This is a genomic window from Tetragenococcus halophilus subsp. halophilus DSM 20339 (genome assembly GCF_003841405.1).
In the GTDB taxonomy this organism is placed as follows: Bacteria; Bacillota; Bacilli; order Lactobacillales; family Enterococcaceae; genus Tetragenococcus; species Tetragenococcus halophilus.
Genome location: NZ_PXYA01000002.1, coordinates 57,672 through 115,342 on the forward strand (window position 1 = coordinate 57,672; position 57,671 = coordinate 115,342).

General features: G+C 37.1%; 55 protein-coding genes and 5 pseudogenes (2 of these 60 cut by a window edge). 25 read left to right on the forward strand and 35 right to left on the reverse strand.

All coding sequences use genetic code 11. The features are described from left to right. Nucleotides 1-72, reverse strand: the start of a protein-coding gene (locus tag C7K42_RS05890) for an MFS transporter (protein ID WP_103099840.1). Its footprint begins 1,341 nt before the window's first position; only the first 72 of its 1,413 coding nucleotides appear in the window; it begins with the start codon at nt 70-72; its stop codon lies off the left edge, out of view. A 461-nt stretch (nt 73-533) separates the two neighbouring features. Further along, nucleotides 534-1,577: an aldose epimerase family protein gene (locus tag C7K42_RS05895; RefSeq protein WP_103099841.1), complete on the reverse strand. Its 1,044-nt coding sequence runs from the start codon at nt 1,575-1,577 to the stop codon at nt 534-536. A 351-nt stretch (nt 1,578-1,928) separates the two neighbouring features. Between C7K42_RS05895 and rbsK the strand changes: the two genes are divergently transcribed. Genes rbsK through rbsU form a run of 3 tightly spaced genes read left to right on the forward strand, consistent with a single transcriptional unit; the run spans nt 1,929 to nt 4,174 of the window. Further along, complete coding sequence (gene rbsK, locus C7K42_RS05900) at nt 1,929-2,834, forward strand: ribokinase (protein WP_061840050.1); 906 nt, start codon at nt 1,929-1,931, stop codon at nt 2,832-2,834. A 23-nt stretch (nt 2,835-2,857) separates the two neighbouring features. Further along, on the forward strand, nt 2,858-3,253 hold the full coding sequence (rbsD, locus tag C7K42_RS05905) for a D-ribose pyranase (RefSeq protein ID WP_038022287.1): 396 nt from the start codon (nt 2,858-2,860) through the stop codon (nt 3,251-3,253). A gap of 30 nt (nt 3,254-3,283) precedes the next feature. After that, a complete protein-coding gene (gene rbsU / locus C7K42_RS05910) occupies nt 3,284-4,174 on the forward strand; it encodes a ribose/proton symporter RbsU (RefSeq protein ID WP_069028697.1) in 891 nt (296 codons plus the stop codon). 132 nt (nt 4,175-4,306) lie between these two features. Here rbsU and C7K42_RS13100 read toward each other — a convergent pair whose 3' ends face one another. Beyond that, nucleotides 4,307-4,534 (reverse strand): GNAT family N-acetyltransferase, encoded by a 228-nt coding sequence (locus C7K42_RS13100; RefSeq protein ID WP_327796024.1) that lies wholly within the window; start codon nt 4,532-4,534, stop codon nt 4,307-4,309. 15 nt (nt 4,535-4,549) lie between these two features. Beyond that, nucleotides 4,550-4,858, reverse strand: a complete 309-nt coding sequence (locus C7K42_RS13105; protein ID WP_227869118.1) for a hypothetical protein — start codon at nt 4,856-4,858, stop codon at nt 4,550-4,552. A gap of 110 nt (nt 4,859-4,968) precedes the next feature. Between C7K42_RS13105 and C7K42_RS13295 the strand changes: the two genes are divergently transcribed. Further along, nucleotides 4,969-5,061: a type I toxin-antitoxin system Fst family toxin gene (locus tag C7K42_RS13295; RefSeq protein WP_227869117.1), complete on the forward strand. Its 93-nt coding sequence runs from the start codon at nt 4,969-4,971 to the stop codon at nt 5,059-5,061. A gap of 267 nt (nt 5,062-5,328) precedes the next feature. After that, entirely contained in the window at nt 5,329-5,577 is a 249-nt protein-coding gene (locus C7K42_RS05925) for a hypothetical protein (protein WP_061840052.1), read from the forward strand. 314 nt (nt 5,578-5,891) lie between these two features. Here the strand turns inward: C7K42_RS05925 and C7K42_RS05930 are convergent, their stop codons facing one another. The 3 genes from C7K42_RS05930 to C7K42_RS05940 form a co-directional block, all read right to left on the reverse strand. Continuing rightward, nucleotides 5,892-7,118, reverse strand: a complete 1,227-nt coding sequence (locus C7K42_RS05930; protein ID WP_103099842.1) for an MFS transporter — start codon at nt 7,116-7,118, stop codon at nt 5,892-5,894. Between the two features lie 453 nt (nt 7,119-7,571). After that, complete coding sequence (locus C7K42_RS05935; protein WP_028791010.1) at nt 7,572-8,735, reverse strand: spr1629 family repressor/antitoxin; 1,164 nt, start codon at nt 8,733-8,735, stop codon at nt 7,572-7,574. A gap of 27 nt (nt 8,736-8,762) precedes the next feature. Further along, the gene (locus tag C7K42_RS05940) at nt 8,763-9,488 is read right to left on the reverse strand and encodes a spr1630 family ClpXP-sensitive toxin (protein ID WP_028791011.1); all 726 of its coding nucleotides are present in this window, start codon (nt 9,486-9,488) and stop codon (nt 8,763-8,765) included. 407 nt (nt 9,489-9,895) lie between these two features. Between C7K42_RS05940 and C7K42_RS05945 the strand changes: the two genes are divergently transcribed. From C7K42_RS05945 to C7K42_RS05955, 3 genes are read left to right on the forward strand one after another with little or no spacing between them, the layout of a single operon-like run. Further along, nucleotides 9,896-11,392 (forward strand): phytoene desaturase family protein, encoded by a 1,497-nt coding sequence (locus C7K42_RS05945; RefSeq protein ID WP_103099843.1) that lies wholly within the window; start codon nt 9,896-9,898, stop codon nt 11,390-11,392. Further along, nucleotides 11,373-12,239, forward strand: coding sequence for a phytoene/squalene synthase family protein (locus C7K42_RS05950; protein WP_061840054.1), 867 nt, complete (start codon nt 11,373-11,375; stop codon nt 12,237-12,239). Before C7K42_RS05945 ends, C7K42_RS05950 begins: the two co-directional genes overlap by 20 nt. A 16-nt stretch (nt 12,240-12,255) precedes the next feature. Then, nucleotides 12,256-12,795 (forward strand): TetR/AcrR family transcriptional regulator, encoded by a 540-nt coding sequence (locus C7K42_RS05955; protein WP_069028693.1) that lies wholly within the window; start codon nt 12,256-12,258, stop codon nt 12,793-12,795. Between the two features lie 553 nt (nt 12,796-13,348). Here C7K42_RS05955 and gbsB read toward each other — a convergent pair. Continuing rightward, nucleotides 13,349-14,557: a choline dehydrogenase gene (gene gbsB / locus C7K42_RS05960; RefSeq protein WP_061840056.1), complete on the reverse strand. Its 1,209-nt coding sequence runs from the start codon at nt 14,555-14,557 to the stop codon at nt 13,349-13,351. Nucleotides 14,558-14,613: 56 nt separating this feature from the next. Next, a complete protein-coding gene (betB, locus tag C7K42_RS05965) occupies nt 14,614-16,083 on the reverse strand; it encodes a betaine-aldehyde dehydrogenase (RefSeq protein WP_103099844.1) in 1,470 nt (489 codons plus the stop codon). 244 nt (nt 16,084-16,327) lie between these two features. Between betB and C7K42_RS05970 the strand changes: the two genes are divergently transcribed. The 4 genes from C7K42_RS05970 to C7K42_RS05985 all read left to right on the forward strand — a co-directional run bounded on the left by C7K42_RS05970 (nt 16,328) and on the right by C7K42_RS05985 (nt 20,844). After that, entirely contained in the window at nt 16,328-17,746 is a 1,419-nt protein-coding gene (locus C7K42_RS05970; RefSeq protein WP_124175392.1) for an ISLre2 family transposase, read from the forward strand. Between the two features lie 303 nt (nt 17,747-18,049). Beyond that, complete coding sequence (locus C7K42_RS05975) at nt 18,050-19,156, forward strand: IS4-like element ISTeha5 family transposase (RefSeq protein ID WP_061841478.1); 1,107 nt, start codon at nt 18,050-18,052, stop codon at nt 19,154-19,156. 214 nt (nt 19,157-19,370) lie between these two features. Beyond that, nucleotides 19,371-19,931, forward strand: coding sequence for a choline uptake/conversion transcriptional regulator CudC (gene cudC / locus C7K42_RS05980; protein WP_014123854.1), 561 nt, complete (start codon nt 19,371-19,373; stop codon nt 19,929-19,931). A gap of 49 nt (nt 19,932-19,980) precedes the next feature. Continuing rightward, complete coding sequence (locus tag C7K42_RS05985) at nt 19,981-20,844, forward strand: glycine betaine ABC transporter substrate-binding protein (RefSeq protein ID WP_103083685.1); 864 nt, start codon at nt 19,981-19,983, stop codon at nt 20,842-20,844. 208 nt (nt 20,845-21,052) lie between these two features. Here C7K42_RS05985 and C7K42_RS05990 read toward each other — a convergent pair whose 3' ends face one another. The 6 genes and pseudogenes from C7K42_RS05990 to menB all read right to left on the reverse strand — a co-directional run bounded on the left by C7K42_RS05990 (nt 21,053) and on the right by menB (nt 26,877). Next, a complete protein-coding gene (locus tag C7K42_RS05990) occupies nt 21,053-22,903 on the reverse strand; it encodes a carbohydrate-binding domain-containing protein (RefSeq protein ID WP_103099717.1) in 1,851 nt (616 codons plus the stop codon). A gap of 18 nt (nt 22,904-22,921) precedes the next feature. Further along, nucleotides 22,922-23,596 carry a DUF4956 domain-containing protein gene (locus tag C7K42_RS05995; protein ID WP_103099718.1) on the reverse strand — a complete coding sequence of 225 codons (675 nt, stop codon included), beginning with the start codon at nt 23,594-23,596 and terminating at the stop codon, nt 22,922-22,924. Then, on the reverse strand, nt 23,586-24,308 hold the full coding sequence (locus C7K42_RS06000; RefSeq protein ID WP_103099719.1) for a polyphosphate polymerase domain-containing protein: 723 nt from the start codon (nt 24,306-24,308) through the stop codon (nt 23,586-23,588). The genes C7K42_RS05995 and C7K42_RS06000 overlap by 11 nt, the downstream gene beginning before the upstream one ends. Nucleotides 24,309-24,514: 206 nt before the next feature. Further along, complete coding sequence (locus tag C7K42_RS06005) at nt 24,515-25,645, reverse strand: o-succinylbenzoate--CoA ligase (protein ID WP_211331507.1); 1,131 nt, start codon at nt 25,643-25,645, stop codon at nt 24,515-24,517. Beyond that, entirely contained in the window at nt 25,531-25,965 is a 435-nt protein-coding gene (locus C7K42_RS13300; protein WP_211331502.1) for an AMP-binding protein, read from the reverse strand. Before C7K42_RS13300 ends, C7K42_RS06005 begins: the two co-directional genes overlap by 115 nt. 92 nt (nt 25,966-26,057) lie before the next feature. After that, nucleotides 26,058-26,877, reverse strand: a pseudogene (gene menB / locus C7K42_RS06010) (1,4-dihydroxy-2-naphthoyl-CoA synthase). A gap of 380 nt (nt 26,878-27,257) precedes the next feature. Between menB and C7K42_RS06015 the strand changes: the two are divergent. Next, nucleotides 27,258-27,638 carry a hotdog fold thioesterase gene (locus tag C7K42_RS06015; RefSeq protein WP_211331505.1) on the forward strand — a complete coding sequence of 127 codons (381 nt, stop codon included), beginning with the start codon at nt 27,258-27,260 and terminating at the stop codon, nt 27,636-27,638. 164 nt (nt 27,639-27,802) lie between these two features. Here the strand turns inward: C7K42_RS06015 and C7K42_RS06020 are convergent, their stop codons facing one another. The 3 genes from C7K42_RS06020 to mazE form a co-directional block, all read right to left on the reverse strand. Then, a complete protein-coding gene (locus C7K42_RS06020) occupies nt 27,803-28,117 on the reverse strand; it encodes a hypothetical protein (protein ID WP_174706066.1) in 315 nt (104 codons plus the stop codon). A gap of 274 nt (nt 28,118-28,391) precedes the next feature. After that, nucleotides 28,392-28,727, reverse strand: a complete 336-nt coding sequence (locus tag C7K42_RS06025; protein WP_014123850.1) for a type II toxin-antitoxin system PemK/MazF family toxin — start codon at nt 28,725-28,727, stop codon at nt 28,392-28,394. Beyond that, nucleotides 28,720-28,956: a type II toxin-antitoxin system PemI/MazE family antitoxin gene (gene mazE / locus C7K42_RS06030; RefSeq protein ID WP_041591760.1), complete on the reverse strand. Its 237-nt coding sequence runs from the start codon at nt 28,954-28,956 to the stop codon at nt 28,720-28,722. The genes C7K42_RS06025 and mazE overlap by 8 nt, the downstream gene beginning before the upstream one ends. Nucleotides 28,957-29,282: 326 nt before the next feature. Between mazE and C7K42_RS06035 the strand changes: the two genes are divergently transcribed. The 4 genes and pseudogenes from C7K42_RS06035 to C7K42_RS06050 all read left to right on the forward strand — a co-directional run bounded on the left by C7K42_RS06035 (nt 29,283) and on the right by C7K42_RS06050 (nt 33,493). Continuing rightward, nucleotides 29,283-30,611 carry an ISL3 family transposase gene (locus C7K42_RS06035; RefSeq protein ID WP_012345024.1) on the forward strand — a complete coding sequence of 443 codons (1,329 nt, stop codon included), beginning with the start codon at nt 29,283-29,285 and terminating at the stop codon, nt 30,609-30,611. 415 nt (nt 30,612-31,026) lie between these two features. Further along, complete coding sequence (locus C7K42_RS13480) at nt 31,027-31,101, forward strand: putative holin-like toxin (protein WP_081497518.1); 75 nt, start codon at nt 31,027-31,029, stop codon at nt 31,099-31,101. 361 nt (nt 31,102-31,462) lie between these two features. Beyond that, nucleotides 31,463-31,972 (forward strand): annotated as a pseudogene (locus C7K42_RS06045) (UPF0236 family transposase-like protein); the annotation flags it as partial. A 102-nt stretch (nt 31,973-32,074) separates the two neighbouring features. Further along, on the forward strand, nt 32,075-33,493 hold the full coding sequence (locus tag C7K42_RS06050; RefSeq protein WP_124175406.1) for an ISLre2-like element ISTeha1 family transposase: 1,419 nt from the start codon (nt 32,075-32,077) through the stop codon (nt 33,491-33,493). A 167-nt stretch (nt 33,494-33,660) separates the two neighbouring features. Here the strand turns inward: C7K42_RS06050 and C7K42_RS06055 are convergent, their stop codons facing one another. From C7K42_RS06055 to C7K42_RS06070, 4 genes and pseudogenes are all read right to left on the reverse strand, one after another. Then, entirely contained in the window at nt 33,661-34,212 is a 552-nt protein-coding gene (locus C7K42_RS06055) for a tyrosine-type recombinase/integrase (protein WP_103099924.1), read from the reverse strand. Nucleotides 34,213-34,593: 381 nt separating this feature from the next. Beyond that, nucleotides 34,594-36,456 carry a heavy metal translocating P-type ATPase gene (locus C7K42_RS06060; RefSeq protein ID WP_124175407.1) on the reverse strand — a complete coding sequence of 621 codons (1,863 nt, stop codon included), beginning with the start codon at nt 36,454-36,456 and terminating at the stop codon, nt 34,594-34,596. 197 nt (nt 36,457-36,653) lie between these two features. After that, complete coding sequence (locus C7K42_RS06065) at nt 36,654-36,887, reverse strand: heavy-metal-associated domain-containing protein (RefSeq protein ID WP_084098490.1); 234 nt, start codon at nt 36,885-36,887, stop codon at nt 36,654-36,656. Nucleotides 36,888-37,033: 146 nt separating this feature from the next. Continuing rightward, a pseudogene (locus tag C7K42_RS06070) lies at nt 37,034-37,129 on the reverse strand (prolipoprotein diacylglyceryl transferase family protein); the annotation flags it as partial. A 70-nt stretch (nt 37,130-37,199) separates the two neighbouring features. Between C7K42_RS06070 and C7K42_RS06080 the strand changes: the two are divergent. Then, on the forward strand, nt 37,200-37,880 hold the full coding sequence (locus C7K42_RS06080) for an IS6-like element ISS1N family transposase (RefSeq protein WP_123985485.1): 681 nt from the start codon (nt 37,200-37,202) through the stop codon (nt 37,878-37,880). A 12-nt stretch (nt 37,881-37,892) separates the two neighbouring features. Here C7K42_RS06080 and C7K42_RS06085 read toward each other — a convergent pair whose 3' ends face one another. Further along, nucleotides 37,893-38,690, reverse strand: a complete 798-nt coding sequence (locus C7K42_RS06085) for a replication initiation protein (protein ID WP_123985487.1) — start codon at nt 38,688-38,690, stop codon at nt 37,893-37,895. A gap of 695 nt (nt 38,691-39,385) precedes the next feature. Between C7K42_RS06085 and C7K42_RS06090 the strand changes: the two genes are divergently transcribed. Beyond that, a complete protein-coding gene (locus C7K42_RS06090; RefSeq protein ID WP_103099664.1) occupies nt 39,386-39,763 on the forward strand; it encodes a pyridoxamine 5'-phosphate oxidase family protein in 378 nt (125 codons plus the stop codon). A 1,193-nt stretch (nt 39,764-40,956) separates the two neighbouring features. Here the strand turns inward: C7K42_RS06090 and merA are convergent. Together merA and merR are read right to left on the reverse strand one after the other, a co-directional pair. Further along, the gene (gene merA / locus C7K42_RS06100; RefSeq protein ID WP_103099667.1) at nt 40,957-42,603 is read right to left on the reverse strand and encodes a mercury(II) reductase; all 1,647 of its coding nucleotides are present in this window, start codon (nt 42,601-42,603) and stop codon (nt 40,957-40,959) included. Between the two features lie 12 nt (nt 42,604-42,615). Continuing rightward, entirely contained in the window at nt 42,616-43,017 is a 402-nt protein-coding gene (merR, locus tag C7K42_RS06105; RefSeq protein WP_027109178.1) for a mercury resistance transcriptional regulator MerR, read from the reverse strand. Nucleotides 43,018-43,259: 242 nt separating this feature from the next. On the opposite strand from merR, the gene C7K42_RS06110 reads away from it, so the two are divergent. The 4 genes from C7K42_RS06110 to C7K42_RS06125 all read left to right on the forward strand — a co-directional run bounded on the left by C7K42_RS06110 (nt 43,260) and on the right by C7K42_RS06125 (nt 46,267). After that, the gene (locus tag C7K42_RS06110; protein ID WP_103099668.1) at nt 43,260-43,622 is read left to right on the forward strand and encodes an ArsR/SmtB family transcription factor; all 363 of its coding nucleotides are present in this window, start codon (nt 43,260-43,262) and stop codon (nt 43,620-43,622) included. A 16-nt stretch (nt 43,623-43,638) separates the two neighbouring features. Next, entirely contained in the window at nt 43,639-44,253 is a 615-nt protein-coding gene (locus C7K42_RS06115; protein WP_103099669.1) for a CadD family cadmium resistance transporter, read from the forward strand. Between the two features lie 504 nt (nt 44,254-44,757). Continuing rightward, a complete protein-coding gene (locus tag C7K42_RS06120; RefSeq protein ID WP_123985486.1) occupies nt 44,758-45,555 on the forward strand; it encodes a replication initiation protein in 798 nt (265 codons plus the stop codon). Nucleotides 45,556-45,586: 31 nt separating this feature from the next. Further along, nucleotides 45,587-46,267, forward strand: coding sequence for an IS6-like element ISS1N family transposase (locus tag C7K42_RS06125; protein WP_123985485.1), 681 nt, complete (start codon nt 45,587-45,589; stop codon nt 46,265-46,267). A gap of 5 nt (nt 46,268-46,272) precedes the next feature. On the opposite strand, the gene C7K42_RS13115 is transcribed toward C7K42_RS06125, so the two are convergent. From C7K42_RS13115 to C7K42_RS06140, 3 genes are all read right to left on the reverse strand, one after another. After that, nucleotides 46,273-46,572, reverse strand: coding sequence for a prolipoprotein diacylglyceryl transferase family protein (locus C7K42_RS13115; RefSeq protein WP_487248015.1), 300 nt, complete (start codon nt 46,570-46,572; stop codon nt 46,273-46,275). After that, nucleotides 46,554-47,258, reverse strand: coding sequence for a Crp/Fnr family transcriptional regulator (locus tag C7K42_RS06135; RefSeq protein WP_103099900.1), 705 nt, complete (start codon nt 47,256-47,258; stop codon nt 46,554-46,556). The genes C7K42_RS13115 and C7K42_RS06135 overlap by 19 nt, the downstream gene beginning before the upstream one ends. A 144-nt stretch (nt 47,259-47,402) precedes the next feature. Continuing rightward, nucleotides 47,403-47,975, reverse strand: coding sequence for a Dps family protein (locus C7K42_RS06140; RefSeq protein ID WP_002292150.1), 573 nt, complete (start codon nt 47,973-47,975; stop codon nt 47,403-47,405). A 668-nt stretch (nt 47,976-48,643) separates the two neighbouring features. Between C7K42_RS06140 and C7K42_RS06145 the strand changes: the two genes are divergently transcribed. Both C7K42_RS06145 and C7K42_RS06150 read left to right on the forward strand, forming a co-directional pair. Next, nucleotides 48,644-49,006, forward strand: a complete 363-nt coding sequence (locus C7K42_RS06145; protein WP_103099846.1) for a type II toxin-antitoxin system RelE/ParE family toxin — start codon at nt 48,644-48,646, stop codon at nt 49,004-49,006. A gap of 5 nt (nt 49,007-49,011) precedes the next feature. Next, complete coding sequence (locus tag C7K42_RS06150; RefSeq protein WP_051923348.1) at nt 49,012-49,287, forward strand: helix-turn-helix transcriptional regulator; 276 nt, start codon at nt 49,012-49,014, stop codon at nt 49,285-49,287. 187 nt (nt 49,288-49,474) lie between these two features. On the opposite strand, the gene C7K42_RS06155 is transcribed toward C7K42_RS06150, so the two are convergent. The 7 genes and pseudogenes from C7K42_RS06155 to C7K42_RS06190 form a co-directional block, all read right to left on the reverse strand. Beyond that, nucleotides 49,475-51,142 (reverse strand): FAD-dependent oxidoreductase, encoded by a 1,668-nt coding sequence (locus C7K42_RS06155; protein WP_094243848.1) that lies wholly within the window; start codon nt 51,140-51,142, stop codon nt 49,475-49,477. Nucleotides 51,143-51,211: 69 nt separating this feature from the next. After that, a pseudogene (arsD, locus tag C7K42_RS13120) lies at nt 51,212-51,502 on the reverse strand (arsenite efflux transporter metallochaperone ArsD). A 7-nt stretch (nt 51,503-51,509) separates the two neighbouring features. Next, nucleotides 51,510-51,824 carry an ArsR/SmtB family transcription factor gene (locus C7K42_RS06170; RefSeq protein ID WP_103099847.1) on the reverse strand — a complete coding sequence of 105 codons (315 nt, stop codon included), beginning with the start codon at nt 51,822-51,824 and terminating at the stop codon, nt 51,510-51,512. 147 nt (nt 51,825-51,971) lie between these two features. After that, nucleotides 51,972-53,715: pseudogene (gene arsA / locus C7K42_RS06175) on the reverse strand (arsenical pump-driving ATPase). Nucleotides 53,716-53,729: 14 nt separating this feature from the next. Next, the gene (gene arsD / locus C7K42_RS06180; RefSeq protein WP_083498310.1) at nt 53,730-54,107 is read right to left on the reverse strand and encodes an arsenite efflux transporter metallochaperone ArsD; all 378 of its coding nucleotides are present in this window, start codon (nt 54,105-54,107) and stop codon (nt 53,730-53,732) included. A gap of 493 nt (nt 54,108-54,600) precedes the next feature. Next, on the reverse strand, nt 54,601-55,806 hold the full coding sequence (locus tag C7K42_RS06185; protein WP_103099848.1) for an IS256 family transposase: 1,206 nt from the start codon (nt 55,804-55,806) through the stop codon (nt 54,601-54,603). Nucleotides 55,807-56,166: 360 nt separating this feature from the next. After that, nucleotides 56,167-57,671, reverse strand: the 3' portion of a protein-coding gene (locus C7K42_RS06190; RefSeq protein ID WP_094243852.1) for a heavy metal translocating P-type ATPase. The gene runs 358 nt beyond the window's last position; 1,505 of the gene's 1,863 nt are visible here — the last part of the coding sequence; its start codon lies off the right edge, out of view — the gene reads right to left on this strand; the stop codon is at nt 56,167-56,169.

The window sequence follows — 57,671 nt, forward strand, 5'->3', positions numbered from 1 at the left end:
TCCTAAAAAAGAAAGTAGAGCAACAGCCAATATTGCTAATTTTGTCTGCTTAGTAACAATTTCATTTTCCATAATGTCTTTCCTTCTTTCGTTCTTATGTATCTTTTTATCTTTGAAAAACGTTATTGATTTTTGACGAATGCTTTATCAATCTCACTGCTCTTTATTACAATAAAAGAATAGATCGGATTGAGAATCGCCAAGCCCAAATCATTTCAATACATTGCTCAAAAAAAACGACGCGGAAAATGCACGCCGCTATATATCATATTTTTTAATAACATTTTCGCAGTTTCCTATAACTCTTTATCATAAGTGTACTACAGATAATAATAATAAAAACCGTTGTTGCCCCTCATTCCAAAATTGATATGCAAGAAAATTTGATAAGTATTAGTATCTTTAATGGTAACAATGCAGATATTGTTGAAAAGGGTCATTTATATATAGAAAAAACAGTAGCGCTAATGAAATAGGACATACCACATTATATCCAATATCTTTGCGGTAATCATGTTAAGTAAAATACACTCTTAATTAACAGTCATAAATTGATAAGTGGTTTTAAGGATTTTTTCTTCATCTTTTTTAAGAATGGGCGTTGCAAAGTTCGGTTCATTAACCGCATTGGGAAAAGCTTGTGTTTCAAAACATACGCCCCCTCGTGGTGGATAAAAAGCATTATTTTTCCCTGGCGTATCGTTTAAAAAGTTTCCAGAGTAAACTTGAACACCTGGGAGTTGGGTAGACACTTCCATTAAAATCCCCGACTGATCTCCTTCTAGTCTCGCTGTTATGTCAGCATTTTGATCAATTACAAAATTATGATCATATCCTTGAGCATAATTTAATTGAGAAAAATTTTTCTGAATGTCCTTTCCAATTCTTTTACTACTTCTAAAGTCCATAGGTGTATCTTCAACTGTTAAGATTTCTCCTGTTGGTATTGAACTTTCAGCCTTAATTGGCGTATATTTTGATGCATTAAGCTGAAGAACATGGTCTAATACATCACCATTTTGGTGTCCATTCAAATTAAAATAACTATGGTTTGTTGGATTAAAAATGGTGTCTTGGTCAGCATTTCCCCTATAAGTTATAGAAATTGCATCTTCTTGAAGCTGATATGTTACTTCCAAATTTAACTCACCGGAAAACCTCTGATCTCCATCTACACTATCTAGCGCAAAGGTAATTGAATGCTCCAATTCATTTACCGCCCTTACTTCCCAAATCCTTAGTTGATAGCCATCAGGTCCACTATGTAAATTATTATTGCCTTCGTTTTTATTCAATTTATACCTAACGCCATTTAATTCAAATGCAGCATTTTCTACCCGGTTCGCATTACGCCCAACCGTAGCACCAAAAAAGAATTCATTGTTTATTTCATAACCTTTCAGTGAAGGAAAGCCTAAAACAATGTCTCTTGCTTTACCATCCTTATCAGTCACCCAAAGATTGGTCAATGTTGCACCGAAATCACTAACTGTCATTTCCATACCCTGCTCATTTTTAAAAGTATACAAAAATACTGTCTTTCCATTCTCGGTATTGCCAAATATTGTTTTTTCCATTTAATCACTTCCTTATATATCCTTATTATAATGTGCTCACATTTAACTTGCCAGTTATCTTTTACGTTAGAATAATTTTATCATGTATTTCCATAAGGATCAGAAATAGGCATTTGTTTCATGCATATTGACTGGCATTTCGTAATTCACTTGAACGTAATCAGCCGTCAAACGATGTTTTGGCAAATAAATATCAATACTTTTTAGAATAAATAACGCCGTCTTTATTTCTCTCAAAAAACCTCAATAAATACATAAAACCGGTTTACTTTTTAAATAAAAAGGTTTAAGCTATTTTGTGGATTTATTCAAAGCAAAATTCACATAATTAATGAAAGTAGGAGATCTGAAATGAATAAAGCGACAATTGTAGGAAGCATTAATTTAGATACCAACTTACGAGTTCATCGAATGGTAAAACCAGGTGAAACAATTCATGGAAAAGAGCACTATACTGCAGCTGGTGGTAAAGGAGCTAATCAAGCTGTTGCCACTGCAAGAGCCGGAACAAATACAAGTTTTATTGGTGCCGTAGGTAATGATGGTCCTGGAGAACAGATGCTTGATTTATTAAAAGAAGAAAAAATTGATGTTTCTGGCATTGAGATCATCCAAAACGAACCAACTGGTCAAGCTTTCATCCCCATTGACGATAACGGAGAAAATTCTATTATGTTCTATGCTGGTGCAAACTATGCTTTTGGCACAGAAGAAGTTGCAAAAAATAGTTCACTAATTGAAACGAATGATTTTGTTATCGCCCAGTTGGAAACTCCGATTGAAGCTACGATAAAAGCTTTTGAAATTGCTCGCAGTAAAAATGTCAAAACTATTTTGAATCCAGCTCCTGGTGAAAGTGATCTACCGGAAAAACTATTAAAATTAACGGATATGATTATTCCCAACGAAACTGAAGCAGAAACAATCACTGGGATTGAAGTAAACGATGAAACTTCAGCTAAAAAAGCTGCGGCGAAATTGCACGAATTAGGCGTTGAAGCTGTAATTATCACTTTTGGAGCAAAAGGCGCCTTTTATGATTTTAATGGGTATAGCGAATTAGTTCCTGCTTTTAAAGTAAAGGCCGTAGACACAACAGCTGCTGGAGACACCTTTATTGGTTATATGATTGCGACCTTGGAAAAGGATTTTTCTAACCTAAGAGAAGCGATTTTACATGGCAATAAAGCCTCTTCTGCCACCGTCCAACGTTTTGGCGCACAACCATCGATCCCTTACAAAAATGAAATAATATAATATTGAAAGGAATGTTTAAAGACATGAAAAAGACAAAAGTCATTAATTCCAATTTATCGCGAGTTATCGCACAAATGGGTCACTTTGATAAATTAGCCATCGGCGACGCAGGTACACCTGTACCGGATGAAACCGAAAAGATTGATTTGGCCGTTACCCAAGATATCCCTAAATTTATGGATGTCTTAAATAACGTACTAGAAGAACTAGAAATTCAAAAAATTTATTTAGCAGAAGAAATTAAGACGAAAAATCCAGAGATGCTAAAACAAATCCAAAAACAATTACCAGACACAACAATAAAATACATTTCCCACGAAGAATTAAAAAGAGAGCTCAAAGATTGTAAAGTATTCGTGCGAACAGGTGAAATGTCACCCTTTGCTAATATCATGTTAGAAAGTAATGTCGTTTTTTAAAAGAAAATTATAGTAGAAAAGAGGATAAAAATGGATACTGTGGCACTTCTTGTTGGTTTAGGGCCTTTGATCGGTTGGGGATTATTTCCAACTATCGCATCTAAATTCGGTGGACGTCCATCGAACCAAATCTTAGGAACAACCATCGGAACATTTATTTTGGCGTTAATTTTTATGTGGGTTCGTGGTCTTGCCTTCCCTAGCGGGTCTGACTTGCTTTTATCCATCGTTTCTGGTATTGGCTGGGCGTGCGCACAAATTGTTACTTTCTTATCATTTCGTTTAGTTGGATCCTCAAGAGCTATGCCTATCACCACAGCTTTTCAATTGCTCGGAGCCTCACTATGGGGCGTGTTTTATCTAGGAGACTGGCCTGGAGTTACCGCTAAAATTTGGGGTGGGATTGCTTTAATTGCCATTATTATTGGAGCCTACTTCACTGTCTGGTCTGAAAACAAAACTCAGGAAAATTCTAGTTTGCTAAAAAAAGCTGTCATTTGGTTACTCTTCGGCGAAATTGGCTACTGGCTTTATTCAGCGGCTCCTCAAGCAACTTCGATCAGCGGGATGGAAGCTTTTTTACCACAAGCGATCGGCATGTTAATCGTAGGGATGTTTTATGCTGCTATAGAAACAGTGGGAAATAATACCGCCGCTTCTCCATTTAAAGAAACTGTTTCTTATAAACAAATCTGGGCGGGTTTCTTCTTTGCTTTTGGAGCATTGACTTACTTGATCTCAGCACAGCCTGACATGAACGGTTTAGCTACGGGCTTTGTTTTATCACAAACGAATGTTGCCTTAGCTACCCTAACAGGTATTTGGTTTTTAGGACAAGAGAAAACGAAAAAAGAAATGACTGTTACAGTCATTGGTCTTGTATTAATCATTGCTGGTGCAGCGGTGACGCAATTTATTTAGCCATATTAATTGGTTTTTCAACAAAACAACTCTCTTTTTGGTATTGAGTCGGACTATCTATCAAAAAGAGAGTCATTATTTATCATTTATACAATTCTCCTACTAAAATCCCCTCAATTAATAGCAATGAACCTAACCTTTTCTTTTTGCAAGGTCTTTTAAAATACGCATTCCTTTTTCGAAATCTTTCGTACCGGGAACAAATGTATAGCCTAACTTTTCGTATATTGCAATTGCAGGATAGTTCCATGTTTGAGTGTGCAGCATTGCGGGTTGATCTGGATACAGCTCTTCTAAAAGTGCAGTCACCTTCACTGCCAGAAAGCTTGCTATTCCTTGTCTTTGTGCTTCTGGCATCACAGCTAGCCAATGAAACTAAGGACCGCCCTCTTTTGCCCACCAAGCCGTACATGTTGCAATTTTTTTACCCGAAGGATCTGTGACAAAAGTCATTCTTTTTGTCAATTCATCTGGATAAGGGGAAAAGTTCTTTTGGAAATAGGTTTCTGCTTCTGACAAGTGATCAAATTCTCCCGCAGAAGTTTCAATAGCTTGCCAATCCCTTTCATCCCCAGGAGTATAAAAACTAAATTGATAACCTTCTGGCAGTTGTCTATCTGGTAATGCTTGGGAAGTGCTTTTTTCCATTTGAAGTTTAACATAAGGAATTGTTTTATCTATCATTTTTCCTCTCTAACCCTCCTTGTTAATATAGTAACAAATACTTTTGATACTTCATACCTTGATTGAATAAACCATGTTATAATATTTTATGGCAACTGCCTCGAAAGGGGGTGACTCAGTTGTACGAAATTGTCTCATTAATCATTGCCCCACTTTTTGTGGGTCTAGTAATCGCGCTAGTTAATCACTGGCTAGATGATTAGCAATGATTGAAACAGTTGCTTTTCTAGCTCCAACGCTGGAGTCACAACAGTGAAAAGAAAAACTACCCTATTGCCGTAGGGTAGTTTTTTGGTTTTAAAAGTTTAACTAATTACATAACGACACTCTAGCATAATACACTCGTTTTAAAATATGTACACAGCCACTTTTTCTTAAGAATTTGAATCAGTACTTAAAACATAATACTATCTTTAAAAAAATATTTGTTTTTGAAAGCGGTCCTACTGATATATAAAACAAAAACTATTATGAAGGAGAAAACACATAAAAAAATCTTCTTAACTTCATACTTTGCCGGAACACTAAAACAATTTCAATTATTTATTAAAGATAACGCAATTACAGATAAAGAGATCGTATATATTCACGTTGAAGAATATACGGACTATATTGATGAAGGCAAAGAAGCTTTAAAAGAACGAAACTTCATGCTGGATTCCATAAGTAACAGCGAAGCTATTATCATAAATGATACAGTCTATGAAATTCTTAAATAAATATCTAACATTCAAATTTTAAAGTTAAAAATATACTACCTAAAAAAACCACCCTATTGCCGTAGGGTGGCTTCCTGGTGACTCAGTTGCACATCAGTCTCATTTCGCAAACTTATTATAGCATATAGATTAAAAAATGTACATATTTTGTACGCTTTCACCTACGTATTTACTTTGCCTTAAAAATTTGAGCTATTTTCTCATTGGTTGGAAGAAAAGGATAAAGACGATTGATAACAAGTTGCCGTCCAACTGCACACGTTAGCCCATATCAACAGTTAACCCGATCTTTATTCCCCTTGTTAACAAACTTTTTAGTGCACTTCAACAATATCGGAGGTAGTATAAGCTTCTTTCCGTAAAGCTGGAATACTCATCATCGCAATAAAACTCATGATATACAAACTCGCGATAAACAGCATGACTTGAGATACACCTGCGTTATCTAAGATAAAGCCGATCACAACCGATGAGAAGCCGCCCACAGCACGGCCAACATTTAAAATGGTGTTATTAGCAATCGTACGAATATGATGAGGATACAGTTTTGTACAGATAGCACCGTATCCTGAAAACATGCCATTGACAAAAAATCCCATCATTGCACCACCCAGTAGTAAGGTAGTCATTGAATTCACATAAGTAAAGGCATAAACTGACAACATTGAACAGATCAAAAAGATACCATAAGCAAGTCGTGGTCCGAAATAGTCCAAGATATTCCCAAAGACCAACATACCCACACACATCCCTAAGATAGTTGAAATCATCCATAGGTTATCACTGGCCTCAATTCCTAAAGAACGTTGCATCATCGTCGGTAACCAGTTCATTAAACCGAAATAACCCGCGATTTGTACCGTAGTCATAAGCATCAATGCTAGTGTTTGATGCGTCCGTTTCTTATTAGCGAAGAGTTCTTTGATCGAGACTTTTTCTTTCTTATCGGAAGTGATTTTTGCCCCACGATCGGTAACGTTTTTTTCATCAACCGCAAAGTGCATCCAAGCTACCAGTAGCACTGGCAATAGACCAAACAAGAACAAACCTTTCCAGCCAAAAATAGGAGCGATCAATCCTGCCAGCAGTGCTGCTCCAATCGAGCCCAACTGACCCATAATACCATTTAATGAACTAACGCGTCCCATTTTGTTACTAGGCACAATGCCGCCCATAATCGAAATAGCCACACCATACTCACCACCAACACCGATTCCTGCGATAAAACGCATCAAATATAGATAACCTAGACTTTCGGTAAAGAAAATCATCCCCGTTGCAACCGAAAAAACAAGAATTGTCGATTTGAAGACAGTAAATTTATTATAACGGTCCGCTAAAACGCCAAAAACCAGGCCCCCAGCCAGCATTCCTAAATTAGTAATGGTAGAAATCCATCCACCTTCGACACCACTTAAACCTAGGTGCGCCATGATTGATCCCAGCGTAAATGACAAAAACATCACATTTAAATCATCTAATCCTGAAGCAAAAATGGAAGCAAAAAGGGCTTTTTTATCGTTTGCTTTCAATTGATTCATTTGAACTCTCCTTAATGTGTGCTCTCAGTCACACTTTATTAATTGTTTGATGCATCGACCTGCTTCAATTTTGTCCAACCATCTCCTTTTACCTATAAAAAAAGACCAACAAGCCGAATGCCTGCTGATCGCAAAAAGAATGTGTTTTAAGACACTACCACATAATTACACATGGGGCAGTTTTCCGATTATGACATTCTTCCATGCATCGCAGTACACGGTTAAAGAAATTTAACTTGATATAAGTTTAGAGAAGTTTTTGGGTTTTGTCAAACTTTTTTTTAATAAAGATGCGACTGAAAGTGAAAAATCTACGCAAGTTTTTATATACTAACGTAGATTCTCAATCTTTAAAACCAACAAAATATAAGTCTTGCTAAGAATATATAATACGAGTTTTTCAGAAGCTAGATTTTAACAAAGCTTAGCGCTTTTTACTAACATCCAATTTTATTATGCATTAAAATTAGGTCGCAAAACGTTATTAAAGTCTGTAAAATTACTTTGTTTTTCATAAGGTACAAAAAACTCTGATTCAATTGAAAACATTTCTTCTAATAATGATCTTTCTACTTGAAAGTGTTCTTCAATACTTTGCAAATCAGTAATATGGTTGTTTAGAATCATATGAAAAATACTGCGAATTTTTCCTGGACGCTTTAAGGCAATTTCTCTATCCAATGGTTCTTCTAACTTATAATCGTTTAAAGAAATTTGACGGTAAAAATAGCTATGTTGTTTTGGTGTCAAAAAACCTAATTTATAAGCTCGCATTTCAAGCGCTTGAATGGAAACATGATACTTTAATTTTAAAGGAATATAACTATCAGGATTAGAAATCTTTTTTATTCCTTCAAACTCTTTTTTCACAGTTTGAGCAGGCAAAAGAAAACATGAAGCAAAATAATCTGCTTCTCTTTCTACTTGAGCGCGCTCGTTATTTTCTAACATTAAAAAATCTACATGAGCATGCAACAATAAATGACCTAGTTCATGTGCTAAATCGAAATTTCTTCTAACAGCTGATTTTTTAATTCCTAAAACGATCACAGGAACATCCTTTGTAGACCAAGCACTATAAGCATCTGCTTTACCACCTACGTTTTTCTCCAGAACATGAATGCCTGATTTTTCCAGTGATAATAAAAGATTGCCATTATCGGGACAAATATTTAAAAACTCACGAGCAAGAACAGCTGTCTTCTTTATAGCTGCATTCGTCAATTCACTAGGCAAATGCTCTATAACTTTTTTTCTCAAAGTGATTAAGGTTGTAGGCGGAATATTTAAAAAGCCTTCTAAGTAGTGGATTATTTCTGCAACGAAATTTAAATAGACAACTTCACTGTTCGTTTTTTTTCGAGAAACAACATCTGCTTTACGGTAAGCAATATTATTCTCTGGAAATGTTTGTGTAACAGTTGATTGCTCAAAGAAAAAAGATGATTTCACCTGCAAAATATTTTTTAATTGCAAAACATTTTCAAAAGACGGCTCAGTCATTTGTTTTTCAAATTGCCAAATAGACTGCTCAGTTACATTTAATCTTTCCCCAAGCTCCTTACGAGAAAGACCGTGTAACATGCGAGCTAATTGTAAACTTTTCCCGTAAAACATTATTTTCTTCCCCTTTTATCTATAAAGCTACTCATCGGAAGCTTCTTTTTCTTCTTTTGGTACTGTATAAGGATAATCATAAAGATTACCTGCCACGATTTCCTCGTCTCCAACCACTGCAGAGTATTCATCTTCCTCTATATTAACAGTGGAGCTTTGTAAATAAGATGACAAATTTTGAATCTCATGTAGCTCCTTTATTTCATCGTCAGGCAAAACTAGCGATACAGATTCAATGACTTTTTCTGCGCTAGTTCGATATACAATAATATAAAAGCTGTCGTATTGTGTTAAGTCTTTCTCAGAAATAGCGTCTTCTGCTAACGGTAAGGCTAATTGAACAAAAGAATTAGTTAATTCCCTTTCTCCCTTATAAATGGAGTCAAGCTTTGCCTCATTGATCTTTGCGTAATCAGATAAATACTGACTCGTTTTCTCTTGTTTATTCTTGGAAAAAGTCTGCTGTAAACGAAAATCATTTTTTATAATAAGAAGAGAAGGTTTACTTTTATTAAGTGTAAATTCTAAATACTGCCAACTTTGTCCAGCTGTCTTTTTCTTGTATTCCATAAAGTCTGACACGTTTTTGGCAATCCCATCATCAATAAAATTTCCTCTTGTAAATGCAAACGCAGCTGAAACCTTTAGTCTATTTCTCATTTCCCTGCGAAGTTCCAAATATTCTTTGTAGCCATTTAATAACCCATCCACTACTGCTTGTGCTTGCTTTTCATTTAAAACTGTCCCTTCCATTAGCTTTGCCTCCATCTATCTGTATTTCATTTATTATATACTATTAATTTTATAATTTAAACCAAAGAGTACAAAAAAGTGATATTTTTTAAAGTGAACTATGATAAGTACCATATTCATATAAATATCACTGGATGACTCCCTTTATCAAGAAATTTCTGTAAACTTACTTTCGTTACACTACCTTTTTTGCAAGTTTAAAATTTTAGTTTTGTTACTATATGTGTCAATTTTACTTTCAATTTAGTAAGTAAAAACGCCTTAGAAACATAATAATTGATTAATACTTTGAAACTATGGTAATTTTTACTTATCACCTGATAAGTAAAAAAATCCTGAAATATATAGTTGATTTTTAAACTTATGTATAAAACGTGAAAAACAATGCTGTTAAAAAGGGAGAAAAAATGGAAAAAATAGTTGTAATAGGCGCAGGGGGTGCGGGATTGTCCGCAGCGGTTCGTTTACAAAAATTAGGCTACAATGTGCACTTATATGAAAAAGAAACACAAGTCGGCGGGAAAATGAATCAAATCAAACAGAAGGGTTTTACTTTTGATATAGGACCTACCATTGTGATGATGCCAGAAATTTATCAGGAAATTTTTACATTTTGCAAAAGAGATCCAGAAGAATATATCCCTATGAAAAAAGTCGAACCTATGTTGGAATTGTTTTTTCGTGAGGACGCTCCTTTATTATTTTCTAGTGATTTAACCGAATTAACCAAAACCTTAGAAGCCATTTCCGAAGAAGAAGCGCAAGGCTATTTTCATTTTTTAGCTGATATCTATAAACGATATACAATTGCCAAAAAGCATTTTATTACCCAATCTTTTCGTGGTTTTTGGGATTTTTATAATCCAAAATCCTTATACGCAGGGTTACGTTTAAGGACCTTTAACGATGCTTACTCTTCTATTTCAAAATTTGTCAAAGACGATCGTCTTAGAAAGTCACTCGCCTTTCAAACCTTATACATCGGTGTTTCTCCTTATCAAAGTCCTTCATTATACACCATGATACCAATGATTGAACTATTTTATGGTATTCATTTTATCAAAGGCGGAATGTACACATTAGCTACATCCTTAGATCGCCTTTTTGCTGAATTAGGTGGCAAGCGTCATTATGCAACACCTATAGAAGAAATCGTCATTGAAAATAAAGTAACTACAGGAATTAAGGTAAACGGCGAATTCGTAGCCGCAGATGCCGTAGTCTGTGGCGCAGATTTTCCTTACGCAATGGAAAAATTGATTCCTGATGAAAACAAGCGCGGAAAATATAGCAATAAAAAAATTGCCGCGATGGATTATTCTTGCTCATGTTTTCTACTTTATTTGGGATTAGATAAAAAATACCCTGAAAGCACCCTGCACAGCATTTATTTTGCAGATGATTTCAAGAAAAATATTGATGATCTATTTGATAATGGCGTGTTACCTTCGGATCCATCTTTTTATCTATATCGTCCATCCTTAATGGATGAGACATTAGCACCCAAAGGTCAAGAAGGATTATACGTCTTAGTCCCGGTACCAGAGTTATCCAAATATCAAGATTGGTCGCCAAAAGCAACAAAAGGCTTTCGTGACCAAATCATTCACTTGATCAAGGAACGTTCAGTTTTTAATGATATTGACGAACATATTGTAATGGAAGCTTGTTTTACACCTAAAGAGTTTGAGCGAAAATTTAACGCCTACTATGGCGCAACATTCGGTTTGAAGCCCACCTTAGCTCAGAGTAACTACTACCGGCCGCATAATAAATTTGATTATGCAGACCGTTTGTATTTCTGTGGTAGTAGTGTGCATCCGGGTGCAGGCGTTCCCATTGTGATGCAAAGTGCCAAACTGGCAGTAGAGGAGCTGATAAGAGATGATAATGAAGCCAACTGATAATTTCAAAAAACGAAAGAAAGAATTTGATTATTGTGAAAAGATCATTCAACGACATTCAAAATCTTTTTATGCCGCATTTTCTCAACTTCCAAAAAAGAAAGCTCAAAGCATTTATGCCATTTATGCCTTTTGCCGAATGGCGGATGATATCGTAGATGAAAAAAAAGATGCAGAACAACTACAAGAATTGTTTCAACAATTAGCAGCCTTTGAAGCAGGGAATGTTCCGAATGAGCCTACTTGGTTAGCCTTAGAAGTAGTATTTAAGGAATTTCCAATGGATATTCGCCCGTTTTATGACATGTTAGTGGGACAGCGAATGGACCTTAATTTCCAACAACCCCAAACTTGGCAAGAGCTATCAGAATACGCCTACTATGTCGCGGGTAGTGTTGGCCTCATGTTATTGCCTGTTTTATCAGACAAAACAGATCAGATTATTCCCCACGCTAAAAGACTAGGTGAAGCGATGCAATTAACAAATATCTTACGAGACATTGGCGAAGACCTTTACATTGGAAGGATTTATTTACCTCAAAAAGAAATGCAGCGCTATAATGTCACAATGGAAGATTTAAAAAAACAAAAAGTTACACAAAATTTCATTGAATTATGGGAATCTATAGCAAAGTATGCCGAAAAACTTTACCAAAAATCCTTGAACATGATGCCTTATATAAAAAAAGATGCACGTCAACCTTTGCTAAGTGCTATAATAATTTATGCAGAATTATTACCAGAAATCAGACGAAACCAATACGACGTTTTCAACAAAAGACAAGCGGTGAGCACCCGAAAAAAATTGGAATTAATACGAACGATAGAAGGTAATGTAGAAAACTAAAAGCTTAGGTGACTTTATGTATGAAAAAATCTTAGATATAGCAGAACAACTATTTATGACCCAAGGATATCAAGCAACATCTACGAGACAAATCACAGAACTATTAGGAGTAACCCAACCTACAATTTACTATCATTTTAAGAAAAAAGAAGATATTTATTATGCTGTGATGTTGCGTTTATCCAAAGACATAGAGCAAAATTTAACAAAGATTGTTTGTGATTCAACACCTGATTTAGAAAGAAAATTAATAACAATGGTAGAATTTTTGAAGAAGAAACATCCTTTTAATTTCTTTGTCATGATGCACGATGTCCAACACTCTTTGCCTAAAGAAATGACGACAAAACTCTATCAACTTTTTTCAAATTCTTATAAAGCACCTTTTGTTCGCTTATTAACAGAAAACAGCCCGAAACTACGTGAATCTGTTAATATCGAATTTGCGGTTAGCCAGCTATTTATTTTAATGGCATCTTATTTAGATAACACGAACCCCAAAGACAATATTTCGGAAATGATTGATTTATATCTACATGGAATATATAGAACTTAGTGCAAAATAGACAAAAAAACTAGAACAATCTGACATCGATAGAATAATGGTGTCTTAGATTGTTCTTTTTTATCAAGGTTACATTCCTTCTTTAATTATCCGAAAATACATAGCTTTTTATTCGGGAACTTCCTTATTCCCTACTTATCTGAATTTCTATCAATTTGGATAGCGCTTTTCGTTAGCCTATTTTAAAATAAGCAAAAGAATACAGAATTTCCAAACAAACCATCTACAGCAGAATATCCTGATTAAACACGAAAGTGAGACTTTTGAAATGAATAAAGTTACGTTTGCAGGGGAGTATTGATTTAGATACGAATTTACTTATTAATGAATGATAAAATCTGGAGAAAACACTCATGGAAGAGAACACTATACGACAACAGAAGATAAAGGAGCCGAGCAAGCGATAACCACAGCACAAGCCAAAAGTAAAAAACTAATCTTTTCACAATGAAATTCCATGAGCTAGATATTAATTAGAAATTGTTTAAAGAAATTCTCCAACTAGTAATTCAATGACCAGTTGGAGATCTTTACAATAAACAGATTATAATGTTTTAGCAATCTGATTGAAGCAACGACCATAAATCCATTTATATCCGTCTTCATCGAGATCTCTTGGATTCCCGATGGTTTGTGGATCCTTCATTGCTTCTTTTGCAAGCCGGTCAGTCATATCAGGAGACACCCCTTGTGCTTCTAAGCTAGGAATTTCTAAATCTTCCACCATTCGGTAAACCTCATTAACAGCTGCTTTAGCCGCTTCTTCCGTTGACATTTCAAAAGTGTTAACGCCTAATGCTTCTGCAATACGGGCGAATTTTGCTGGATAACCTTTCCAGTTATATTCCATAACAGGCCCCATCATTGCAGCCACACATTGACCATGTGCTACTGGGATAATTCCGCCAAGCGTTTGCGCCATCGCATGCGCTGCTCCGGCTGATGCACTCCCATAAGATAATCCTGCCAACATAGCCGCTTGTGCCATCGCATAACGTGCTTCGATGTCCTGTCCATCTGAGTAAGCGCGTCGAATATATTTTCCTACGTATTCCATCGCCAGTAATGCGACCGCATCTGTCACTGGTTGGGCATAATGCATAGTATAACACTCAATCGCATGTGCTAAAGCGTCAACACCTGTCATCGCCGTTACATGTGGCGGCATGGAAACGTGAAGCTCTGGATCAATAATCGTTAAATAAGCAGCGATTAATGGGCCTCCTGTATTAAATTTATATTCTCTTTCTTCATCCGTAATAACCGCCCATTGAGTTACTTCTGAACCCGTTCCAGCAGTCGTTGGAATGGTAGTTAATGGTGGAATACGACGTTCTAGTGGTTTTTTCCCATCTGCTGCTTCGTAATCCAATACACTTCCATCATGGGTTGCTTCTACGCCAATTCCTTTGGCAGTATCCATGGAGCTACCGCCACCTACTGCCACAAGTCCATTACAGCCTTCTTCTTTATAAAGGCTTGAACCTTCAGCAATTAAACGTACAGGAGGGTTTGGCTCTACTTTGTTAAATAGAACAGTTTCTACCCCAGCTTTTTTTAAAGATTCCTCAATCGGTGAAGTGACGCCCGCTTGATAAATCCCCGGGTCTGTTACTAACAACGCCTTCGTAACGCCTAAATTTTTCACTTCTTCTCCTACATGTTTTATCGCACCAATACCATGCTTGATAGCTGTTGGTAACTCAAATTGGTGAAATTCATGCATATGCTCTACTTTCATATTAAGACTCATTATATATTCCTCCAAAAATCTGTTTTAATATTTATTTCTTGATCCAATTTTCTATTTTAGAACCAATTGATTGGTTCTGGATTAATGTTATGGTAAACATGCTTTGTTTCTTGATATTCTTCCAAGCCAGGCTTGCCTAATTCTCTGCCAATACCTGATTGTTTAAAACCGCCCCACGGCGCATGCGGGAAATACACATTCGCATCATTAATCCAAACAGTTCCCATGCGCATTTTAGCGACACAGCGTTCAGCTTTTGTAATATCCTTTGTCCAGACACCGCCAGCTAACCCATAAATCGAGTCATTGGCTAAACGAATAGCTTCTTTTTCATCACGAAATCTTTCTACTGTAATGACTGGACCAAACCCTTCGTGTTGGACCACACTCATATCCGTTGTACATTCAGTCAAGACCGTCGGCAAATAGAAAAAGCCGTTTTGCAATTTTGGGTCAGTAGGACGAGAGCCGCCTACCGCTACTTTTGCTCCTTCTTTCACTCCATCTTCTACATAAGCTTTTACTTTATCTAAGTGTTCTTGAGAAATTAACGGCCCCATTTGCGTATCTTCTTCAAATCCACTTCCTAAATGAATTTTTTTAACACACGCCACTAATGCCTCAACAAACGCGTCGTGAATACTTTCTTCTACAATAACGCGTGTCCCAGCGGAGCAAATTTGTCCCGCATGAAAGAAGACAGCATTCATTGCTTGATCTACAGCGGTATCAAAGTCCGCATCCGCAAAAATGATGTTCGGATTTTTCCCACCAAGTTCTAAAGCTAGTTTTTTTACATTTGAGCTAGCCGACCGCATAATACGTTTCCCTGTTTCAATACCGCCAGTAAAGGAAATTAAATCAACGTTTTCGTTAGTCGACAATTCTTCTCCAACCGTTGCTCCCGTTCCTAATACAAGGTTAGCAACTCCTTTTGGTAGACCTGCTTCTTCCATCAGTTCAAACACTTTTATGGTGGTTAAAGGGGTAATTTCACTCGGTTTCATAATTAATGTATTCCCCGCAGCAAGCGCAGGTGCTAATTTCCAAGAAGCTTGCAATAATGGATAATTCCAAGGCGTAATTTGTCCACATACGCCGACAGGTTCTTTAACTACCTTGCTAATAGTATCTGGCACAGGAGAATCGATAATTTCTCCGCCATCTTTATCAGCTAATTCTGCATAATATCGAAACACACCCGCGATATCTTCCATATCACCTCTGCTTTCTTCTACTGTTTTTCCTGTATCAAGCGATTCTAACTCCGCTAATTCTTCCTTATCTCTTTCGATAAGTGCTGCAATAACACCAACGAGATTTCCTCTTTCTGTCGCTGATGTTGTCGCCCAATCTCCTTGATCAAAAGCATTTCTAGCTGCATCAATGGCTAACTTGGCATCTTTTTCATTGCCTTCAGCAACAAGCGCGACTACTTCTTGGTCAAATGGGTTGATAATTTCCCTTGTCTCTCCAGAAAGAGCAAGCACCCATTTCCCATTGATATATTGTTTTTTTACATCCAAATAAATTCCTCCTAACCAACGTTAATTTTGTTAAATATAAATTTAACGTTTCGATTAATCTTAATATTAGCGAATAAATTTCATGCTGTCAAACGAATCTATGTTCTTTTACTTTTGCAATTGAACAGATCTTTATTCATCAACTAAGTGTAAAATTTATTGAGGTATCCTCTAGACGAATAAAAAAGAAACCGTTACTCTATTCATTGGGCTAACAGGCACTAATGAACAAAGGCGGTTTCTTATGGATTCTATTGTAACAGATTTAGTGGAAGTAATGAAGAAGGAAACGAATTTTTTAGCAAGAGAAAGAGCCATGATGATCTTTTTTACAAAACTTATAGCCACGATCACACAATTGGCTTTTCAAACGCTCGATAAAGAAATTTGTGCGCAATGTAAAAAAGAAGGTTTTCGCGTCGATCGCAAGAGCGAGAGAACCATCACTTTTTTGTTTGGTCCCGTGACCTATGTTCGTCGACGAATGAAAAATCAAGCCAATGACATTCGTTACCCCTTAGATGAATTTCTAGGGATTCGAAAAGGCATTCGTTACAGTTCGCTTGTCCTGCGCAATGTCTCTCAATTAGGCAGTATGATGGTCTATCGTCATGTTTCTCAAGCGATCGATTGTTTGACATCTTGGCGTATGAGTCATCAAAACGTGCAACAATTGGTGGTTAAAACGGGAGAGTTCATCCAAGCCAAAAGCACGCATGAAAGTCGTTATGACGGGATTATCACCAAGAAAAAAGTGCCTTATTTATATCTGGAAGGAGATGGCGTAAAGATCAACGGACAAAAGAAACAATCTCTTGAAGTCCATCGTTTTCAAGTGTGCGAAGGCAGCCAGAAAGTCGGGAACCGCTCGGAGATGATCGCCCCGCACTTTGTGAGTCATCTGAATCGGCAAAAAGCATACAAAGAAATGATGGCCTATCTTCAAGCCTATTATGATTTAAGTCATACCGTTGTCATTTCCAATAGTGACGGCGGTTCAGGCTATGAAAAAGCCGTGTTTGATGAACTGGCTTTAGGTTGTTTGCGTCATGAACACTTCCGTGATCGATACCATGTCCATCGTAAAATTAAAGAACGAATGCCTTTTGTTCCCCAACTCCAACATCGTATGATACGAGCGATTGAACATTATGATTGGCAAGAGGTCCAGCTTGTTTTAGATACCTCGGAAAGCTTGATTGAAGAAAAGGAAGCCGAGGCTTCAGAACATTTACGTTTACTGCATCACTATCTTCAAAGAAATTGGCCTTATTTAAAATCATTGAAAGCACGAGGAATCAGAGATCCCCAAGCATGTATTGGCACGATCGAAAGTACCCATCGAAAAATCACCTATCGCATGAAGCGCCAAGGTCGTTTATGGACAAAAACCGGTGCCCAAGCCATGATTCGTGTCATTGATAGTTTACGGAATCAAGAATTTGAAGGATGGTTGAATCAATACGAAGCCCTTCCGGACGACGTGGTCGCTCAAGAAAAGCGTTGGCAAGCTATGAAACGTTGGGTACAGAAAAAACCTAACTTTCAAGCTCATGAAGGTGCGTTTAAAGGGCAAATGGGCGAAGGAAAAGCGAAAAGTGCACCTTTAGGCCAATTCGCCAAAGGACTAAATCAATTAATAATGACCCCGAATTATCTCTAATAAAAACTTGTTTTTGTTAGAGATGATGAGGGCGAACCGAACGAAAGTGAGGTTGAAAAATAACTTCGTGTCTGCCCAAAAGACGGTTTTTTTATTCAACCTCAATAAACTTGACACATACATTCATCAATAGCCATTTGACAAATTCATTTATTTCCTTATTATTAACATTAAGGTAATTCACTAGTGGTGCATGAAACATTTTAAATTAGCTCTTTATGTTTCACACTATTTTCATTCATAAAAAAATCCTTTATACTGAGCTTGGATGACTTATCCAAGACCAATACAAAGGAACTTAATATGGATAAGTATAAAACAATTTCAGCTTTTAATAAATGGTTTTCGAACATAAATTTCAAAAAATTACCTTTTTCTATTCGTGAGAAAATTTCTCAAGCCGACAAGTATCATAAAAAATTTGCTTTTGAACACTTTTTGAAGGTGTTTCTCTATGGCATCGATCATGAGTGTGAAAGTTTACGTGAAATGGATACGGCATTTGTTTCCCCTGATCTACAACAGACCATGGCGTTAGATGCCATCAGCCATTCGCAGCTTTCCCGTGAGCTCGCCCAGATGGATGACGAAATTTTGTGGGCGATTTTCGCACAGTTACTGGAAAAAGCACGGTCAAAAACACCGGTGACTAAACGAAATGCGCTCTATCTCGTGGATTCTTCTACCTTTCCGTTAAATACCACTCGATATCCTTGGGCGGACTTTCGCTCAACCAAAGCGGGGATCAAGCTTCACTTAAAACTTTGTTTTATGGATAAAGAACACTTGTATCCGGATCAGTTTGAAGTCACGAATGCGGTTGAACATGATGACAATCACTTAGAAGTTTTTGTCAATCAACCGGAAGCGACCTATATCTTTGACCGTGGTTATATTGATTACGAGCGACTGGATGAAATGGAAGCCGATGGCTATTTTTTCGTCACAAGAGTGAAGAAAAACACCAAAATCCATGTCAGAGAAACTTATGAACCTTCTCAGAGTAAAAACATTTTGCGTGACCAAATGGTGGTGTTAGGTACGCAGGTTTATTTAACCTCCCCGTTTCGCTTAGTGACGATTCAGGATGAAAAGGGAAAACAATTACGTTTTGTCACTAACCGTTTTGATGTGACCGCCCAAGAAGTGGCCGACATGTACAAAGCTCGTTGGCAAATTGAACTATTTTTTAAGCACATCAAGCAACATATGACGATAAAAAAGCTATTTTCCCACAGTGAAAAAGGGGTAAGCAATCAAATCATTCTCGCCATGATTGCCAGTCTACTGACGTATTTACTCAAAGTGGAGACAGGAAGTAAGAAATCTCCTTTTCAAATCAAGCGTCTATTGAAACACTTGCTTTTTCAACCTTTTGAAGAATTATGGGTGTTGCTCGTTCCTACGTGACGAAATAGCATTTGTCGTTGTTGCAATAGTATTCAGATAAATAATGAAAATTTTTTTCTGGAAAAGTCATCCTTTGCGCAAGCATTTGATTTTTTTGTCATTTTTTAGAAAAAAGTTAAAATCTGAATATTCTGATCATATTAATGCACCACTAGTGAAGGTAATTAAGAATAATTTTAACAAAGTGGACGCAGAATTATAGGAGGACTTTATATTGACCAACTCCCACGATGAGAAGGCAAAAGCACAATTAGAAGATGCAGAAGATCAAGTGACACAGGCTATCTCCGAAACAATGGATTTATATGGCGTAACGCCAGCAGCTGGAAAAATATACGCGACAATGTATTTTGAAGATCAAATGAACTTAGATGAAATGCGGGAAAAGCTAGGAATGAGTAAACCTAGTATGAGTACAAACGTTCGACATCTTCAAGAAATTGGAATGGTAAAAAAGAAATTTCAACGTGGTTCAAGAAAACATACTTATACTGCAGAAAAAAATTTCTTTCATTCTTTTATGTCCTATTTCTGTCAGATGTGGGAACGGGAAGTAAAAACAAATATGAAAGCCATCCACCATGCTGAAAAAGCACTTTGTGAAATTATTCATGACGAGGATGTTTCTGATAGTTTACAAGAAGAAGCGAGGGATCATTATGAATTACTAAACCAGTCCAAAATTTATTATCATTGGTTGGAAAAATTAGTCCACAGTATTCAATCCGAAGAAATTTTTGAGTTTTTGCCAAAAGACACCTCAGAAAAAAATTAAAAGGAGAGATATTATTAAGTTTCCAAAGCAAAAAACACTCATTTTTATCATGACAACAATTTCTATTTTAGTACTAAGTGCATGTAGTGAAGGTACAACAAATGAAGACGCTGCAGATGATAACAAAGGAACTATTGAGATGGGGCAAATTAGCTGGGAAGAAAATATCGCAGTGACAAATATGTGGAAAATTCTTTTAGAAGAAGAAGGCTATGAAGTGAACTTCCACTTATTAGATATTGCCACACAAATGTCCTCACTTGAAAATGATGAACTAGATATCAGTCCTGAAATTTGGTTGCCAGTTCAAGATGCGGAATATAAAACACAGTATGAAGACACTGTTAATTTTTCAGAAGAGACTTGGTATGATAATGCAAAGGTTGGACTGGTTGTACCAAGTTATATGGAAGATATAAATAGTATCGAAGATTTAAATGACCATAAAGAAGATTTAGATCAGAAAATCACTGGTTTTGACGCTGGCGCAGGAACCATGTTAGTCGTAGAAGATGTAATAGAAGAATATGGATTAGACTATGAACTCACCGCAAGCTCTGAACCTGCTATGCTGACTGAATTAGAAAAGTCAATCGATAATGAAGAGGATATTGTGGTACCCTTATGGAACCCACATCGTGTGTTTTCTGAATTGGACTTAAAATATCTAGACGACCCTCAAAATGCCTTTGGCGAAGCTGAAAAAATTCATCATGCCACACGCCAAGGTTTTGATGAAGATTATCCAGAAATAGATCAGTGGATGAAAAATTGGAAAATGGATGATGATCAAATTGGTGAATTAATGAGTTATGTCAGTGAAGCTGAAGAGGAAGATGAAGAACCGTCTGAAGGCGCTGAAAAGTGGATTGATGAAAACCAAGAACTCGTTGATGAATGGCTGGAAAAATAAGCCTATCTGTCAAATATGGTCTTGTTTAAAGTATGGGAAAAAGAATAACGACAACTTAAGCAAACAAAGGCTTATTCATTTTATTGAATAAATTTACCTATTTTCTCGTTTATTAAGCCAGTCTATAGGGCACTTTCATATACAAAAAATGAGCAGAAGATTCGATAAATATCGAATTTTCCGCTCATTTTTCTTTTAATTGCTAAATTTATTGAGGAGGTTCACCATCGCCAGCCTCGCCATTAGGAGCGCCGCCAGGACCTCCCATCATACTATCTACTGAAACTGTTTCTCCTGTTTCAGAAAGGTTGGTCACCGTATCAGACAAGGTCAGTGTTCCCAATTCTGTGCCATCAACAATTTCCTCATCTTGGTAGTAACCATTTTGCTCCGTTCCTTTGGCATCTGTTCCACTGACCAAAGTATAACTTTCATCTACTTCTAACTCAGACGAAGAGATGACAATATGGTCAAAGTCTTTACTTGGTTTGTAAGTAGCAATAACATTACCATCACTATCTTGCAAACTAACAATGGTTCCGGCAGATTGGGTCTCACTAAAGTAAACCCCTAACGAAGCTTGGGAAGAAGAATCAGAAACATTCATCGCCATACCACTACTTCCTGCTGCGATTAACGTTCCACCAGAAACTTCGAAATCTCCTTCGTAATCAAGTGCGCCGTTGTTATCTTCTGTCGGTCCATCAACTGTCACCGTTCCTCCTGTCATTTCGATATTTCCATTACTATCTAAGCCATCGCCTTGCGCGTCTACATGGAGAGTTCCTCCATTGATAGCAAGTAATAGACTATCATCTGCCTGCTCTTCACCAGGGGCCCCTTCTTGTCCTCCTGTTTCCTCAGTGTCGCTACTGCTACCGTCGCTGGTGTTTAACCCATCATCACTTGCAACTACGGCAATATCTCCATCATTAATCGTAATCACACTGGCTTCCAAACCTTCATTAGAGTCAGTCACATTGATTGTGCCACCATCAATGGTTAGATCATTGTCAGCATGGATGCCATCATCTCCAGAATCAAGAGTAAATTCACCGTCTTTGATCGCAATATCCCCATCGCTATGCAAACTGTCATCTGCTGTAGTCAGTTTGAAAGTACCGTTTTGAATTAAAAGGCTATTTCCTGCTTTGATCCCTTTATAGCTTTCTTCATCAGAAGTTTCGTTTTCTCCTGTTTTAATCGTTATTTCTGCTTGTTGTATATTTACAACTGTCTCAGCTTGCACCCCATCTCGTCCAGAGGTGATCTTAAATGTACCTCCATCTATGGCAATATACCCCTTATCTTCTTCATCAGAGTTATTGGATTGGATACCATCGCCTTCTTCTGTAGTAAGCGTATAACTCCCATCAAGAATCTGTACAGAATCTTTCCCTTTTAAGGCATTATTTTTGGCATTAACCGTATACTCGCCTGAAACTAAAATCAAATCATCTTTGCTACGAATACCGTTATTATAATTCCCCGAAACTTTCAATTCTCCGTCTCCATTGAGCACTAGATCTTCTTTACTGTAAAAGGTCGCGTCTGGTTCCGTTTCGTCACCATCTAGTTGATAATCATCTCCATCAGTCAGAGTATTCGTTGTATCACTGGCCAAGGTAGTAACCACTTTTTCTGCTTGTTCAACTAAAATAGCCGGGCCTTGTTGATTAGTAATTGTCACATCATTTAAAACAAGATGTACTTTTGCATCTTCATTAACATTGACAACCACTTGGCCATCAGTCAGCTCACCTGATAAAACATAGGTGCCACCTTGATTGATCGTTACGATTTGTCCATCGACAGACACGCCCTCTACTTCCTCAGTATTGTCGGATAGTTCAACGGTTGAACTATCCGAATCATACTCAGTGTTAAGATCTTCCTTCTCGTAGGTACCAAACGTATCTGATATATCGGCCGTATCTTCTGATGTAGACTTACTGGTCTGTGTCTGTGTATCTGCTGAGTTTTCTGTAGAAGCGGAGCTAGGAGAGCAAGCACTAATAAATAGTGCGATCACTAAAGAAGCAACAACTCTTTTTTTCATTAACATTCACATCCTCATTTATAATTCATCTCGATTAGTGGCAACTTTTCCTAAAACAACGGGCAAATTTCCATTACGGATGCGAATAGAATCGATCAAATTTTTTTCCTGTTGCTGATCTTTCAAAAGCAAAATATAACGCAACTCGTATAAACTTCCCATAGTTGTTGTCCTTACAGTATCAAGGCGATAACTGTAAGCAAATTCCTCAAAAATATCATTAAATAGTTCCGGATAATCTAGGTCTTCAGAGATCGTTATCTTCAATTCACGTTCTGCTGAATTTTGATCGGCAAAATTCGATCGATAAATTACTAGTAAGAAAGTAGCTACAATAACAGAAAAAACAGCGATATAAGAAACGTAGCCCATGCCGGTGGCTAAACCGACGCCCATTGACCAAAAAATACTAGTAATCTCGCGAGAACCGCCAGCCACTGAACGGAAACGAATCAGACTAAAAGCCCCTAATACAGCTATCCCAGTTCCTAGATTACCGTTTACCAGCATAATCACCGATTGAACAAGGACTGGTAAAACAGCTAAGGTAATGACAAAATTCTTCGTGTAAACATTGCGATACATATGAATAAAAGCAACTAACATGCCCAAAATTAATGAAGCGGTAATACAGATTAGAAGCTCTTTTAATTGGATATCTGTGGCTCCTTCAGTAAATAAACTAGACAACATTTAATAGTTCCTCCCTCTTAAATAAATGACGCTGGTAAGTTTGGGCATATTTTAAAAAACTGCTTTTTTGAATATGATATTTAGTTAGCAAGGCCGTAAACCACAAAGGATAGGCCCCCATAGCTTTGACTTCCATCAATACCCCCACTTCAGGAGCGACCAATTTCCCTGAAAGTTTGTTATCTAAGGCCAGATTTTCGGTACAATAGCGAATATTTTGATCAAAGGTAACTCGAAATTCACTATCATCTGCCATAAATAACGATAAACGATCGTAGGTGATCAATACTTTAGGCGAGAGTGTCGGTTGCCGATAAAACAACCATGTAATTTCTCGTGCAATTTGAACACTTGTTAGCTGATCAGAAAATTTACCAGAGACTTCCCAATTTAGATATTCCTCATAAGTAAATACCAAGCGCTGTTTATAGACAATTCCAGCGACTTTCTTTTTAATTTCTAAAAACACCAGACTGTCTGCTCGCGCAATGCCATAACTTCGGACACGAAATTTTTCTTTGTATTTCGGTTTACTTATGGATCGTTGGATAAAGTAATAATCCGGAGTGTCATAATACAATGATTGAATCGTATGCAGTCCATATTGATCAACAGACATATATTGATGTAAGTCATCAAAAAAGGACTGAAATTGTGATTGGGTCAGTAGATATTTATTTTCTTTTCTTTGAAAAATTTTTTTTAGTTTCATGAAAGAACCTCCTCATTTAGTTGATGACCATAGTCTAATCAACTAACCTTAAAGTTAGCTTAAGCAGGAGAAATGAAGGGGCAACTTTTTTACTTCTCCTCATTTTGTCATTGAAAAAAGCCGATCTAGCCGAGCGTACGAAAAAGCGACTAACCAACTTGGTCAGTCGCTATGCCTATAAAAGTTATATCATTCTCTAAAAAACACTAGAGCCACTCTTTCAACTTATAGCGCATAAGTTTGTTAGAGGCATTTCTTGGCAGCTGTTCAACAAAATAAATTTTTTTTGGCACTTTATAAGAAGCTAAACGGCTCTTCAAATAGGTCTGCACCATTTCTTCATCTAAAACATTTTGTGTATCTTTTACAATAAAGGCCACCGGAACTTCGCCCCATTGATCATCTGACCTATTTGTTACACCAACCTCTTGAACGCCAGTAAGTTCGGAGACCACGCTTTCGATTTCAGAAGGATAAATGTTTTCCCCGCCTGAAATAATCAAATCATTTCGACGATCCACCACATATAAAAAGCCTTCTTCATCAAGATAACCAAGATCGCCAGTTTTTAACCAATCTGTTTGAAAAGCTTTTTGGTCCGCTGTTGGATTATTGAAATAACCTTTTGTCACCATCGGTCCTTTGACATAGATTTCTCCGACACCTCGGGTAGACGGATCGTGGATTTTTAGTTGTGCTGGAACCAGAGGCTTACCCGCCGAACCTATTTTACGTAGGGCATCTTGGGGGCTTAAAGTCACAATCTGCGAAGAAGTTTCAGTTAAACCATAGGATTGAAAAACCGGTACTTCTTTTTTGCGCGCTTGTTCAAGCACGGGTTTGGGTGCAGGTCCGCCTCCTAATAAAACGCATCGCAGCTGTTCCGGATAGCGTTCAGTTGCCATCTGTTCTAACAAGCGCTGCAACATGACCGTCACCACAGAAATCATCGTAATATGATTTTTCATCAACGCCTCATGAACTTTTTCTGGTTCAAAGGAAGTCATCAAATAAATAGGCATACCATAGATCACACTCTTAAATAGGGTAGACAAACCGCTCACATGAAATAACGGCAGGACAGTTAGCCACTTATCTTGGGGCGATATCCCTAAATTCAGCGCTGATCCGATCGCACTCCACCAATGATTTCCATAGGTATGCACAACACCTTTAGGAAAGCCGGTAGTGCCCGAAGTATAAATAATGGTAAAAGGATCATTTAACACCAATTCATTTTGTAGGGGAACCTCTTTTTCAGGTAACCGTTGCAGTTCAGAAAAAGACTTTTTCTGAGGAACATCGATCCCTTCTGTCTTGTCACTAAAAAAACCGATGTCACTAACAAATTTACCTTAGCGTCATTTATCTGAAACTGTAACTCATTGGCACTTAAGCGTGTGTTTAATAACACAGCCACAGCTCCTAGATAACTTAACGCATGAATAGCGATAATCATATTGACATTATTTTGCGATAATAAAGCAATATGACTCCCCTTTTCAACGCCTAGATTGGCTAAGCGCCTGGCCATTGATTGACTGGCTTGAGCTAGTTCCTGAAAAGATAATGTTTCTTTCCCATTATATTCAAGCGCTAACTGGTTAGGCTTCAAATCTGCCTGTTTGCTTAACCAGTGGGGAATTACTTCTTTCATATGAAAAACTCACTTCCTCGATAAATTACATAAACAACAAAAATATAGCAACCCTTGATAAGAAACAAAAGCTGCTATATTTATGACATTGATTAAGGAAAACGTGGAAACTGATCAAAATCCGGCTTTCTTTTTTCCTTAAAAGCATCGCGTCCTTCTTTAGCTTCATCGGTAGTATAATACAAGAGCGTTTCACTCCCCCCCCATTTGTTGCAAACCAGCTAAACCATCGGTAGCCGCGTTAAATGAGGCTTTCAAAAAGCGCAAAGCGGTTGGTGATTTTCCCAAAATTTCTTGGCACCACTGCAAGGTTTCGGCTTCCAATTGATCCAATGGCACAACTTTATTCACCAGCCCCATATCGTAAGCTTCTTTTGCGTCGTATTGACGACATAAATACCACATTTCACGCGCACGTTTTTGACCGATCATTTCAGCCAATAAACCAGCACCATAACCAGAGTCAAAACTACCTACTTTAGGACCTGTCTGTCCAAAAATAGCGTTGTCCGCTGCAATCGTCAAATCACAAACGACATGCAATACATGACCGCCCCCAATGGCATAGCCTGCGACCATGGCAATCACTGGTTTAGGGATATTACGGATCAATCGTTGTAAGTCCAAGACGTTCAAACGTGGCACTTGGTCTTGATCCACATAACCGCCGTTACCACGAACCGTTTGATCGCCACCAGAACTAAAAGCTTTTTCGCCTGCGCCTGTCAAAATAATCACACCCACCGATGAATCATCTCTAGCATCGGCAAACGCATCGATCATTTCATTCACCGTTAATGGCGTGAACGCATTCCGTTTTTCTGGACGGTTCATCGTAATCTTAGCGACCCCCTTGTATTTTTCGTAAATAATTTCTTTATAGTCCGCTACTTTTTCCCAAGCAACTTCCATGCATGATTCCTCCCTCAGTTTATTTCAAAATTTCAAACAAACACAATAACCTTCATTATTTAAAAAGTTATCTTGGGTCTAATTTAGTACTTTTATTTCATTTTCTCAAGATAAACCGCTTAAAACAAAATTTTGTTAAATGTTAACTTGAGTGACTTTTACGGGGAGTCTTTTTTAAATTCATTCCCCATCTCTTTAATCTCAGGGAGCGAATTTGAAAAACGTTCCCTATCTCTTCGGACATAGAGGTTAAACCTGTGTTTTACTCCCCATCTTTTAATAAAAAACGAAATTTCAAAGAAAATTGACACGGTACTTTTCTTTCCATAAACTAAAAGTGATTAATTTTAGTACATTTAACATGCAGGAGGTTGAGTAGATTGGAAAATACATTAATGGAAGCACTTGGTATGAAAGTCGTTTCTGCAGAAAAAGAAAATGTTGTTATGACCATGCCTGTCGATCATCGTACTCGCCAGCCAGCGCAGTATTTACATGGTGGCGCCAGCGCCGCTCTGGCAGAAACAGCTGCCAGTATAGGGGCTTCCGCCAATATTGATTCTACTCACGAGACGATCTTTGGCATAGAAATCAACGCCAACCATATCAAAAGTACAGCCTCAGGAACAGTCACAGCCAAAGCGACACCTCTTCATATCGGTCGAAGAACTATGGTTTGGCAAATCAATATCACTGACGAAAAAGAGCAGCTTATTTGTATTTCTAGGTGCACGCTAGGGATCGTTGCAAAACAAGATTGAAAAATCACCAATCTGAGGAATATACGGTTCTTATTCAAAGAAATTTTATTTTGTGCTTAGCAACTAATGAATAAAGTCAAGATGTTGGAAACTATTAATTTAGATACGAATTTGAGTATTCAACGAATGGTGAACCCTGGAGAAACGGTTCACAGAAAAGAATATTATACGGCAATAAGAGGAAAAGAAGCCAACCAAGCTGTACATGTAGCAACTTTTTTACCTGATGGATCGGTGACAAAAGTCATTCGTTTTTCCAATTCGTCTGGATAAGGCACAAAATTCTTTTGGAAATACCCTTGGGCTTCTGACAAGTTATCAAACTCTCCCACAGAAGTTTCTATAGCTTGCCAATCTCTTTCATCCCCAGGAGTATAAAAGCTAAATTGATAACCTACCAGTAATTGTCTATCTGGTAATTTTTTGGAAGTGTTTCTTTCCATTTGAAATTTAACATAAGGAATTGTTTTATCTATCATTTTTTCTCCTTTCATTATCCAGTATAAAATCAATCTGTCTTAATAAGGGTAGGGTACTTTTCCCTCGCTTTTATTACCTTCAAAAAATATTACAGCAACACACAACATGTTCAGTATAAAACATTTTTTGTTTTAACTACTTCTTTTGTAAAGCGAAAAGAAAAATCACCCTACGACAACAGGGTGATTTTTCTGGTGGCTCAGCTGTACATTAGTCTTATTTCGCATATTAAGTATAGCATGTAATTAAAATAAAAAATTTTAATTGCAATTATCAAATAATGAACTCAATGATCTGTTCTATTTTCTTCAAGTCCACAGGGTTCATTTTCTCAATAAAGTCAATTTTGCGTTTATTGAAATCTAAAGATTTCATTTGATGGATGACTATTTGTCCTTTTGTTTTATAATTTTCTGAAAGACTATATCTAGTTGGTAAATCTATTTCAGTGGATGTAATAGGACATACCACCGCAAATTTTGTCGCCGTATTAAAATTTCCGCGCGAAATTACCAGAGCTGGCCGTCGCTTTTGAATTTCCATTCCAGTTGAAGGATCAAAGTCGATCCACACTATGTCTCCTTTTTCTGGTGTATAGTGATTAGTCATCCAGCACCTCTTTACCAACTGCTGGCATATCTTCCCATACATCCGATTCGTAAAAAGCTCCTTCTGTAACATTAGCAAACGGATCTTCAATTTTAGGTATCAAAACAATAGTTCCATCATTTCCGTATGAAACAAGATATTCTTTCCCAGGAAAAACTGTTGCCCCATCCTCAGCTGGTAAAGTAACCACGATAGATCTACCTTGTGCCCTTGTTTTTGTCTTTAGCATAGAAATCACCTCTCTAATTTGATTATACATGGTAACACCAAAATAATCAAGCGTGACCAAACTTGTGAGTTCACCCATTTCCTAGCATGAAGCGCTAAATTCTGTTACATTATTCTTTTTCCTATATTTAAGGTAATATAGATCTTTCGTCAAAAGAAAATAAACAATAAAAACTTTCTCCTGTTATCATATAGTATAAATAATGGGTCTATAATATTTAGTGTTGTTACTAAAAAAATTAGTAATAACACTAATTTTTTATATAACAAAAAAGCATTTGTTTCCTTTATAATTAAGTTGGACACCAAAATAAAAGGAGAAAACAAATGCTTCAATACAAAGATATCAAAATTAAAGATCAAAATCTAGATGTAGGCCTTAAAAACTTACTCAATATTAAGGACCCTCACATCTTTTTTTCCGCTCAAGCAGTTCAAAAAGAACCCATTCATCATCGAATGACGAATGTCTTTTACGGTGTCCTTACCTACACCCCGAAAGCTTGCGAATGTTGTGGCCTCATAAATGAAGAGAATCTTCTTATTAAACATTCGCCAAAGGCTTCGGATATTCAATTAATTCCTTATCAGGAAGTGCCCAGCGTTTTACGCTTATTTAAGCAACGATTTTATTGTAAATCCTGTCATCATACTTTTAGTGCCAGGACCTATTATATCGCCAAAGACTGTTATATTTCGCAAGCCTTGAAGTTTGCCATTGCGATAGACTTGAAGAAAAAACTATCGATGAAAGATATTGCTTTACGCTATGGGGTCTCATTTAAAACCGTGGAACGCGTATTGGATACCTTCTATCAAGGACTTAAATTCAATCCCAACCATTTACCGAAACATTTGTTAATCGATGAATTCAAAGGCACGAAGGACTGTGAAGGAGCCATGTGTTTTATCTTCAGTGACGCTCAGACAGGAAAAATTATCGATATCTTGGACGATCGCCGCAATTTCAAACTGATTGCTTACTTTCAACGATTTACTCAACAAGCGCGGAAAAGAGTCCAACATGTGGTTATGGATATGAATTCGGCTTATGGAAAAATGATCCCTCAAGTATTTCCGAAGGCCAAGATTCTTGTGGATCATTTCCACATTATCCAACAGATTTCTCGAGCTTTTAACCAGCAGCGGATTCGGTCGATGAACCAGCTGGACAAAAAGAGCGCCCAACAAATGAAGGATTATCGCAAATTAAAAAAATACTGGAAACAGCTCCAAAAAAAGCATAAAAACTTGGGGTACGACCATTTGAAACAGTTCCCTCTTTTTCGCCAAAAATATGTGACGGAATCGGAAGTTGTAGATTACTTATTAACCATTGATCCCGTGCTTAAGGCTTCTTATGATGTTTATCAAGATCTGCTTGACGCTTTTGAAAACGGCAAAGCGCAACCATTTTTCGCTATCATTGATCAACTGTCGCCTTTATTAGAAGAACCCTTTAAAAAATCCTTACGTCACCTCCAAAAGTACCGTAAAGAAATTACCTTATCTTTTACTCAACCGTATTCCAACGGCAAACTTGAAGGGAAAAACAACTTGATTAAAGTAATTCAACGGATTGCCTTTGGCTTTCGTTCTTTTAATCATCTACGTAAGCGAGTGCTTATTCAACAAGGGCTTCTTGAGATCTTATAAAATAACAAAAAAAGAAGAACCGAAGTCCTTCTTTTTATAAAGGTTTTGCTTAAACAACACTATTTGACAAAGAGCCTAAATAATCACACTATAACGATATATTTAAGCGTTCTTCTCAAACAAAAACACTATAATATCAAAAAAACCAGCCCTATGATGAATAGGAGCTGGCCTTTGTACTGTCTTGCAACAAACATTTTCTCGTTTCTCAACTTCATTATAGCATACTATTCGAAAATATAAACATGCTTGTCATTTTTGTTCTTATAAAATTCTATAAACCGTGTTATAATATAGGCGACAGTAAAGTTTAAGACGGTGGCTATCTTTTTTGAAAGGTGGTGCTTATGCAAGTAAGTGCTAAAATCTTAAAGAAAGGAGAGGCCCTTTGTCTGTTGCGGAAGCGCTAGGGCTAATGATTGCGTTCGGTTCTTTTACCGCTACGCTAATCTTTGGCATCCTAGACGCCGTAAAAAAGACAAAAAAATAACCGTCAAACTTTAGCAGGAGCGACGATTATTTTTCATTAAATAATTAATACCTGTCACCGTCTTAAACGGTGCTGTTAAGAGGGGTTGTTGAAACAATCTCTCTTTCCATTTGTATTATAGCATAATTCTAATGAATTTTTCAATTTTTAGTCAGCTGTACCTACCCTTTTGTAAAAGCTATTACTTTCAAGGAATTTTTGAAAATTTCTCTTTCAAATTATCAAATTCCCTTAACTTTTTTCTACCCCCAAACTTAACTAAGTGTAAAATTTATTGAGGTATCCTCTAGACGAATAAAAAAGAAACCGTTACTCTATTCATTGGGCTGTGACAGGCACTAATGAACAAAGGCGGTTTCTTATGGATTCTATTGTAACAGATTTAGTGGAAGTAATGAAGAAGGAAACGAATTTTTTAGCAAGAGAAAGAACCATGATGATCTTTTTTACACAACTTATAGCGACCATTACCCAACTAGCTTTTCAAACGCTTGATGAAGAAATTTGTGCGCAATGTAAGAAAGAAGGCTTTCGCGTCGATCGTAAAAGCGAAAGAACCATCACCTTCTTGTTTGGTCCCGTGACCTATGTTCGTCGACGAATGAAAAATCAAGCCAATGACATTCGTTACCCCTTAGATGAATTTCTAGGGATTCGAAAAGGTCTTCGTTATAGTTCGCTGGTTCTTCGAAACGCGGCTCAATTAGGCAGTAACATGGTCTATCGTCATGTTTCTCAAGCGATCGTCTGTTTAACTTCTTGGCAGATGAGTCATCAAAATGTGCAACAATTGGTGGTTAAAACGGGAGAATTCATCCAAGACAGGAGCACGCATGAAAGTCGTTACGACGGCGTGATCACCAAGAAAAAAGCTAAGTGTAAAATTTATTGAGGTATCCTCTAGACGAATAAAAAAGAAACCGTTACTCTATTCATTGGGCTAACAGGCACTAATGAACAAAGGCGGTTTCTTATGGATTCTATTGTAACAGATTTAGTGGAAGTAATGAAGAAGGAAACGAATTTTTTAGCAAGAGAAAGAGCCATGATGATCTTTTTTACAAAACTTATAGCGACCATTACCCAACTAGCTTTTCAAACGCTTGATGAAGAAATTTGTGCGCAATGTAAGAAAGAAGGCTTTCGCGTCGATCGTAAAAGCGAAAGAACCATCACCTTCTTGTTTGGTCCCGTGACCTATGTTCGTCGGCGAATGAAAAATCAAGCCAACGACATTCGTTACCCTTTAGATGAATTTCTAGGGATTCGAAAAGGCCTTCGTTATAGTTCGCTGGTTCTGCGAAACGTGGCTCAATTAGGCAGTAACATGGTCTATCGTCATGTTTCTCAAGCGATCGACTGTTTAACTTCTTGGCAGATGAGTCATCAAAATGTGCAACAATTGGTGGTTAAAACGGGAGAATTCATCCAAGACAGGAGCACGCATGAAAGTCGTTACGAGGGCGTGATCACCAAGAAAAAAGTGCCCTATTTATATCTGGAAGGAGACGGCGTAAAGATCAACGGACAGAAGAAACAATCCCTTGAAGTTCACCGTTTTCAAGTGTGTGAAGGCAGCCAGAAAGTAGGCAACCGTTCGGAAATGATCGCCCCGCACTTTGTGAGTCATCTGAATCGGCAAAAAGCATATAAAGAAATGATGGCCTATCTTCAAGCCTATTATGATTTACGTCATACCGTGGTCATTTCCAATAGTGACGGCGGTTCGGGTTATGAAAAAGCAGTGTTTGATGAACTGGCTTTAGGTTGTTTGCGTCATGAACACTTCCGTGATCGATACCATGTCCACCGGAAAATCAAGGAACGAATGGCTTTTGTTCCCCAGCTCCAACATCGAATGATACGAGCGATTGAACATTATAATTGGCAAGCAGTCCAGCTTGTTTTAGATACTTCGGAAAGCTTGATTGAAGAAAAGGAGGCCGAAGCGTTAGAACATTTACGTTTACTGCATCACTACCTTCAAAGAAGTTGGCCTTATTTAAAATCATTGAAAGCACGAGGAATCAGGGACCCTAAAGCTTGTATTGGCACGATCGAAAGTACCCATCGGAAAATCACCTATCGCATGAAGCGCCAAGGTCGTTTGTGGACAACAACTGGGGCCCAAGCCATGATTCGTGTCATTGATAGTTTAAGAAACCAAGAATTGGAAGGTTGGTTGAACCAATACGAAGCCCTTCCGAATGATGTGGTTGTCCAGGAAAAACGTTGGCACGCTATGAAACGTTGGGTACAGAAAAAGCCTCGTTTCCAAGCCCATGAAGGTGCATTTAAAGGACAGATTGGCGAAGGAAAAGCGAAAAGTGCGCCTTTAGGCCAATTCGCCAAAGGATTAAATCAATTACTAATGACCCCGAGTTATCTCTAATAAAAACTTGTTTTTGTTAGAGATGATGAGGGCAAACCGAACGAAAGTGAGGTTGAAAGATAACTTTGTGTCTGCCCCAAAGACGGTTTTTTTATTCAACCTCAATAAACTTGACACATACGGGTGATTATAACCGTCTTACTGTGCTTATCTATTATATAATACAATCAAAAACCTAACCGAAAATTTAATAACGTTTCACTGATTTCATCTTCATTAATTCCGATGTAGCGTTTGGTAATCTTCTCGCTGCTGTGACCAAAGATTTCCATTAAGGTGGCCACGTCTTTGGTTTTCTTGTAATAGTGGTAACCAAAGGTTTTTCGTAGGGTGTGGGTGCCGATATCGTCCCTTCCTAACAGCTTCGCGACCTTTTGAAACATCTGGTAGACCGTATTGACTTCTAAATGGCCGCCCTTAGTACTGGGAAACAAGCAAGCCTCCGGATCTAAGGGTGCGGTATAGCCGTGAATCAAGTCCTGTAAGCTGCTTAAGTATAAAATGCGTGTTTTCCCTGTCTTTTGCTCCACGATGCGCGGGTTTTTTGAGGTAATCACGTCTTTTTTCTTGAGTTTGACGATGTCGGACATGCGCAGACCGCTGTTAATTCCAATTAGAAACAAGAAAACGTCACGTTCCGCATTTTTATTCCGTCGCAGGCAAAATAAAAAATCATTAATCTCCTGTTGCAACCGTAGTGGCTGAACATTATAGCCCATGACAATCCCTCCTTTTTAGTCTGTTCGAATACATGATTATAGTTATTATAACACGAAATCGTGTGTTTAGGGAGAGTAAAAAAAAAGAACCCTATAGGGATAGGATTCTTGATACATGATTTTATGTAATTTCATGTGTTAAAACTTAATAGGAATTTAAATTTTATTATTAGATTTTTTAATCATTCACACGAAAATTAATTTTATAAAGAGCATACTCTATACTCTTATTTTTTTTCAAGAACTCAAAAAAGCGGAAAATCCCAGATTTAAAAACCTGAGTTTCCGCTTTTGTCATTTCAAGGATGGACTATTGTCTCAGCCTCTTCTAATTTATTCTTAAGATATTTTTACTTTCTCTGTAGGTGCTGATACTTCTTTTTATTCTTTTCGACCTTTCAACTTATACTTCATTAATCTCATGCCATTGAAAATTACCGCCAAGATACTACCTTCATGAACCAACATTCCGATAGACATATTCATCCATTCGCTGAAGAAGACGCTGGTCAACAAGACCAACACTACGCCAACTGAAATCACGATATTTTGTTTCATATTATTTGCGGTGGCTTTTACTAATCCTAATGCGTGAGGCAAGTTGCTGAAGTTCGAGTTCATTAAAACGACATCGGATGTTTCAATTGCTACGTCCGTTCCGCTTCCCATTGCGATTCCAATGTCTGCTAAAGCTAAGGACGGACTATCGTTAACGCCATCTCCAACAAAGGCTACAATTTGACCACGTTGTTGAAGTTTTCCGATATAAGCCGATTTGTCTTCCGGCAACATGTGGCCGTGAGCTTCGGTCAAACCAAGTTCGCCGGCGACCACATCAACGGTTACTTGGTTATCTCCTGAAAGAACAACTAGATTTTTCACGCCCAAGTCTTTTAATTCCTGCAAATTAGCTTTCACACCCGGACGGACTTGATCGCGAATGCCCATCAGTACTTTTAATTCACCGTCGACCGCTGTCAAAACGAGAGAGTTCCCTTGTTGTTCAAACCGTTTGACATCTTTTTGCACTTTTTTGCTGAGAGTGACATTTTCTTTTTCCATCAAGGCCACATTCCCAACAGCCACTCTATGTCCAGCTACACTTGAAACGATTCCGCCGCCTTTCACCGCTTCAGTTCCTTCAACAGGATAAAAGTCTGTTTCTCCAATTTGATTTAAGACCGCTTTTGCTAATGGATGATCTGATTCCCGTTCCACACTGGCCAGATAGCCAAGCGTTTCAGCAGAATCTTTTTCATATAGTTCAGTCGCTGCAACGGTTGGGTTTCCGACAGTTAAAGTACCTGTCTTATCAAATACAATTGTATCCACATTGCTGAAGTCTTGAATGACTTCACTCCCTTTTAAAAGAACGCCGTTACGAGCACCATTCCCAATACCGGCAACGTTTGAGACAGGCACTCCGATAACTAATGCGCCTGGGCAACCTAGAACCAAGATGGTGATTGCTAACTCAATATTTTGACTGAACACCCATACAACAATTGCCAGAACCAAGACAGCTGGTGTGTAGTATTTAGAAAAGCGATCAATGAACCGTTCCGCTTCGGATTTAGAATCTTGTGCTTCTTCCACGAGTTCAATAATTTTTCCAAATGTGGTGTCCTCACCAACTCGGTCAGCTCTGATTTGAATCGTTCCGTTTTCTAAAATGGTTCCTGCAAAAACTTCTGCATCAGCTTGCTTGTTGACCGGAACAGCTTCACCTGTAATGCTAGCTTCATTGATATGCCCTTCACCCGTAAGGACTATGCCATCTACTGGAACTTTCGCACCCGTTTTAACGAGCAAGATATCCCCTTCATCTATATCATCCACGTCTACTTCTTCAAATTCGCCATTATCCATTTGTTTCAAGGCGCTTTCGGGTGCCATTTCAGTCAATCCTTTGATAGCAGATCGCGTTTGGTTCAATGTTCGTTGTTCCAAGTAGTGTCCGAATAAGAATAAGAACGTGACAATAGCCGATTCTTCATAATTTTGAATAAAAAGCGCACCAATCGCTGCAATACTGACTAAGACATCAATACTGATGACTTTGACTTTCATTGCTTGAAACGCTTGAATGGCAATTGGCGTAATCCCAAAGACAGAGGCGATGATCAAAGACCACTCTGAAAGTCCTACGTTTTCTAAAACAAAGTGACTGAAGAAACCGAGTGCGATTAACAATCCACTGATGACGGTGATAACATTTTTCTTGCTTAATATATATTGTTGCATGCTTTTTCCCTCCAAATTTAATTTCTCTTTTATTGATAAACACAGTATAAGATAATTGCCTAAGTAATTAATTGACTGACATCAAGTTTAGAAAGTTCTCTTTTATCGTTTCTAAGCACCTCGAATCGGATTGCAACAAAAAAAGCAATCCTGAAAAAATAGCTTTTCTTCCAGAATTGCCTAGTTCATTTAATCTGTTAAGCGGCCTTGGCTTTTGCTTTAAGGACCGGATAGCCTACGTTTTCGATAGCTTTTTGAATCTCTTCAATCGAAGTGACAGCTGAATCAAAATTGGTTTTGACTTTGCTGGAGTTGAATAATACTTTAATGCTGTCTTTATCAACACCGTTAACTGATTTTACGGCACCTTCAATTTTTTGCATACAACTTGGACAAGACAACGTTTCTAATTGCAATATAGCTTTTTCCATAATTCCTATCTCCTTTATGTGTTTTTATTTTATCGGCAGCAGATTAATGAACACTGCCTTTTCCTCTTTACAACTGTAGTATAGCTCACTTTTAGCAAACGAAAATTGACGCATATCAAGTTTTGCACTTCTTTTTATCTTTTTGCTCAATTCACCATCTTAATAGTCTTTTTCTGCCCCTTATTGCCATTAGAATAATAAGAAATTGGTGGATAATCTTGTCTGCGTATAAACCATACGGTTCTGTTGCAAAGTTTTCCCAAAAATCTATTTTAGTGTAAAATTGAGAAAAAAGACAGAGAGGACAGAGTAATGAATCATTTTAAAGGCAAACAATTCAAAAAAGACGTCATTATTGTCGCTGTTGGTTACTACCTGCGTTACAATCTAAGCTATCGTGAAGTTCAGGAATTGTTATATGATCGTGGAATAAATGTGTGTCATACTACGATTTATCGTTGGGTGCAAGAGTACAGCAAAGTCCTCTATTATCTTTGGAAGAAGAAAAATAGACAATCCTTCTATTCATGGAAAATGGACGAAACCTATATCAAAATTAAGGGACGTTGGCATTATCTTTATCGTGCAATTGATGCGGACGGCTTAACCTTAGATATCTGGTTACGAAAGAAACGGGATACGCAAGCAGCCTATGCTTTCTTAAAACGACTCCATAAACAGTTTGGTGAGCCGAAAGCAATTGTGACCGATAAAGCACCTTCTCTTGGCTCCGCCTTTAGAAAGTTACAGAGTGTGGGTTTATATACTAAGACAGAGCACCGAACTGTGAAGTATCTTAACAATTTAATAGAACAAGACCATCGACCTATTAAACGACGAAATAAATTTTATCAAAGTCTCCGTACAGCCTCTTCCACGATTAAGGGCATGAAGACCATTCGAGGAATATATAAAAAGAACCGAAGAAATGGAACGCTCTTCGGCTTTTCGGTGTCTACTGAAATCAAGGTATTAATGGGAATAACAGCCTAAGATATTTAGAGTTCAGAGAGGGCGCGTTTGATTTTCAAACTTCGCAACAGAACCTTTTATACTATGTTTTCGGGGATAGAAAGTGTTATATATCTCAACATGGACAACCTTTCGCCCACGTGTTCCTTTGTGAATTTCCAAATCCATATCGTCAATTTTAAGGTTGATTTCGTCCATTGCTGGCGTAAGTACTTTTTGGTTAAATTGACCGAATGAATAGCTTTTAGGAGCCCCCATCATTCTTGCGAGTTCTTCTGGTGTAGCCTGTAAAGTAGGACATGTTTTGCCTTTGTCTTTGTTCGCTTCACGCATTAGTTTATATAACCGTATTGAATACTTTGAATCGAGTTGAACCGTATCAAACAAGCGATATTGCGTATAGTCGCTCTTTAATTGGAGTAGATAAGGGGCAAGATCGGGCGACAATTCAATTTGTACTTGCCCACTTTCGTGGTATTTAGCACTCTGCACCCACCCAGTTTGTGTAATGGTGCGGTCTTGTTCGTCTAAAATCAAAACTTCCTTTTTCCGTAATGTGCCAATTGCTTTTGCTAAATCAGAATAGTTTTTTCCACTTCTCGCATATCCAAATAGCTGACCCATTTCATACAGAGAAGTCTCAACAACGTTAAAATTGCGGTCATCAGGTTTAATTTTAGAGATGACGAAGTCCATCATTTTTAGCTCTCTGGCTGTTAAATCATGGCTTGCTTTCGTAATTAAATCGTTATGTGTTACGACATAATAATAACTTTGGTCATCAATATCGTCATTAAAATTGCGGTCACTTTTAAATAAATAATTATTCATTTTTACACCACCCATATAACTTATAATAAAATCATACCATAGAATACAGGTATGTAAACATATTAGGTATGATAGGTGAACTTTTTAGGTATGATACACCTCTACAAACGTTGATATTAAAACATTTTAAACTCTCTAAGTACTTAAAGTATTACTAAAGTATTACTAAAGTATTATATAAAATAATAAAGAGAAATTTGTGTTCCAATTAACCAATCTGAACAAACACACAAAACATAAAAAATATTAAGTTCAAAAACTAAGCCCTTAAAGGTCGCCTTGCTACGCAAGCCTGCATAAAAAAGACCAAGGTCAAGATCAAGCCCTTTTTCAAGGAAAAAACTGATTGAATGACTTGCAGTAAGCTAGTTGTCCTTAACCGTCAATTCTCTGCGTACAGGAAGCTTGTTAGAGGCTCGCTATCGCTCGGTCAGGGCTAACGCCCTAACAACCCCTTGAAAAGTCCTTAAACCCCCTTAAAATCGTTTTTAAGCTTTTTAGAATTACTACGGTATATAAAACTATTTATTGCTAAAATAAACTCACAGTTTTAATTATTTTAAATATTAGTAAATTCAAAAGCCTGAAGACCAACTTAGCCCAAGGGGTTCTCCAACCAACACTACCATTGAACGTATGTTCTTTTAGTGGTATGATTCCTATGAAATACGATAGATTAATATAGGAGGCGAAATATGTTAAGTGAAAATTTTTTCAAAGTTATCCAGCACGAGGGTGTGGTTTCTGTTACATCATGGGGAAGCGGTGAGGCCCCACATGTTCGTTGTACATGGAATTCATTTTTACGTATAACTGATGATGAACGCATTTTAGCACCAATAGCTGGATTTACAAGCGTTCAAGAGGATGTGGTTAAGAATGACAACGTTATCTTGACTCTAGGGAGTCGAGAAGTTGAAGGGTTCAATGGGTATCAAGGAACAGGATTCTTAATTGAAGGACGGGCACGCTTTCTGGATACTGGTGACGAGTTTGACCGAATGAAAGAGGACTATCCTTTTATGAATAAATTACTTGAAGTCACCGTAGAATCTCAAAGGCAAATGCTTTAATCTCTTATTGGAAGTTAGACTATTATAAATGACTATGTCGTAATGAAGAGGATGTTTTATGGGAGCGGAATAATTCGTTCAAATCGCCTTTGGTGGCTAGAGTCTGCCGGAGTTCTGTAGTAAAATCGTTCATAGGGAAGTCCTCTTTTCTGTGAATGGGTGTGGTAACTTTATTCTACAGAAGGGACTTCCTTTTTTCTATTTACACAAAATATTTTATACTCTCTACAAAATCAGTCAAACAGCCTATACTTTACTATATAATTGTAAAGTATAGGCTGTTTAAATCCGCTAATTTTTATTTGTCGCCACTAAGTTTTACAAGGATTTTCGCTTGACTCTTATCATTGCTTAATGATTCAAAACCATTTTCAACGATATTTTCTAGCTCAATATGGTCAGTAATAAGTGGTGATACATCAATTTGATTATTTTCAATCATCTTCAGCGTTAGATCAAAAATATCATCTTCATACGCTAGTGTTGATGATATACGAACACCAGAAGCTGTTAATAACATTGGATTAAAGGGAATAAAATTAATAAATTACTTCGGAACTATATTTAAGTGCGCTAAAATAATATAAACAAAACATAAAAAAATGGGAGGGATTAAATGTTTGAAAGCCACTCAAAAATCAGTGAGACCTTAATTACTGTAGCCTCTATTGCCTTTTTAGTGAACATTTTTATATCTGTACTTAGTTACGTTAATAATGAAAATATGACATCTATACTAATTATTATCGTATCTGTTATGGCTTTATTAATTAATTTTTTCGTATGGAGAAAAAGTAAGAAAATAACTAGAGCATAAAAAAAGCAGATTGGATCTTGAGAAAATCCAATCTGCTTTTTTTAAAATCTTTAAACCCTTTTTAATAAAAGGGTTTATTTTGCTATTTGTTTTTAAATACTTAATCAACAAATATTTATTTGACGAGAAAGAAATTAATCGGGTATACTTCATTCAAATATTCATTTGAATGAGAGGTGAAATGATGGAAGAAGTTTGCCAAGTTGGGGTACCGCCAACATTTCGGAAATTTTGTACGTTAAGGGAATTTCAACCTAAAAAAGTCGAATTCCTGTACGCTAAGGAACCGACTTTTTTAGATTGGCTTTCTCAATTATAGCCACCGGATAGTTTGAGTGTATTTTCTTCACATAGTTAAGCTACTATAAATAAGAGCTTACCCTGCACAACAAGATAATTTTGATACATCTTTATCAAATGTAAGTGCAGCTAATTTTAATCCTTCTGCCATCGTTAAATAGGGCGCCATTGTGTCTGTTAAATCCTCGACTGTTAAGCCAAATTTAACAGCTAAAGTTCCTGCATAAATGACTTCGCCTGCATTTTCAGCAACAATATGAACGCCTATTATTTGTTGATTTTGAGCGTTGATAACAAGCTTGATTAACCCAGTTGCATCATGATTAACTAGGGCCCTTGGTACATTATCTAAATCTAAGATTGACGTTTTAACATCTATTCCCTTATCATTTGCTTGTTCTTCTGTTAAGCCAACAGTACCTACTCCAGGATTTGTAAAAATAACACCAGGAACAACAGACAAATCAATTTTCCTATTTAAGCCCCCGACTGCATTGTCCGCTACAATCTTACCTTCATGCGCGGCTACATAGACAAATTGAGGACCTAATGTAACATCTCCTGCTGAGTAAATGTGTTGATTGCTTGTCTGACCAAAATCATTCATCATGATTTCATTATTTATCCCTATTTTTACACCAGCAACATCTAAATTTAAGGCTTCAGTATTCGGTTTTCTACCTGTTGCAACAAGCAGCTGCTCTGATTCAATCACTTTTTTCTTGCCATCTACTGTAACATGAACCTTCTTTATCTCTCCAGATTGTTCTACACGCTCAAAAGTTGCCCCTTTTACAAGGTTTATTCCTTGTTCAATTAAAGCTTTTTCTACTACTTCAGAAATCTCTGGGTCATACTCTTTTAACAGTCGCTCACTTCTTTGCATAAGCGTTACTTCTGAACCTAAGTTATGAAACAATTGGCCAAGCTCCATTCCGATATATCCTGAACCGATCACCGTTAATCGTTTAGGTACCTTTTTTATTTCAAGGAGCGTTGTACTTGTTAAATACTCCACTTCTTCAAGTCCTGAAATCGGCGGGAGAGAAGGAGATGCACCCGTTGCAATTAAAAAGCGTTTTGCGGAAAGTTTCTCCCCATTGACTTCAACCGTCTGTTCATCAGTAAATTTTGCTTCACCTTCGATTAAATCAAAACCGTATTCGTCGATTAAATCGATATATTTTTCTTGGCGCATTCCACTTACCAATTCATCTTTTTGTTTCACCAATGATTTTAAATCGACTTCTCCAGCCATTGTATTTAACCCATGGAATGGATTCTTTTTAGCTAAATGATTGATCGTTCCTGCCCTAAGAAGCGTTTTAGACGGAACACAGCCAACATTTACACAAGTTCCGCCAATTGTGTGTCGTTCGACCATACCCACTTTTGCACCATATTTTGTTGCTTGAATAGCTGCTGAAAAAGCAGCACTTCCAGAGTCTATAATCAGAAAGTCATAATCGTATTCCTTTTCATTTTTAAGTATTAAATTAGACTGAGAAGCTATTTTTTCGATCTTTTCTATCTGATAATTGGATTGTTCAATCGCTTTTTCGATGCTATTAATTTCGACAGATTCACTTAAATTGAATTCTGTTTCCCCTTGCCGGTAGTTTGTTTTTATATCTTTTGCACCTATGTTTTCAAGCGCCATTGTTACATGGTTCTCACAGCTGGCACAAGTCATACCTTGAATGCTTACTTTATACTTCTTCATACAAAAGCTCCTTCATTCATCATAAATTAGTGTTTCAATGATCGGACAAGCATACATTTCTTTCTCGTTAGGACAACGTTCCTTTAAATCGCCTAACATGCTTTCAATTTGTTTTAAATCAGCAATTTGTTTTTGCACTTCTATTTGCTTTTGAGAAACAAAATCAAACATATTTTGACAACGAACACTGTCTTGATCAACAACGCCTAGCAATTTATAAATTTCGTTTAAAGAAAAACCAAGATTTTGCATTTGCTTAATAAATTTCACTCGTTTAATATCCGCATCAGAATACAAGCGATATCCTGAATCTGTACGTATTGGTTCTTCCAATAATTTTTTACCTTCATAATATCGTATTGTTTCTTTATTAACGCCACTCTTTTCAGCAAATTCACTAATCAGATACTTCATTCTTTTCACCTCTATTTATTATACACCATGTACCATAGTACATGGTCAAGAGATATTTATGATTTTAAAATACTCTACCCTAGTAGTTTTCTCTTAAAATCCCTTAAATATATTTAAAGATTTTAATACCGTAAAGAAATCGAATGGCGAAACAATCAAATAAGCATTTGACTATTAAGGCACAACATATGTATAATATTAACGATACAATCAAATGAACGTTTGAATGAGAGGTGAATCAAGTGACTGAAGTTTGCCAAACAACAATCATACATCCTGAAAAAGTGGATGTGGTGAAAAACAAACTAGAAAATAAAGACTTGTCGAATTTGCTTGTGCTAGGAAAATGTTTTAGCGATCCTTCAAGGATTAAAATTTTCTATGCTTTAGAAACCTTCAAAGAAATATGTGTCTGCGATTTAGCGGAAACCTTAGACGCTAGTATTGCTACAACGTCACACCATTTACGTTATTTAAAAAAGTATGGAATGACGAAATCACGTCAGGATGGCAAAGTAGTTTATTATTCTTTAGCGAATGAGGACGTAATTTTTGCTGTTCAAACTTTTCTGAATCTGTCAGAAAAGATAACTACGAAATTTTAGTTTGGAGGAAGTTATTTTGTTACAAAGTATTATTTCAGCGATCGCTGTTTATATTTCTACCAGCATTGATTATTTGTTTATCTTGCTGATTATTTTCTCGCAAGCACACTCACAGAAAGGTATTCGTCACATTTTTTGGGGTCAATATCTTGGAACAGGCATTTTGGTAGCTGTAAGTTTATTTGCTGCTTATGTACTGAATTTTGTCCCTCAGGATTGGATCATTGGACTTCTGGGGCTCATTCCAATTTATCTAGGTGTCCGTGTTGCCATGGGAGCCGAAGAAGAAGCAGAAGAAGAGGAAGTTGTCGAAAAATTAAAGTCTGGGGGGTCTAGTCGCTTGTTCTGGACGATGTCTTTAATGACGATTGCTTCAGGTGGCGATAATTTAGGGATTTATATTCCTTATTTTGCTTCAATCTCTTTTTCAGAAATTATCATTGCTTTAGTTGTTTTTGCTATCTCAATTGCGGTGCTTTGCTATATCAGTTATCGATTAGCAAAAATTTCTTTTGTCGCCGATACATTAGAGAAATACGAACGAATTATTGTGCCTGTCGTGTTTATTGGCTTAGGAATTTTTATCCTGATAGAGAACGGTACAATTCAGACACTTTTAGACCTAATCTAATGTTAAACTCCAAAAGACGCCTTATTTGGCGTTTTTTTGGCTTTCTAGGGGTTTTTCGAGGTTGTTAGGGCCGTTAGCCCTGACCGAGCGATAGCGAGCCTCTAACAAGCTCTCTGGTCGCAGAAACTGACGGTTAAGGATATCTAGCTTACTGCAAGTTGCTTAAACAGTGTTTTTCCTTGAAAAAAAGGACTTGATCTTGACCTTGGTCTTTTTTATGCAGGCTTGCGTAGCAAGGCGACCTTTAAGGGCTTAGTTTTTGAACTTAATATTTTTTATGTTTTGTGTGTTTGTTCAGATTGGTTAATTGGAACACAAATTTCTCTTTATTATTTTATATAATACTTTAGTAATACTTTAAGTACTTAGAGAGTTTAAAATGTTTTAATATCAACGTTTGTAGAGGTGTATCATACCTAAAAAGTTCACCTATCATACCTAATATGTTTACATACCTGTATTCTATGGTATGATTTTATTATAAGTTATATGGGTGGTGTAAAAATGAATAATTATTTATTTAAAAGTGACCGCAATTTTAATGACGATATTGATGACCAAAGTTATTATTATGTCGTAACACATAACGATTTAATTACGAAAGCAAGCCATGATTTAACAGCCAGAGAGCTAAAAATGATGGACTTCGTCATCTCTAAAATTAAACCTGATGACCGCAATTTTAACGTTGTTGAGACTTCTCTGTATGAAATGGGTCAGCTATTTGGATATGCGAGAAGTGGAAAAAACTATTCTGATTTAGCAAAAGCAATTGGCACATTACGGAAAAAGGAAGTTTTGATTTTAGACGAACAAGACCGCACCATTACACAAACTGGGTGGGTGCAGAGTGCTAAATACCACGAAAGTGGGCAAGTACAAATTGAATTGTCGCCCGATCTTGCCCCTTATCTACTCCAATTAAAGAGCGACTATACGCAATATCGCTTGTTTGATACGGTTCAACTCGATTCAAAGTATTCAATACGGTTATATAAACTAATGCGTGAAGCGAACAAAGACAAAGGCAAAACATGTCCTACTTTACAGGCTACACCAGAAGAACTCGCAAGAATGATGGGGGCTCCTAAAAGCTATTCATTCGGTCAATTTAACCAAAAAGTACTTACGCCAGCAATGGACGAAATCAACCTTAAAATTGACGATATGGATTTGGAAATTCACAAAGGAACACGTGGGCGAAAGGTTGTCCATGTTGAGATATATAACACTTTCTATCCCCGAAAACATAGTATAAAAGGTTCTGTTGCAAAGTTTTCCCAAAAATCTATTTTAGTGTAAAATTGAGAAAAAAGACAGAGAGGACAGAGTAATGAATCATTTTAAAGGCAAACAATTCAAAAAAGACGTCATTATTGTCGCTGTTGGTTACTACCTGCGTTACAATCTAAGCTATCGTGAAGTTCAGGAATTGTTATATGATCGTGGAATAAATGTGTGTCATACTACGATTTATCGTTGGGTGCAAGAGTACAGCAAAGTCCTCTATTATCTTTGGAAGAAGAAAAATAGACAATCCTTCTATTCATGGAAAATGGACGAAACCTATATCAAAATTAAGGGACGTTGGCATTATCTTTATCGTGCAATTGATGCGGACGGCTTAACCTTAGATATCTGGTTACGAAAGAAACGGGATACGCAAGCAGCCTATGCTTTCTTAAAACGACTCCATAAACAGTTTGGTGAGCCGAAAGCAATTGTGACCGATAAAGCACCTTCTCTTGGCTCCGCCTTTAGAAAGTTACAGAGTGTGGGTTTATATACTAAGACAGAGCACCGAACTGTGAAGTATCTTAACAATTTAATAGAACAAGACCATCGACCTATTAAACGACGAAATAAATTTTATCAAAGTCTCCGTACAGCCTCTTCCACGATTAAGGGCATGAAGACCATTCGAGGAATATATAAAAAGAACCGAAGAAATGGAACGCTCTTCGGCTTTTCGGTGTCTACTGAAATCAAGGTATTAATGGGAATAACAGCCTAAGATATTTAGAGTTCAGAGAGGGCGCGTTTGATTTTCAAACTTCGCAACAGAACCAACCATACTACAATCGCGCCAATAGACAGGGCCAGAGACAAGGCTTGCGAAACGCGGATCCACTCGCCAATCCATAAACTGTTCGTTCGCATACCTTCAATGAAGAACCTACCCACTGAGTACCACAAAACGTAACTCAAAGCGACTTCTTCTTGACGCAAAAGCACTGAGTTCTGTCCCGTTGTTAATGAAGAGCGACAGAACACCAACGTGTAGAAAAAAGTGTGTCCGATTATTCGCTGTAAAGCAATAAATCATCTAAATCCTGAATCTTGATCCTTTTCCCAGACAGCTGTTGAATCAATCCCTCGTCCTCCAATTCTCCAAATTGGCGACTGATGGTCTCAGGTGTCGTTCCTAAATAGGAAGCAATGTCCTTTTTTGCCATCGGCAGGGTGATGGTGGGAGAGTTGCCCATTTCAGGTTCCACATTTTCTGCCAAAAACAAAACTAAACGGGTAATGACACTCTCCACGGCTACTTGTGTCGTTTGACGTTCTGAACTTTCTAACCGTTTAGACATTTCCGCCAATAGTTTTAAAGAAATAGCTGGGTATTGTTCCAGAAAATCTTGGACATCTTTTTGCTGAATCATACAGACAACGGTATCTCGGGTTGCTTCGGCATATTCCTCGTGTATTGCATCCGGGTTGAACAAGGTCCATTCTCCGGTGAAATCACCAGGGTTCAAGATCCGCACTAGCTGCTCTTTGCCAGAGTCTGCCAATCGATAAATACGGATTTTCCCACGATTGATAATATATAAAGTATCCTCTTTTTCTTGTGAACGAAACAGAAACTCTCCTTTTTGATACTGTTTCGTGTGGGCTTTTTCAGCAATGTAATTCATCGCGCTATCCTCTAAGTGATTGAATATTGGAACCAAGCGGATACAGGCTGCGTGGTCACCAATTTCATGATGGGTATGTTTAGTCAATTCATTCTCCCCCTTTATTTATTTTGTTTATATTCGCTGCTTTTATTATATAAGTCTCTTACTACAAAAAAATTGATGCACATCAAGAAAATAGAAAAAGGACTGGAAAGAATTCCAATCCCTAAATCAGCTTCTACTTTTACCTTAATCTTCATCCTCATCAAGAGCGTCATCATCTTCTAATGCTTCTTTACCAATGAACGCTTGCAGCATCCAAATGTTCTTGTCTAAGTCATTTTTAAAAGCAATCAATGTATCTTCTAAAGCATCGTCACCCTCGTCTTGAGCTAAACGAATCGCGCGAATAGTTAGGTCACGAGTGCTTCTGAAGTCCTCGATAATATTTTCAACCATGTCTTCTGCTTTAGCGTATTTATTAACTGCATCTTCCGAAAGCATCGAATATTTTTCAAATTCAACCGTTGTCGAAGCAGGTTTATGCCCAGAAGTAATTAGACGCTCCGCAAGTTTGTCGAACCATTTTTCATTTTCGTTATACAACTCTTCAAATTTTTCATGCAACGTAAAGAAATTGGCTCCTTTTACATACCAGTGATATTGGTGCAGTTTCACATGTAATGTATGCATGTTGCCTAAAAGATGATCCGCAATGGCCGCTGCATTAATTTTCGTATGATGAACATGTTCCTTGTGTTCTTGTTCTTCTTGCAATCTTTCTTGGGGTGTTCTTTCTTGAGTAGCTTTATTTTCAGTCATGATTTATTCCTCCTATAATTTTGGTTTGTTTAAAATAGCTTTCTTTGATTCCTCCTTTTTCTTTACTGAATTTAGTATAGGATAGATTTCCGTTAAAAAAATTGACGCTCATCAAGAAAAGTATTTCTTAATAGACGCCAGGCTTCTCTATTAAATTCAACTGAAATAATCAAAGGAATGAAGTCGTTCCCTCCAAATAAAAATTTCATTAAAGTAGGGCCTAAAAAAAGAATAGCAACTATACTTTGTCAAGAGACCTGACTGCTATTTTTTTGCTTGTTATTCTTCAATTACCAAATGTCTTGCCTTGCAGTATATTAATACTCTTTCTCACTAGTGTTGCATGCAACACTAGTGAGAAAGAGTATTAATAAGATTAACCTAGAAGAATAACTTTACTTTATTTATGTCATACCATAAATAAAAATTGAAAAGAATTTTTTTATTTATTTTTAGTAGATCGATTAATAGGAGTTTTAGCTTATGGAATACCTATATTATTATTAGTTTTGACTGGTTTTTATTTTTATGACGGTTTGTCAAATTAATCTCTTATTTTGCAATACATGATTCTAAGCAATTTCATGTATTGAAAAGCAATTATAAAACTTGATAATATATCATTTTTGATATATTATAGAGGTATACAGAGAGTGATAGGAGTTTCTATGAAAAAATATGAAATAGAGTTCTATGAAGATAAGAAAGGCCAAAGTCAAATAGTGAATTGGATCAAAGAACTGGATAGTAACCCGACTAAAGAAAATAAATCCACCTTAAAAAAGCTCTATTATCAAATGGAACGTCTGGAATATGACGGCACTTTTATAGGTGAGCCTCTTGTTAAACAGATTGAGGGTAAAATTTGGGAATTACGCCCAGTTCCTAATCGCGTATTTTTTGCAACCTTAGAAGATAATCAATTAATTTTATTACACCAGTTTAGAAAAAAATCCCAAAAGACACCCAAAAGAGAAATTGAACAAGCTAAACGTGAATTAGCTGATTGGTTAGAACGCAAGAAAGGATGATTAGTATGAAATGGACAGATGTAAAGAAAGACATTAGCAGCATTTCTCAAGAAGATAAAAATCTGATTGAGTTGACTGCTTTATTAGCCAGTCTCCGTAGAGAAAAGAATATGACTCAAAAAGAATTAGCTGAAAAAGTACATGTTTCTCAGGCTCAAATAGCTCGTGTAGAAAACTTTTCTTATGCTCCTTCTCTAAAGACCATTACAAAAATTGCAGACGGTTTAAACTTAGAGCTGACATTTATAGACAAAACGACTAAAAAACTGGTAAAAAATTAAATTATACGATGAAGCTCTTTCGCTCTAAAATTAAAATAAGCTCTCTCAATACTCAAATAGGTAGCGCCCCCCAAAAGTTAGAGTGAAATCTAAACTTTTGGGGGGCGCTACCGTATTGGCTTCATTTATTTAAATCGTAAAAAAAAGATCAGACAGCAACTTTTGGCTGTCTGATTCTTTTTTTTATTTATTTTGATTTCGATTTTAACATTTTAAGATAACTTTGATAATTTTTATTCCCACCAGATAAATTATAAACTTTTTCAAATCCATAATTTAATAATAAATTTTGAGATGCATTACCAGTTACACCTTTATTACAATAAGTGACCGTTGCTACATATTTGTCTAATTCTACATTTCTTTCTCTCAGTTCAGCCAAAGGAACATGAATTGCTCCTTTAACATGTGATTTGTCATAATCTTTTTTAGAACGTGTATCGATAATTTGTAATTTTTCACCACTATTTTGGCGACGTATTAATTCAGCTGGTGTTAACAATGGATTTCGTTTTAATGCATTATCCAATGCCATTCCCGTATAAAGAATGGGGTCTTTCGTTGTCGCAAATGGTGGTGCATAGGCTAAATCTAAATGGAATAAATCTTCCGATTTTGCTTTAAACGTAATAGCTGTTGCGATTACGTCAATTCGTTTGTCTACGCCACCTTGACCGATAGCTTGTGCACCTAAGATGCGACCGGTTTCTTTATCTGCTAATGCTTTGATAGTCAATTCTTTCCCACCTAAATACTCGGCGTGGTCTGGCTTGATATTATATAAGATTTCAACATCATAACCTTCTTTTTTCGCTTCTTTTTCTGTTAATCCTGTTTGACCGACATGTAGATCAAAGATTCTGAATATTCCTGTTCCTAAGACACCTCTGTGCTCTAAATCGCCACCGGTAATGACATCTCCAGCGATTCGACCCATTTTATTAGCCGTTGAGCCTAACGGACGGTAGATTGGCTTACCTGTAATAACGGAGAAGCTTTCTGCCACATCCCCAACCGCATAAACATCTGGAAGATTAGTTTGCATTTTTTTGTTGACCGCAATTGCTCTTGAAGCTCCCAGTTCTACGCCCATTTCTTTAGCTAATTCTGTATTTGGACGTACACCTGCTGATAAAATAACGATATCTGGTTCAATTGTAATGCCGTTTGTCGTGATAACTCTCTCTACTGACGTTTCTCCTTCAATCGTTTTTACCGTGTCGCTAAGGATTAAATTAACACCTTTTGCACGCATATGCTCTTCTACACGGAAAGTCATATCTGCGTCCATAGGAGGCATGACTTGATCTTCTAATTGAACGATTGTTACTTCTAATCCTTTATGGATTAATTGTTCTGTCATTTCTAAACCAATAAATCCAGCACCAATAATCAATGCTTTTTTAGGTTGTTTAGCTGAATAGGCTCCAATATCTCGTGCGTCTTGAATATTTCGAACTTGGAACACATTATCATACTCTTTTTGATTAAATGGAGGTGGAGTGAATGGAGAAGCCCCTGTAGCAAAAACCAATACATCGTAATTTTCTAGTTTCTTTTCTCCAGAAACAAGATCCGTCACTTCTAACTGTTTGTTGGCATGATCAACTTTTGTCACTTTATGCTCGGTGAAAACTGAAACATTGTATCTCTTTTTGAACCATGCTGCATTTCTCGGGGTTAAGGCACTTAATTCTTCAACTTCGCCACCAATTTGATAAGGAATCCCGCAAACAGAATAAGAAATATCTTTTCCTTGATCGTAAACGATAATTTCAGCTTCTTCTGTGTTTCTTCTAGCTTTAGCTGCTACAGAAGTACCTGCTGCAACGGATCCAATGACAATAATTTTCATATAGTTTTTTCTCCTCACTTATTGTTTAATAAAAGCTTGTTAGTAGAACGGATTTGCTCATTAAAGAACTCAAATCGTTATCAGCTGTAAACCTGTATAGTCCATAATTTCTTTGTTAGAAGGGTACGAACCTATTTTTATAACTTCGTCATTTACAACGGTTATAGGCAAAGAATTCATTCCTTTTTCCTGCAAAATTTCCGTAACCTTACTATTTCAAACAAAAGAATTAGGGTTAGCTGATAAGTTATAACGGACAGCTTGAATACCTTCTGCTTTTTTTAGTTCGTTCATGATCGAAGAAACTCGTATTAAGTCTTCATTTACTGAAGGACCGCATACTCCCGTACTACAACACATCGCTGGCTCATACAAAAAGAGTTTTTTCACTTAAAGCAGCTCCTTTTTGATCTGTTTCAGAACAAATACAACTAGTTTTTTTTGAAGTAAGTTGACTAGTATCGATCACCAATTGATTCATATTTTTTTCATTCAATGAATAATGGTGCCATGTTCCTTTTTTTTCTACGTTTACTAAACCTGCATTCACAAGAACTTTTATATGATGGGATAAAGTCGGTTGGGTAAAATCAAATTGCTCTAATATATCACAAGCGCATAGCTCACCACAAGAAATAATATCTAATATTTTTACTCGTTTAGGATCAGATAAAGCTTTCATTACGGCTGCATAAGAGACTCATAGTCCATAAACAAACTCCTTTCTTTTGTGCTCTTAATTTAAATATAGATGATGTCCTATCTATATGCAACAATTAAAAATACCCTCCTAAATAGACATATGTTATCTATTTAGGAAGGTATATTTTTAATTTAAAATACTTTCAATAACGGAACCTTTTACTTCGATGGGACTCCACTCTACTACTGCAAAATGATCATTAGATAGTTCCACTACTTTATTAATCCAAGTGACTTCGCTTTTAGCACGAGCTTTGAGCACTTCATTTGTTGTACCACTCGTTAGCATACTATTATTTATGACCCACCAAGTATGAGCGATCTTAGCACGATTTAAATCTTCTTGTAGGCGCATAGATTCATATACTGGTGTATTTTCAGGTAAAGTAACCATGACAACTTCGGTTTGTTCTGGATCTTGTAAGACTGGCAACAGTCTACGAACGGACTCAGGAACTTCACCAGAAGTTCGTTCCACTTCTTTAGCATAGCTTTGAGAGGAATCTAATAACAATAAAGTGTGTCCAGTTGGGGCGGTATCAATGGCGACTACATCGCAATCAACTGTAGCGACAATCTCTGCAAATCGTCTGAAAACGGCAATTTCTTGAGTACAAGGCGAGCGTAAATCTTCTTCAACATAATCCAATTCCTCAGAAGACATTGTTTTACGGGCTGTAGCTAACACTTCTTCCTTATAATCCTGTAATTCTTTTTTCTCGTCGATATGGCTCATTTTAATTGAATCCGATTCTTTTATTACAAATCCCAAATGAGCAGCAGGATCTGTTGTTGCTAAATGAACTTTTTTTCCTTTGGCTGCCAATCCCGTTGCTAGTGTAGCAGCAATCGTAGTTTTACCAACGGCCACCTTTACCCATAGTGAAAACAACTTTTTTATTTGTACGATCTAATTCATCTACAATGTGTTGTAATTTAGGGTAATCCATTACTTCTGGAGCTTCTACAACGGCATTTGTTTGATCTGATGTTAAAAGTAATCGTAAGTTTTCAACACCTGTTACGTTATATGAGCGTAATGGAACGATAAATTTTGAAAATTGTTTCAAATTATCAGGCATATTTTTTAACGTTAATTGTTGTTCATCATAAATCTTTTGAGAAACGCTATCTGTCGGTCTTTCTAATAATCCATTGATAATTAATTGTTGATTTAACACACCGATTTCTTTTAATTCTTCAGAAGCTCTATTCGCTTCTACCAGTGGTCCGTTTTGCGGACGTGTAACTAACATTAAGGTTGTTTTTGTACCCTCTGATAGTGTGTCTACTGCGTGTTCATACATTTCTTGCTTATCGCCAAGTCCGGATAGCTGACCCATACATGAAACACCAGTAGTGTTTTCATCCAAGAAGTTACTCCATGCAGAAGGCAGTTGCAGCATTCTTAATGTGTGTCCAGTTGGAGCAGTATCAAAAATGATGTGATCATATTGAGCTTCAACTTCTGGATTCGTTAAAAAGCCAGCAAACTCATTAAAAGACGCAATTTCAACGGTACAAGAACCTAATAATTGCTCTTCCATGTTGGCTACAGCTGAATCAGGCAAAACCCCTCTATACGGACCAACAACACTTTCCATATAGTCACGTGCAGCAGTAATTGGATCAAAGTTCGCTACGGTTAATCCCTTCACTTCTGGAATTTCTAAGCCGTTGTTTGTTAATTCTTTCTCAAAAACATCTTGTAAATTACTAGCAGGATCCGTACCCACTAACATAACATTTTTCCCACTATCCGCCAAAGAAACTGCGGTAGCACAAGCTGTAGATGTTTTTCCTACTCCGCCTTTACCAGTAAAGAAAAGATATTTTGTAAAGTTTAATTGTTCTGGTTGATAATTTTCCATCTTTTAAAATCCTCCTAACAACATCCTGAATTTGATCCACAACAGCCACCGTAACAGCCACCGTCATTCGAGCCCATTGGGACAAATCTGACTCCTGTAAAAGCTGTTATTTCTTCAATTGAAGGGTATTCTCCCACTTTAACTACTTCTCCATTTAATAATGTTGCTGGCAACGCATCAGCGCCCTTTTCTTGCAATAATTTACTCATTTGTTCGTTTTCTACAAATGTTTGAGGATCACTAGATAAATTGTATCTTTTAGCTTGAAACCCCTCTAATGTATCTAAAGCGTTCATAACTGAAGTAATTTGTAATAAGTCTTCATTTACAGATGGTCCACATACACCTGTGCTACAGCACATTGCTGGTTCAAATAATGCTAATTCTGTCATAATTTTTTTGCTCCTTTGTATAGAATTTATTTTGAAACTAATACATAGACAATTATCTATATATAATATAGAACTTTATCTATCTATAGTCAATAAAAAATAATTTTGAGTAATTGTACTAGCTTAAATTCCTGCCGCCATCTCTAAGAGTACCTCTGATTAGCAAAAAAATAACCTCAAAATATCAAGGTTCTGAATACATGATTCTAGGTCAAGTCCAAAATCTTGTGTAAAAATATCAATGTCATTTACGCCCTGTCTGTTGAACGATTTTCCAATCATTTGATAAAGGTTCTTTTCATTTATGGTTTAAATTTTTCTCGAAGCAACGGATAAGATCAGGTAGTCGACGGATTTGACAACGAATCTATTCAGACATGGTGATCTTGGGCGGCTTCTTCGGTTCTTCAACCTAAGAACAGGCGCCCATTTCGCTTACCGCGAATACCATGCCTTCATTCATTGTCAAATCGTCCTTCGTTTTCTTTCAAGATCAATCCGTAGAGAATGGGAACTCTTCTTCTAAGACAGGGCCTTGTAAAAAGGGTTTGGGCATTTGTTGCCATTCTTCTTGTATATCCATTAAAACGGCGCCAATCAAACGTTCAGCGGAAACGACATTGGGAAAGATCGAAACCACTTTTTCCCGACGTCGAATTTCCCGGTTTAAGCGTTCTAAAGAATTTGTTGTACGTAACGAAAAATGATAGTCTTCCGGCTCGCTTAAGTATTGTAAGCCATCATGGAAGCCTTGATCGAGTAGCGCCAATACTGCTTCGTAACGAGAATCTCCTTGCACGCATGCTTCAAATTTCTGACGAGCTTCTTTGGCTCCTTGTAGGGTATTCGAACGGAAGATTTTTTTCAAATGCTTGCGGGCTTCTGAGTTATTTTTCTTGGGCATTTGGTCGATCATATTTCGTAAGAAATGGACCGTGCAACGTTGCCAAGCAGCCCCTGTAAAGATTTCTTGAATCGCTTTTTTTAGCCCAGAATGAGCATCGGAGATAATGAGACGTGGTTGCGTTAAGCCTCGTTCTCGCAACTCTTGAAAAAATTGTTTCCAGCTAGCGTACGATTCTTCTTCACTCACCTTAAAGCCTAAGATTTCCCGGCGGTTTTTCTGGTTGACCCCTTGCGCAATATATACGCCTTTACTCACCACGTGATGGTTTTCTCGAACTTTAATATACATGGCATCGACATAAACATAACGAAAGGAACTGTGGGTTAATGAACGAGACTTAAAAGCTTCGATTTCCGGATCTAATCGTTTCATCGTATTCGAAACAAATGATTTAGACACCGACTCGCCACACAATTCTTCGACAATGTGTGTGACTTTCTTTGTGGAAACACCTTGAATGACTGCTTCCATTAAACTTAAGACAAAGGCTTGATCTTTGCGCTGATATTGTTCAAAAACTTGCGTGGAAAACTCCCCTGATCGTGTACGTGGGATTTTCAAACGAAGTTTTCCTACTGCTAAGGTAAAACTTCGTTCATAGTAGCCGTTACGATAGTCTAAGCGCTGACCATTGCGTTCATAGTGTTGAGCTTGAATAAATTCGTCCCTTTCCACTTCCATATAAGCGTTGAGTACAGTGACAGCTAACGATTTCATCATCATATTCATATCACTTTGCATAATTGCCTCTGTTAATTCTTCAAAATCTATATTAATATTAAGTTGGGTCATATCCATCTTCCTTTCCAATGTTTTCGGCTAAATGACATTGTAACAGAGATGGATATGATCTCTTTTCTTTTTACACAATTATATGGAAACAACTTGATTCTATCTAATTTCATGTGTTACAACTTAATAGGAATTTAAATTTTATTATTAGATTTTTTAATCATTTACACGAAAATTAATTTTATAAAGAGCATACTCTATACTCTTATTTTTTTTTCAAGAACTCAAAAAAGCGGAAAATCCCAGATTTAAAAATCTGAGTTTCCGCTTTTGTCATTTCAAGGATGGACTATTGTCTCAGCCTCTTCTAATTTATTCTTAAGATATTTTTACTTTCTCTGTAGGTGCTGATACTTCTTTTTATTCTTTTCGACCTTTCAACTTATACTTCATTAATCTCATGCCATTGAAAATTACCGCCAAGATACTACCTTCATGAACCAACATTCCGATAGACATATTCATCCATTCGCTGAAGAAGACGCTGGTCAACAAGACCAACACTACGCCAATTGAAATCACGATATTTTGTTTCATATTATTTGCGGTGGCTTTTACTAATCCTAATGCGTGAGGCAAGTTGCTGAAGTTCGAGTTCATTAAAACGACATCGGATGTTTCAATTGCTACGTCCGTTCCGCTTCCCATTGCGATTCCAATGTCTGCTAAAGCTAAGGACGGACTATCGTTAACGCCATCTCCAACAAAGGCTACAATTTGACCACGTTGTTGAAGTTTTCCGATATAAGCCGATTTGTCTTCCGGCAACATGTGGCCGTGAGCTTCGGTCAAACCAAGTTCGCCGGCGACCACATCAACGGTTACTTGGTTATCTCCTGAAAGAACAACTAGATTTTTCACGCCCAAGTCTTTTAATTCCTGCAAATTAGCTTTCACACCCGGACGGACTTGATCGCGAATGCCCATCAGTACTTTTAATTCACCGTCGACCGCTGTCAAAACGAGAGAGTTCCCTTGTTGTTCAAACCGTTTGACATCTTTTTGCACTTTTTTGCTGAGAGTGACATTTTCTTTTTCCATCAAGGCCACATTCCCAACAGCCACTCTATGTCCAGCTACACTTGAAACGATTCCGCCGCCTTTCACCGCTTCAGTTCCTTCAACAGGATAAAAGTCTGTTTCTCCAATTTGATTTAAGACCGCTTTTGCTAATGGATGATCTGATTCCCGTTCCACACTGGCCAGATAGCCAAGCGTTTCAGCAGAATCTTTTTCATATAGTTCAGTCGCTGCAACGGTTGGGTTTCCGACAGTTAAAGTACCTGTCTTATCAAATACAATTGTATCCACATTGCTGAAGTCTTGAATGACTTCACTCCCTTTTAAAAGAACACCGCTACGAGCACCATTCCCAATACCGGCAACGTTTGAGACAGGCACTCCGATAACTAATGCGCCTGGGCAACCTAGAACCAAGATGGTGATTGCTAACTCAATATTTTGACTGAACGCCCATACAACAATTGCCAGAACCAAGACAGCTGGTGTGTAGTATTTAGAAAAACGATCAATGAACCGTTCTGCTTCGGATTTAGAATCTTGTGCTTCTTCCACGAGTTCAATAATTTTTCCAAATGTGGTGTCCTCACCAACTCGGTCAGCTCTGATTTGAATCGTTCCGTTTTCTAAAATGGTTCCTGCAAAAACTTCTGCATCAGCTTGCTTGTTGACCGGAACAGCTTCACCTGTAATGCTAGCTTCATTGATATGCCCTTCACCCGTAAGGACTATGCCATCTACTGGAACTTTCGCACCCGTTTTAACGAGTAAGATATCCCCTTCATCTATATCATCCACGTCTACTTCTTCAAATTCGCCATTATCCATTTGTTTCAAGGCACTTT

Excerpts from the sequence above, each read along its gene's own strand:
- C7K42_RS05895 (WP_103099841.1), bottom strand. The coding sequence starts at position 1,577 with ATGGAAAAAACAATATTTGGCAATACCGAGAATGGAAAGACAGTATTT.
- rbsK (WP_061840050.1), top strand. The coding sequence starts at position 1,929 with ATGAATAAAGCGACAATTGTAGGAAGCATTAATTTAGATACCAACTTA.
- rbsD (WP_038022287.1), top strand. The coding sequence starts at position 2,858 with ATGAAAAAGACAAAAGTCATTAATTCCAATTTATCGCGAGTTATCGCA.
- rbsU (WP_069028697.1), top strand. The coding sequence starts at position 3,284 with ATGGATACTGTGGCACTTCTTGTTGGTTTAGGGCCTTTGATCGGTTGG.
- C7K42_RS13105 (WP_227869118.1), bottom strand. The coding sequence starts at position 4,858 with ATGATAGATAAAACAATTCCTTATGTTAAACTTCAAATGGAAAAAAGC.
- C7K42_RS05925 (WP_061840052.1), top strand. The coding sequence starts at position 5,329 with ATGAAGGAGAAAACACATAAAAAAATCTTCTTAACTTCATACTTTGCC.
- C7K42_RS05930 (WP_103099842.1), bottom strand. The coding sequence starts at position 7,118 with ATGAATCAATTGAAAGCAAACGATAAAAAAGCCCTTTTTGCTTCCATT.
- C7K42_RS05935 (WP_028791010.1), bottom strand. The coding sequence starts at position 8,735 with ATGTTTTACGGGAAAAGTTTACAATTAGCTCGCATGTTACACGGTCTT.
- C7K42_RS05940 (WP_028791011.1), bottom strand. The coding sequence starts at position 9,488 with ATGGAAGGGACAGTTTTAAATGAAAAGCAAGCACAAGCAGTAGTGGAT.
- C7K42_RS05945 (WP_103099843.1), top strand. The coding sequence starts at position 9,896 with ATGGAAAAAATAGTTGTAATAGGCGCAGGGGGTGCGGGATTGTCCGCA.
- C7K42_RS05950 (WP_061840054.1), top strand. The coding sequence starts at position 11,373 with ATGATAATGAAGCCAACTGATAATTTCAAAAAACGAAAGAAAGAATTT.
- C7K42_RS05955 (WP_069028693.1), top strand. The coding sequence starts at position 12,256 with ATGTATGAAAAAATCTTAGATATAGCAGAACAACTATTTATGACCCAA.
- gbsB (WP_061840056.1), bottom strand. The coding sequence starts at position 14,557 with ATGAGTCTTAATATGAAAGTAGAGCATATGCATGAATTTCACCAATTT.
- C7K42_RS05970 (WP_124175392.1), top strand. The coding sequence starts at position 16,328 with ATGGATTCTATTGTAACAGATTTAGTGGAAGTAATGAAGAAGGAAACG.
- C7K42_RS05975 (WP_061841478.1), top strand. The coding sequence starts at position 18,050 with ATGGATAAGTATAAAACAATTTCAGCTTTTAATAAATGGTTTTCGAAC.
- C7K42_RS05985 (WP_103083685.1), top strand. The coding sequence starts at position 19,981 with ATGACAACAATTTCTATTTTAGTACTAAGTGCATGTAGTGAAGGTACA.
- C7K42_RS05990 (WP_103099717.1), bottom strand. The coding sequence starts at position 22,903 with ATGAAAAAAAGAGTTGTTGCTTCTTTAGTGATCGCACTATTTATTAGT.
- C7K42_RS05995 (WP_103099718.1), bottom strand. The coding sequence starts at position 23,596 with ATGTTGTCTAGTTTATTTACTGAAGGAGCCACAGATATCCAATTAAAA.
- C7K42_RS06000 (WP_103099719.1), bottom strand. The coding sequence starts at position 24,308 with ATGAAACTAAAAAAAATTTTTCAAAGAAAAGAAAATAAATATCTACTG.
- C7K42_RS13300 (WP_211331502.1), bottom strand. The coding sequence starts at position 25,965 with ATGAAAGAAGTAATTCCCCACTGGTTAAGCAAACAGGCAGATTTGAAG.
- C7K42_RS06020 (WP_174706066.1), bottom strand. The coding sequence starts at position 28,117 with ATGATAGATAAAACAATTCCTTATGTTAAATTTCAAATGGAAAGAAAC.
- C7K42_RS06025 (WP_014123850.1), bottom strand. The coding sequence starts at position 28,727 with ATGACTAATCACTATACACCAGAAAAAGGAGACATAGTGTGGATCGAC.
- mazE (WP_041591760.1), bottom strand. The coding sequence starts at position 28,956 with ATGCTAAAGACAAAAACAAGGGCACAAGGTAGATCTATCGTGGTTACT.
- C7K42_RS06035 (WP_012345024.1), top strand. The coding sequence starts at position 29,283 with ATGCTTCAATACAAAGATATCAAAATTAAAGATCAAAATCTAGATGTA.
- C7K42_RS06050 (WP_124175406.1), top strand. The coding sequence starts at position 32,075 with ATGGATTCTATTGTAACAGATTTAGTGGAAGTAATGAAGAAGGAAACG.
- C7K42_RS06055 (WP_103099924.1), bottom strand. The coding sequence starts at position 34,212 with ATGGGCTATAATGTTCAGCCACTACGGTTGCAACAGGAGATTAATGAT.
- C7K42_RS06060 (WP_124175407.1), bottom strand. The coding sequence starts at position 36,456 with ATGCAACAATATATATTAAGCAAGAAAAATGTTATCACCGTCATCAGT.
- C7K42_RS06065 (WP_084098490.1), bottom strand. The coding sequence starts at position 36,887 with ATGGAAAAAGCTATATTGCAATTAGAAACGTTGTCTTGTCCAAGTTGT.
- C7K42_RS06080 (WP_123985485.1), top strand. The coding sequence starts at position 37,200 with ATGAATCATTTTAAAGGCAAACAATTCAAAAAAGACGTCATTATTGTC.
- C7K42_RS06085 (WP_123985487.1), bottom strand. The coding sequence starts at position 38,690 with ATGAATAATTATTTATTTAAAAGTGACCGCAATTTTAATGACGATATT.
- C7K42_RS06090 (WP_103099664.1), top strand. The coding sequence starts at position 39,386 with ATGTTAAGTGAAAATTTTTTCAAAGTTATCCAGCACGAGGGTGTGGTT.
- merA (WP_103099667.1), bottom strand. The coding sequence starts at position 42,603 with ATGAAGAAGTATAAAGTAAGCATTCAAGGTATGACTTGTGCCAGCTGT.
- merR (WP_027109178.1), bottom strand. The coding sequence starts at position 43,017 with ATGAAGTATCTGATTAGTGAATTTGCTGAAAAGAGTGGCGTTAATAAA.
- C7K42_RS06120 (WP_123985486.1), top strand. The coding sequence starts at position 44,758 with ATGAATAATTATTTATTTAAAAGTGACCGCAATTTTAATGACGATATT.
- C7K42_RS06125 (WP_123985485.1), top strand. The coding sequence starts at position 45,587 with ATGAATCATTTTAAAGGCAAACAATTCAAAAAAGACGTCATTATTGTC.
- C7K42_RS06140 (WP_002292150.1), bottom strand. The coding sequence starts at position 47,975 with ATGACTGAAAATAAAGCTACTCAAGAAAGAACACCCCAAGAAAGATTG.
- C7K42_RS06145 (WP_103099846.1), top strand. The coding sequence starts at position 48,644 with ATGAAAAAATATGAAATAGAGTTCTATGAAGATAAGAAAGGCCAAAGT.
- C7K42_RS06150 (WP_051923348.1), top strand. The coding sequence starts at position 49,012 with ATGAAATGGACAGATGTAAAGAAAGACATTAGCAGCATTTCTCAAGAA.
- C7K42_RS06155 (WP_094243848.1), bottom strand. The coding sequence starts at position 51,142 with ATGAAAATTATTGTCATTGGATCCGTTGCAGCAGGTACTTCTGTAGCA.
- C7K42_RS06170 (WP_103099847.1), bottom strand. The coding sequence starts at position 51,824 with ATGAAAGCTTTATCTGATCCTAAACGAGTAAAAATATTAGATATTATT.
- arsD (WP_083498310.1), bottom strand. The coding sequence starts at position 54,107 with ATGACAGAATTAGCATTATTTGAACCAGCAATGTGCTGTAGCACAGGT.
- C7K42_RS06185 (WP_103099848.1), bottom strand. The coding sequence starts at position 55,806 with ATGACCCAACTTAATATTAATATAGATTTTGAAGAATTAACAGAGGCA.